Genomic DNA, 57,671 nt, shown 5'->3' with positions numbered 1-57,671 from the left:
CTGTGGCTCAGACATGGCCACTTTAGCCGTCAGTAATGTGTCCTGGGGTGAAATAAAGCACAGGACGTATAGCTTCGACTGCCGATCGGCGGCTAATCGATTCGGGTCGATGGAGTCGGTTGTTTTCAGGCAGCCGACCAGCAGCCATGAGAAAAAAAATACCAGACCAGCGCGTACCATTCAGAAACGCAGTGTATAGTTTACCGATGGAATAAAGGTAAACAAAGATATGCGCTTCAGCGTCAGCTGGTTGTTCTCTTCCAGATGCAGGTCATAGTAGAGGGGGTTTCTGCGTCCGTACGCATTGACGATACCAAGTTCGACCTGATGGGTGAGCCGCCGGGCTACGTATGATTTTTGCAGCGTAAGATCGAGCCGATGAAACGGTTCTGCCCTGAAGGTATTGAACGATCGGCGAACCTGTACCAGCGGCCCTTCGGTACCGAATAGCTGCTCCGAAGGTGTATTCAGGTCGTTGGGTTTACCCAGCCCCAGATGCCCGAAACTCGGAATGCCCGAAACCGGAAGTGATTGCGGATTACCCGAGCTGAACATCCAGTTGGCCGACAGTTTCAGCGTTGATCTGATGGCATACGTGCCTACCCAGGAAAGGGTGTGTCGCCGGTCATGATTCGGATAAAACGGCTGTCCGTTATTCAACTCGTCGAACCGCCAGCGGGTTATAGCCCAGGTATAGGCCAGCCAGCCCGACAGGCGGCCTACTTTGCGCTGGAGCATCAGCTCCACGCCCGATGCACTCCCATTGCCTGTAGTTACGTTGCGCTCCCACTGTATATTGGCTGCATCCTGGGTGTTGGTGATGCCAATAAAGTCGGCATTCGGGTGGTAGCCAATGATGTGCTGCATCTGCTTCTGATATACCTCCAGGCTGAGCTGCCATTTCGGGGTCAGATCGTGTACCGCTGCCAGAACAAACTGCCGAGCCTGTTGCGGACGAACCCGATCCGTGGCAGGAACCCACAAATCGGTAGGCAGGCCCTGCCCGGTGTTGGTTAGCTGATGAACAAACTGATTCATCTCCGCGTATGAACTCCGCAGAGCGGTCTTATCGGTCAGCCGGACTGTGATTGACAGGCGGGGTTCTGCCCGGAAAAACGACTGACCCTGTACGCGGTAACGCGTAACCCGCCCGCCCGCTTTTAAGGTGAGCCTGTTGTTTGTGGTCCATTCGTCTTCGGCATAAACAGAGGTTTCCTGGGATTGGTTATGTTCTACCGATGTCTGTTGGCCAGGGGTAATGGCGTTAAGCAATTCGTATCCATTGAGCCGGAAGGTGCGCCTGGTCAGTATTACTCCTGCCCGAATCTGATGATGTAGCCGGGGAAAATAATCCAGGTCATATTTAGCCGAGTAGTCGGTTAGCCCATCGAACGAGCGCCAGGTTTGAGCTACGCCATCGGGGCTGGTCGGTATGAACCGGGTATGGCTCGAAAAATAGTAGTTGCTATAGATGAGCGATAGGTTCGAGAACAAACGCTCGCTGAACAGGTGGTTCCAGCGGAGGGTACCCGTGGCGTTTCCCCAGCGAATACCATTTTCCCAACGCCGGTTCTGATCGAGGCTGTCTCCCCCGCCGAAGAAGTCGCGACCGAAATAGCTGCTCAGGTACAGTTGATTCCGGCGATCCAGATCGGCGTTGACTTTCATGTTGAGGTCGTAAAAGTTGGCTTTCCAGTCGGTTCCGGTGAAGTTATCGAGCAGACCGACTACAAAGTTGCCCAGGGCGGAGGGGAAGTTAGTTCGGCGCGCGGTCAGCAAAAAAGACGCTTTGTTTTTGATCAGCGGCCCTTCGAGCAGCAGCCGGGAGGTTACCAGCCCCGTACCTATTTCGCCGTGGTGGGTTTGTCGATTACCATCGCGCATGGTCATATCCACAACAGAGGATAGTCGGCCGCCGTAGCGGGCCGAAAAGCCTCCTTTCTGCATGGTGGTGTTCTTCAGGGCATCGACGTTAAAGACCGAGAAAAAGCCGAACAGATGATTGGCATTATACACCGGAGCATCGTCCAGAATCAGCAGGTTCTGGTCGGCCCCGCCCCCGCGCACGTGCAAGCCTGCCTGCCCGTCGAGACCTTTCTGTACGCCCGGTAGTAGTTGCAGCGTTTTGAGTACATCCTTTTCGCCGAGCACGGCCGGCAACTCGTTCAGCGTAGCTACGGGCATGCTATGCTGGCTGGTTTGTGGACTGGCTCCGGCCCGTTCAGACGCATCGGCCACCAGCACTACCTCGTCGAGCTGATCGTTATTAGGCAGTAATATGTTGATTGACTGGTTGCGGTCGAGCCGAATACGCTCATAGACCCGCTGGTACCCAACCAGGGAAACAAGCAGCTCCACATCGTCGCTCGCTGGAAGCGACAGCGCAAAATACCCGTAGGCATTGGTCGTGGTAGCCACTTTACCGACTACATAAACCATGGCCCCAGCCAGCTGTTCACCGCTGTTCTGCTCTTTTACGTAGCCACTGATGGTATACCGCCGGGTTGGTTGACTGGCCCGACTGACGGGAGGAGGAGGGGGGGCTGGTGCCGTTGCAGCTTCGATCAGGTAGCAATCGCCGACCTTACGAAACGACAGCTGAGTGCCGCGTAGCAGTTGGGTAAGTAACGGCTCGGTGGGCAACGACCAATCGGTGGGTACGCTAGCTGAGCGGCCGTTGATAACCGCCGGATCGTACAGGAAATAAAGCCCTCGCTTCTGGTTAAGCTTCTGCAAACCTTCCTGGAGCGACAGGCGAGATTGCCCCAGCGCCGTGCTGACCATAAAAAGCAGACCGGCCAACAAACGATGGGTATAGATGAGACAACTACCGGCATGTAATGGTCTGTACCGCATAAGCCTCTGGTGGGTTAAGGACTCAGAACGAAACCATGGTCTGTTTTTGTAAGGCTTAATTGACTCAGTTCCGCTATGGCCCGCAGAACCGTTTCCGGGTCGCTGATGGGTAAGACACCGGTTACGGTCTGATTGCCCGATACCGTATTCGCCAGCCTGACCGGAATCCCAAACTGCTCCTTAAGTGTCCATACCACCTCAATCAGGCTGGCATTTTCAAATACCAGTTGGTTGCGAATCCAGGCGTTGTAAAGGGTAGGCCGCACGGTTCGCTGGCGCGGTTGGGGGTCAGATGCGCTGGTTTCTACCAGTTGGCCCGGCTGGAGCGTTACGGCTGGCTGCGCATCGTGAAAACTGACCCGCACCTGCCCCGTATTCAGCACAACCCGTTGCTGATGGGGACGATTCTGTACAGAAAAGGTTGTACCCAGCACCTGCACATCAAAAGGCCCATTGGTGCGAACGGTAAACGGTGTATGCGTGGCGGTATGGGTAACGTCGAAAAAGCCTTCTCCCGTCAGTTCAATGGTTCGAGCCGATTCGGTGAAGCTGCTGCGCTGGTAACGAACGCTTGAGTGGCTGTTGAGCGCTACGGTTGAACCGTCGGGCAGGGTTATGGTCCGGCGTTCGTTATAAGCGGTCACTTCCGTTACGTACTGTTGCTGCCAGAACCAGTACCCCGCCCAGCCGGCCAGCACCAGGGCGGCTACCGATGCCGCTACCGTCCACCACCCCGGCTTCAATACCGCCGGTTTGTGCATTGGCAGAACCGGCGCTGGCGCTGCGGTTGGCGTCGGTTGTTGCTGGATCAGTGCTTCCAGTTCCTGTAATGAGTTGTCCAGTCGGGGTTGTTGGCCACTCAGGATACCATACATCCGCTCGGCTTCCCGGAAAGCAGCCAGGTTCGGCGGGTTGGCCTGTTGCCATTGCTCCCAGAACAAGACCGCTTCCTGATCGTTTCCGCGACAGTAGGCCAGAAACTGATCATCGAGCAGGAAGTCGTCGGCGGTGTAGGTATCATACTTCATGGGGTATTGGTACAGCACGTATAGGTGGTGCTATCTGATTGCTGGTTTGTTGATGACGTGTTTTTGTATAGTGCAGCCTGGTCGGCCAATCTCACAGACGATTGCTAATTTATTTGTACAGCCAGGCTATCCGAGGCCTGTAGCAAGACCGGTAACCAAAGTGGCCAGGCGCTCAGAAGGTTATGATACTCGGCCTGACTCAGCGTTTGCCGAAGTGTTTTCAGGGCCGATGAGAGGGTGTTATAAACCGTATTGATGTGCATACCGGTTTCCTGACAAATCTGCTCGTTTGACATTCCCCTGAAAAAGCGCATCTCGATCAGCTCTTTCTGGCGGGGCGTAAGCTGAGCCAGGGCGGTCCGGAGTCGGCTGCGGATCTGCTCTTCCTGCTGGGCATGAATAAGAATGTCTTCATACGACTGTTCAGAAGACTCTTCCTGATTGTCGATGGGTGTAAACCGGCTCGTTTGTTCAAACACACGCAGCAGTTTGCGACGCAGATAAGTAATCAGATACGAGCGAACGTTGTCGACTGGCATCAGGGTATCAGCGCGCTCCCATATTTCCAGAAAAATCTGGTTGATCGCGTCTTTAGTCGTGTCGGCGTCGTGACCAAACCGCTGACCGAAGCGAAGCAGATCTGAATACAGGTGCCGGTATAGATTGGTCAGGCTCTGGTAATCGCGACGGCGAACCCCTTCCCATAGGGCATGGAGGGTTCCAGACGAGTCGGCAGAAGGAGTTTCGATTGATAGCATCGAGGTCGTATTGACAGAACAAACACGAATCAGGGGAATACTCAGTACTATGTAACGCGAAACCCACCAAATAGTTAGCCGGCATCAGTATAATTAATACGGCTGACGGCCAGTGCTATACGACAAAAAAGACGGTCTGCCGTTAGCGGATCTGGGTATTGCCGTCAATTGACTGCCGCCAGAACTCGCGACTCCAGATTCGTTGGAACGGCCAGTGTCGGCTTTGTAAAGCAACCGGCAAATAGGCGTGCGCTTGCTTGGGCGATTGCTGGTAATACGTATCATCGTCAGTCAATATAAGCGATCGATAGATCTGATCTACTTTAACTGTCAGATCGGCAAAGGGCAGTTCGGGTTGCCAATTGGGTCGTTGGGCGGCCAGTTTATCTTTCAGTAAAAAACTGGTCGGTACTGGCGTTACAGGTTGCGGCTTTGGTTTGAAGCGACCCTCCGATACGCTAAGCGCATAATGTAGGTACGCTTTCAGCAGCCGGGGGCCTTCGTTGGCGACGTTTTCGACCGCGAGCTGATCCGGCCATAGACTCGTTACCACGTAGACCCGTTCCCGCGCCCGCGTTACGGCCACGTTGAGCCGGTTTTCGCCCCCGCGCGCGTTGAGGCTTCCGAACTGCATGGTCAGACGACCGCGTTCGTCAGGCGCGTATCCCACCGAAAAAACGATGACATCACGCTCATCGCCCTGAACGTTCTCGATATTCTTGACGAACAAACCGGGAGGGCGCGGGGCAAGCGGAAGCCCCGTCGTGCGTTCGTCGAGCCGATCCTGGATCAACTGCTGTTGCTGGTAGTTAAACGTCACGATACCGACCGATCGGCCAGGTAGCTCAACCGCAATCTGATCGAGAAGGGACAGCACCGCTTCAGCTTCGGCCAGGTTGGTATTTTGCTGCCATAGTCCCGCTACGTTCCGATACTGTATGGCGGGCGAATGGCGGTTAACGTCGGCGAAATGGGGCAAAAGCTGAAGTTTGTCCTGGTAGAAATGCGTGTTCGAGAACGTGATCAGATCGAGCGAACGACTCCGGTAGTGTTCAGTCAGCGATAGCTGCGGCAACTGTTGAGAGGCCAGCTCGAGCAGGGATTCAACCTCCAGTTCGGCCGGGGTTTCTTCGTCGACTTCGTCGGTCAGGCGAGTCCTATAGAGATCGCTGGGGCGTAGCTGCTGGTTGTCGCCGGTTACGACGATCTGTTTGCCCCGGGCCATGGCAGGAATGCCCTGTTCGGCAAAGCACTGCGAGGCTTCGTCGAAGATCACCAGATCGAACAGGTCTGCCCTCAGCGGAAACACGGCCGATACCGTTTCGGGGGAGGCCAGCCAGCACGGAACGAGCCTGAATACCTCGTCGGCAAAGCGTTCCATTAGTTTACGGACGGGCCATATGTTCCGTTTCTTGGTGGTCTGATGCAGCAGGTCGCGGTAGGTAACTACGTTGTTGAGCCGGTTGAAGGTCAGGTTTCTATACGTCTGTTCGCGAAGCTTGACCAGCAGATTGTCCTGGCTGAGTACCTGTTTGCGATGAAGGCTCGTCTGCAGGGCTTGCTCCAGCTGGGTCATCCGCAGCGAAGAAACCATGCGTAACACGGGATACTGCTGCTCGAGGTCATCGATCCAGGCCAGGTAAAGCGCGTTCTGAACGGTAGCGACCCAGGCTGTTGGTTCGGTATGCGCCAGGCGAGCGACTAAGATTCGCTCGGCTTCTGAAAAACCGGCCTGTAGCCGGTCGGCCTCCAGCAGGTAGTCGAAGTCGCGCCGGAGCGACTGACGCAGCCTGTCAGCCTGAGCCGGATCGGACCAGATGCGGTCGAGCTGGGTGCTGGTCAGGTACGACTGGCTGCCGATCTGCTCGGCGTCGACCTGCCGGGCCAGGGCCAGCAAACGGGTAACGCTGTTGATGAACTGCGTATGCGTTTGCCAATGGACTTCGGGGAGCGAACGCAGAACCGGCAAGTCGACCAGCCGGTCGAGTATAGACCGAACCCGGCGCAGGAGCCGCAGACTATCGAGCCCGTCAGACAGCGGCAGACCCGCCAATAGAGGTCCGGCTTCGTATCGAACGGCTTCGAGTCTGATGCGGGTATCGACCTGGGTGGCCAGCTTCATCAGATCGGCTTCGCTTAGGGTCAGCCGGTTGGCAGCAGCTACGGCCACAAGCTGGCGATTGCCGGGATGGGTTAGCTGCCACCAGTTCCATCGAATCCAGGAGGGGCGGGCGGCCAGCGCATCAGTAAGGAGAGTACGAAAGGACCGCAGTTCGGCGACGGGCAGCGAGGTTTCAGGATTGTCGGCGTCGGCCCAGGTGTCGGCGAGTTCGGTCAGTCGCGCTTCGGGTACCGCCAGGGCCGGATGGGCTGGGTTTGCCCGCAGGGCCTGCAGCAGGCGCCACTGGCTGTCAGCGTCGGGCGTATCGAGTAGTGCCAGCAGCGCCGTAAGTGACCAGTCGTGCGCGTGCCAGTCGGCGAGTTCGGCCAGCGTTAGTGGTTTGCCCAGCTGGGCGGTAGTCAGTTTGTGGGCGTCAGTCCGGGTTTGTACCCAACGACTGATGGTCTGATCGATTCGGGGCTGGTCGGCGGTGGTATAGTCTGCCATTGACCGGCGATCGGCCCAGGGGTGATCAGTGCCCAGCCGTTGCTGATAGGCTGAAAAGTCACGTAGTCGCTCGATAAAGTTATCCACATTGGCTTTGTGGAATTGTTGATAAACATCGTCGACCTGAATGGTTGGGCCGGATGTGTCGCTGATCAGGTATAATTCTTTGGCCGATAGTCCGAACAGGCTCGTGTCGAACAAGGCTTCTTTAAACGCGCCAAGTTCCGCAACTGCTTCGTCGATTCGGCGGCTCTCTACCTCAAAATCGCGTTCCAGCAGCACGGCGTTCAGGCTGTTGTTCTGCTGCCGATAGGTATCCAGCTGCTCGATCTGCCCGGCTATCTGAGCGTACAGAGCTCGTCGGTCGTCCTGGAAATCATGGATCAGGGCCAGGAAGGCACCAATACCGACGTCCTGCAACCGCGCCTGAACCACATCGAGCGCGGCCCGTTTCTGACAAACCAGCAGTACGCGTTTGCCACCCGCGGCCGCATCGGCCATCAGATTCGCAATCAGCTGCGACTTTCCCGTACCTGGCGGCCCCTGCACTACCAGCGATTGCCCGGCTTTCACGGCCCGCAGGGCCGCTTCCTGCGATGCGTCGAGCGGTAGTGGCGTATGGATCTGTTTTTCGGAAAGCAGCGAAGAGGCCGACGGCGAGGGTATGTCCGCATCCTGTGGCCCGTTCTCCTGTTCCAGAATCAGCTGATCATAATCGGGAACTAGATACGAACCGGCCTGCGGAAAAATGCCCAGTACGGCTTCGGGGTATAGCTTTAGCTCGCCGGTGCGTTCGAGCTGGTCGAGTGTTTTGGCGGTTTGTTTGTTGAAAAACCGGAGCTGATCGGTGAATAAGTCCTGGTTAAAATGGATGTCGAACGGGCTGTCTTTAAGCCATTCGTACAACTGCGTACGAAACACAAGCGGGTCGCGGTCGAAATCGTCGGCCGTTTTCTCGATGACCTCGTCGGGTAGCCGGATCTGGTTAAACTGACCATACGCCAGAGCGAAAGTCGGATTCAGAAACGCCACTTCATCGCCCCGGCGAATGAGCATCCAGACTTTACCCCGCTGTTCGATCCGTACCGGAAAGAAGAGGAGCGGGCCATGAACAACCGTGCCATCGCCAAACTTACCCTGTACAAATGGCCAGCCTACATACAGGTCTTCGGTGCCGCGCTCTTCTTCGATAAACCGGGCAGTACGATCTATACGCCGAAGTTTCCGGCTTACTTGGTTGCTCCGTTCCTGCCGGGCATCGAGTACGTCGCAGACCGGCACCGCAGCTTTTCGGGCCATCAGCTCAGCCACGATCGTGAACGAAGGTCTGTTGAGCACAAAGTCAGCTTCGTGCAGGTCCAGGAACTGACCGGCTGGCAAACTGGTCAGCAGCAGCGATCGGTTACGGCTGCTGAGGTTGGTCAGGCGTCGGCGGTAGGCGCGCAGGATGTCGGAACGAAAGGTTGGCCCCATATTCCTTACAAGATTAAACACAATCGCAGGACTTGCCATAGCGCGCTATGATAAGTCCTGCGATGTATAGGAACGCTAGAATAGAAAACCGGCCCAGTCAGGCATCTTCCTCTACGCGTTCAACCTCCTCTTTTTTCTCCGGAATGAGCCAGGAAGCCAGCACACTGATGGTCAGGATGGCGATGATGATGTAGAGTGAGTAAACGGGCTGAAAACCAAGCTCTTCGAGCCAGTGTTCGGTCAGCATTTTCACGCCTATGAACGTCAGCAGCACCGCCAGGCCGACTTTCAGGAAGCGGAACTGACTCATGATACTCGACAGGAAGAAGAACATGGACCGCAGCCCCATGATGGCAAACACGTTCGAGAAGAAAACGATGTACGGGTCTTTGGTGATCGAGAAAATAGCCGGGATCGAGTCGACAGCGAAGATCAGGTCTGTAAACGCCACCACAATAACGATAATGAAGAGGGGCGTGACGAACAGTTTCTGATCCGACTTCCGGCGGACAAAGAAATTATCGGTTACGTTGCGCTTGTACACGTTGAGGTATTTGCTCGCAAACCGAACAACCGGGTGTTTACTGGGCTCGATTTTTTCGTCCTCGTCTTTCTGGAAGAAAAGCTGAAGACCGGTATAGACCAGAAATGCGCCGAAGATGTAGATGATCCACTCGAAACGCTGCAACAGGGCCGCCCCCACGAAGATGAAGACGAAGCGTAGGACAATAGCGCCCAGAATCCCCCAAACCAGAATCTTCTTATAGTACCGTTCCCGAACGCCGAAGGAGTTGAATATCAGGATAAAGACAAAGATGTTGTCGGCCGAGAGCGAGTATTCGACCAGATAGCCCGTTATGTACTCGAGGGCCATGTTGTTCTGAAACCGGGCCAGGCTGGTTGCAAAATCGCCGGGGACCAGATCAACGTGGTCGGCATACAGGTTCTGTACTTCCTGCAACCTCGCCATATCGGTGATGCCGTGAACGAGATACCCGTAGTTTTTGAGCAGAAAATAAAACCCGACCGACAAGGCGACCCAGATGGCACTCCAGGTGGCGGCTTCTTTAAAATGGACAACGTGGCTTTTTTGCCGGGAAAAAACCCCGAGGTCGAGTGCCATCACGATCAGCACAAAAGCGGCAAAAGCCAGAAAGAACGTAGTTTCGCTGGTTAGCATAGCATATCGGCAAGAACATCAGTCTAACCCTGTCCTGCCGGAAAAGTTAGTTTAATTCGGTAAAACTATAATCAATACGCCGAATGGTTTCGCTTGGTTCGGCATAATATTGGCTTAGTGAGTCTTAGGCCTTAGTTTTGACCCATGTTTAATAGTAAAAAAGTCGTTGTAGTGATGCCCGCCTACCGGGCTGCCCTCACGCTGGAGCGTACCTACCGTGAAATTCCATTCGATCTGGTTGATGACGTCATTCTGGTTGATGACGCCAGTCCGGATAATACCGTTGAGGTTGCCCGTAAGCTGGGGATCCGGCATGTTATCCGGCATGATCGGAATAAAGGCTATGGTGGTAACCAGAAGACATGCTATGCACAGGCACTGGAGCTGGGAGCCGACATCGTTATTATGCTGCACCCTGATTACCAGTATACGCCCCTCTTGCTGCCTGCTATGATTACCATCATTGGCAATGGGCTTTACCCGGTTGTGTTTGGCTCCCGAATTTTGGGGAAAGGCGCTCTCAAAGGGGGAATGCCTATGTATAAATACATTGCCAACCGCTTTCTGACGTTCACGCAGAACCTGCTCATGAACCAGAAACTGTCAGAGTATCACACCGGCTACCGGGCGTTCTCGGGCGAGGTGTTGCGCAGCCTCGACTTCACTCATAATTCCGACGACTTCATCTTCGACAACGAGATGATTGCGCAGATTTTCTACAAAGGCTTCGATATTGGCGAGGTGACCTGCCCCACCAAGTATTTCAAAGAAGCATCGTCCATCAATTTCCGGCGCTCCTCGATCTATGGCCTGGGGGTACTGCGCACCTCGCTCTTCTACATGCTCACAAAACTCGGGCTGATGCGCTGGAAGGTGCTGTCGTAGCGTAGACCGGTGCGGCCGTAACTACTTCCAGTACCATCGCTTCGAGGGTCAGGCCGGGGCCAAACGCACAACTCAGTATATTATCGGGTTGAGACAACGTAGGTTCCGTCTCGTCGGCCGATGCCGGTTCGGTCAGTTGCCGGCGCTGCAGCTTGTTCCATACCTCTTTCAGCACGAACAGAACCGTGGCCGACGACATATTCCCGTTCTGGCGCAGCACCTCGTAGGCGTGGCGGTTGTCGAAGGGGGTTATGCCCAGCTGCCCTTCGATAACTTCCAGAATCCGCCGGCCGCCGGGATGGAGGGCATAGTGACCAATATCATCGAGGGTCAGGCCGCACTGGTCGAGCAGGCGCTCCATCAGCTGACCAATCCCCTGCTGGATAAACGTCGGTACTTCGGCGGTGAGTGTCATCTCAAAGCCGAAGTCGCTTACGTGCCAGGCCATAGCGTGTTTTCCTTCGGGCAGCAGGTCGCAGTAGAACGACCGCAGCCGGAACGACTGCTCGGGCCGAGGTCGGCTCTCTACCAGCACCGCGGCCGAGCCGTCGGCAAAGAGCGCGTTGGAAAGCAGGTGGTCGGTTTCGGTTTTTTTCTGGAAGTGAATCGTACACAGCTCTACGCACACCACCAGTACCCGCGCGTCGGCATCGGACCGCACAATGGCATCGGCTGCTTTCAGTCCGTTAAAGGCTCCGTAACAGCCCATAAAATTGATGGCGAGCCGCTGGGTGGTATTCGGCAGGCCCAGCGCTTCGATAATCTCGATGTCGGGACCTGGTGCATACAGGCCCGTACAGCTGACCGTGATCAGGTGCGTAATGGTCTGCGGATCGAAGTCGGCATAGTTGGCAAAGCAATCCTGAATGGCTTTCAGGGCCAGGGGAACAGCCTCCTGCCGATATACGCCCATCCGCTGACTCACCGTCGGAAACGGCTCCATACCGGGCGTGTTGGCATAAAAGGTAAACTCGTCTTTGGGCCGAACGTAATCGGCCAGTACGGTATGGCGCTGGTCGATACGCGTATGGCGATAAAGAGCCATAAGCCGTCGGCTGTCACGCGCGTCGAGTTGCAGCACATCGGCCATAAACTCAGCCGCTTTCTGTTGGGTCGATGAATAGGCGGGTACGGCGGTGCCGATGCTATTGATATAGCCGCTGCGATGCTGTCTCATAGAGTGGGTGCTCCGCCAGTACGGAGGCTAAACGTATGAACAAAACTGGGTTCTCGTATAACTGCGCGTTGAGCTGAAAGTTCTTTAAATTGAGCGCACTTTAACCAAAAAGCCATGAACGCCCGAACCCTGTGGCTGCACCTGCGGGTACCTTTCTCGTTTTTTCTGCTGCCCATCTTCTGGTTCGCCGTCAGTCAGTCGCCCACCCTCCACCTGGGTCGTATCGTTGCCGTAGGACTGATCATTCATCTGCTACTGTACCCGGCCAGCAACGCCTATAACAGCTATTTCGATAAAGACGAAGGGCCCATTGGCGGACTTGAATCGCCCCCGCCCGTTACCAACAGCCTGTACTGGCTCTCGTGGGTGCTCGATGTCGTTGCGTTGCTTCTGGGTGCTTTTGTCAACTGGGCCTTTGTCGTCTATCTGCTTGTCTACGGCTTTATCACCAAAGCGTATAGCCACGACCGCATCCGGCTCAAAAAGTACCCGATCTTCAGCTGGCTACTCATCAGCGGGTTGCAGGGCGGCATCACCTATGTCATGACCTATGTGTCGATCAATAACCTGCCGCTGTCGGCGGTACTGGAACCCCGGCTGTTGCTGGGCGGATTGCTGGGGGTGCTGAATCTGATGGCGCTGTATCCGGTTACGCAGGTCTACCAGCACCACGAAGATGCGCGCCGGGGCGACCGGACGCTCAGCCTGCTGCTCGGTGTTCGGGGCACATTTATCTGCGCCATGGTGATGTATGGTCTGTCGTTGCTGGCCTTTCACGTCTACTTTCAGGACGGTTATTACTTCTGGCTCTATTTGGTGTTTCTGTTGCCGGCGGTCCTGTACTTTCTGCGCTGGTTCTGGCGGGTGTGGCATAACCCGGGCCTGGCCGATTACCGCCATACGATGCGCATGATGTGGATATCGGGCGTGTGTCTGAACAGTTTTTTCATTCTGCTGATCGCCCTAACCCATTCGTAATCAGTTTTTCGACCCGATCGACGTGAGGTAGATGTAAATTTTTTTGGGTCTAAGACTTGACAAGCGTCGAAATAGCGCTAATTTTGCATCCACAATTCGCCGACATACTGGGAATTGCAAAATTATAATACGCGAAAGTAGCTCAGCTGGTAGAGCGCGACCTTGCCAAGGTCGAGGTCGCGGGTTCGAACCCCGTCTTTCGCTCCACGAAAAAGGCACCGACCAACGGTGCTTTTTTCGTAAATGCCGGGATGGTGGAATCGGTAGACACGCCGGACTTAAAATCCTGTGGGCCACAAGCCCGTGCGGGTTCGACTCCCGCTCCTGGTACCTCCCGAAAGGGGAAGAAACAAACAGAGCCGCTGACATCAGCGGCTTTTGTGTTTATGTAGGTACACCAACACAGGGGCCGCTTACCTTTGTATCTTCCTTGGTATTTAGGTTATTTTGAGCTATTGCGACTAACTATACACACGCACTTATGCAGGAAGATTAGCAGTTGGACAAAAAAGCGTTCATCTTTCTCAAGGTAGAGAAAACACCGATTGGAATGAACTGGCAAAAGACTGTGTGAGCTTTGCCAACGCCTAACCGAAGTTTGAAGGCAATAACATTTCGTTCAAGGCCCGGTAGTACTATCCATTGAGGTCATTAGACAAAACAGATGGGATCTTTTGCTAATGGTAATGCATTTATTAACTTTGCATCAACATGCTCACCCCGCTTCCCGTTAGAACAGCGCGCTTAGGGTGAGCTTTCTATTTTTAGGGCATGAGTAAAGTCCCTTATCGCAAGCCTGCTCTCACTTATCAGGATCAACTTAATCGACTTAAAGGAAGAGGTTTAATCGTTCATGACGACGTTAAAGCCCTTCATTTGTTGGCTCAGGTTAGCTATTACCGACTGAGCGGCTATTGGTATCCTCTTTTAGATGATAAGCAAACTCATCGCTTTAAGCCGGGAGCCACGTTTGAAACAGGTTTTCGGCTGTATTGCTTTGACCGGGAGCTACGAAAACTAGTGTTGGCCGAGTTGGAAAAAATAGAGGTGGCTATACGAGCACACATGATTTATGTGCTCTCACATAGGTTTGGCCCTTTCTGGTTCACAGATACAACTTTGTTTACCGATACGGCCAGCCACACAAGAACTATTAGTAGCCTAATGGCCGAATATAGTCGTAGCGATGAAGAATTTATAAGAGCGTTCCGGCAGAAATATAACGATCCGTTGCCGCCGAGCTGGATGATGTTGGAAGTTGCTTCATTCGGTTCGCTATCTATGTTATACAAGAATTTGAATACAACTATAGAGAAGAGACAAATCGCGAGCTATTTTGGGCTTGATGATGGTACGTTTGCTTCATGGCTTCATTGTATCGTCTACCTACGTAACGTATGTGCTCATCATAGCCGGTTGTGGAATCGAGTAATGAGTATTCAACCTCGTATTCCCAAAAACCCCCGCAAACCTTGGTTGATAAACCCGTTAGTGAGCAATAACCGGACATATTTCGCCCTATCTATGATTCTTTTCTTGTTGTCAACGGTGAATCCCAATCATCGTTTTTTGCAGAAACTGTCTGCTCTATTTCATAACTACCCAGAAGTGGGTAAAAATGCAATGGGTTTTGAAGCCGGTTGGGACAATGAACCGCTTTGGCAGTAAGCAAAGCTATTACAAAATACTCTGGAGAATTATCGCAACATAAAAATTCAATTTGAAAAGAATCAACGTACCCGCTCCTGGTACCTCTCGAAAGGGTAAGAAACAAACAGAGCCGCTGATGTCAGCGGCTTTTGTGTTTATATAGCCCGGCCTTGCCGGGATACAAGTAGATGCGCCGGAACGCTTCTTTATCTATGGCTATCCCCCAATCGATACAGGGATTCATCTCTATCGAGAAAATTCGGGGAAACTGGATCGCATGCTATTAATATCAAAACCATATGGACAGGCTTTGTTGCCTCTGCGGAGTGGATTAAAGATGCTGCTCGTGCTGTGGAACATCGGTGCGGGCCAGGCTCAGCCGATAGACCGACGGGCAGTGGTAGATCGGCATCGGGTAACGATCACCCAGCCCGATACGCTCGGGTCGCTAACGGTGGGCAACGGTCGGTTTGGGTTTACGGTAGATGCTACCGGCCTGCAATCGTTTCCCGAGCAGTATGCCCGCGGTATTCCGCTGGGCACTCAGTCCGAATGGGGCTGGCACCGCTTTCCTAATCCCGCCAGGTATCAGTTTACCGAGACGCTGCAATCGGTCGAGGTCAACGGCACGCCACGTCCGTATGCCGTGCAGTGGCGGCAGGCGGGGCGCCATCAGCAGGCCGCCGACTACTTTCGGCAGAATCCGCACCGGCTTCAGCTGGGTAATCTGGGCTTCATTATCCTCAAAAAAGATGGGCAGGCGGCACAACTGGGTGATCTGAAGAACGTTCGGCAGCAACTGGATCTGTGGACAGGTACCATCAGCAGTACGTTTACCGTTGAAGGCGCTCCCGTCAGCGTGACCACCTGCGCCCATGCTCAGCAGGATATCGTAGCCGTACGGGTTGTGTCGGACCTACTTCGGCAGCAACGAATCTCGCTCCGGCTCCGGTTTCCATACCCGACTAATGCATTCACCGACGTAGGGACTTACTACGCCAGCGCATCGGCGCATCAGACCCGGCTGGAGCGCCCGGGGCCCACGTCGGTACGGTTCCATCGCCAGCTTGATCAGGACCGCTATTCCGTGACGGCCCGGTTGAGCCAGCCTGCGCCGGTGCGGGCGGCTGCTGGCCATGATTTCAGGATAGAGCCGTCAGGAGCGTCGGCTTTCGAAGCTGTAGTGCAGTTTTCGGCGGAGTCGTTACCCAGTCGGTTGCCCACTTTTACCGAGGTACAGACCAGCAGCCGGTTGGGCTGGGAGCGGTTCTGGCAGTCGGGTGGGGCCATTGATCTGGCGGGCAGCACCGACCCGCGAGCCGCCGAACTCGAACGGCGCGTTGTGCTGTCGCAGTACCTGACCCGCGTACAATGCGCCGGCGACTCGCCCCCGCAGGAAACGGGACTGACCTATAACAGCTGGTATGGTAGGCCCCATATGGAAATGTACTGGTGGCATTCGGCCCATTACGCCCTCTGGGGCCGTACCGATCTGTTGTCAAAAAGTATGGGCTGGTACCAGCGGGCACTGGCGGGGGCCCGGGAGATAGCCCGCCGACAGGGGTACCGGGGCGTTCGCTGGCAAAAGATGACCGATCCGAACGGGGGCGAAACAGCCTCATCGGTAGGGTCTTTCCTGATCTGGCAACAGCCGCATCCGATCTACCTGGCCGAACTAATTTACCGGAACCAGCCATCAAAAGCCGTTCTGGAACAATACCGGACCGTGATTTTTGAAACCGCCGACTTCATGGCTTCGTTCGCCAGCCTGAACCCCAAAACGGGCCGTTATGATCTGGGGAAGGGTATTATTCCGGCGCAGGAATGCTTCGACCCGGCCCAGACCCTGAACCCACCTTACGAACTGGCCTACTGGACATGGGGCCTGCAGGCAGCCCAGCGCTGGCGTACCCGGCTCAACCTGCCGCCCAATCCAGACTGGCAGCGGGTCATTGACGGGCTGGCTCCTTTGCCACAGCAGGACGGCGTATACCGGGCGGCCGAGAACGTGACGGATTCATACTCGCCCGACAGCCGCTATACCATCGATCACCCGGCTGTGCTGGCCGCGCTGAGTACCCTGCCCGCCAACGGCGTGGTCGACCGGGCGGTGATGCAGCGTACCTACGATACCGTTGACCGGGTCTGGCACTGGGATCATACCTGGGGCTGGGATTTTCCGATGGTGGCCATGACGGCTACCCGGCTGGGGCAGCCCGACCGCGCGCTGGATGCGTTGTTCAAAGAGGTGGCGAAAAACACGTACCTGGTTAACGGCCATAACTACCAGGACAAGCGACTTACGCTCTACCTGCCTGGCAACGGTGGTTTGCTGGCGGCCGTAGCGCTGATGTGTGCTGGCTACGATGGCAACACCACCCCTACGCCGGGATTCCCTAAAAACGGACGCTGGATGGTGAAGTGGGAAGGGCTGAAACCCATGCCTTGATGCTTAAATGACTTTTCCTGTGGAATAGCATCTGGGTCAGGCTAACAGGCAGGCCGATTACCTCAGGGGGCATTTGGGGAAGATATTTGCTGACGTTAGTCGGCTCGAAAGGCTGCCCTTTGTACCCCCCAGCCCCCTAAAGGGGGGGCAGTCGGCGCGGACGGCTCCTCCTTTAGAGATTTCTATGGTTTAAGCAAGTGAATACGCATAGGTTTTGTCATATTCTTGGTTCTTGCTTACTACCGCATAGGCCCGCCCTATCAACTTATTGCGAACGGCGTTGAGAACGGCCATCTTATTCTTACCCTCACCGACCTTCCGCTGATAGTAATCCCGTAGTTCTCCCTTGGCTCGAATAGCGGTCATGGCCGATAAGTGAAGTAATGTTTTCATGTGCTTGTCGGCCATGGGCGATACGCGTGTTTTGCCACGGATGCTGCTACCGGATTGATAAGGAAACGGGGCTACGCCCGCATAACAAGCGAACTGTTTAGCTGTCTTGCCGTCTGTAAAGGCATGGGTAGCCAAAATAAGACCCGTTGCCGTAACCACGCCGATACCAACGATCGATGTCAGTAGATGAAAAAGGCGATTAAGCTCCGGATCGTTTTTTAGTAGCGACTCAATCTGGCTATTCACAGCGTCTAAATCCTTTTCCAAAGCTTTTAATGAGTTAGCCGATGCTTTTTCTAAGGATCGTAAAATGCGCTTATCCATAAAGGACTCTGCTTCCTTAAGAGGTTGCTTGAGCGTGTTGGCCGCCAGCAGGAGCCGATTACGAAGTGAAGTTAACGCCTTTAGATTGGTAATGAGTTTGTTAGCTGGCTTCCAAAGCCGAGCCTGCGGGTGATGCCGCTGAGCATAGCGAGCGATGTTGAGGGCATCTACGCTATCGGTTTTAGCTCGTTGTATACCCGTTGAATACCGGATCTGCTTGCCCGACTCCAACCACACGCAGTAGTCTGGCCGGGTAAAGACTTCCAACAGGTGGTTATTATAAATTCCAGTATGTTCTAGACAGACCAAGGTGGTAGCTGGCTGTGTACCGAAAAGCTGATTGAGCTGCTGCATTAATTGCTCAATGGCTTTCTGCGTGTTTGGAATCTGAGCCTGGTGCTTCAGATTGCCAGCCTGATCTAATAAGGCGTAATCGAGGGTCTGTTTAGCGACGTCGATACCCAGGAAGAAGTCGAATGACATGGCAGGAATTGGTTAGATGAGAACAGCTTTAAGCTACGCTTTCAAACCAGCACTTAAACCTTACTAATAGGCCTGAAAGCCTGCATTTCTATCCAGTGTAGGGTTTGAAAAACTCAGCCAGGATTCAATCTCTAAATAGGCTTGGTGGCCTTGCATGTTTGCTAAAGTGCCTGACTGAGAGTAGCATTACAGGGTGTAATATTCTTAATTTCTTACTACTGCTCAAAACTAAAGGCTTGTTTGGGGAGGATAGTTGCGGACGTTAGTCAGCTCGAAGGGCTAGTAGAATTCACATAAACTCCTTCCCCAATGGGGCTAGGTTGCGGTGATACCTCGATTATTAGCTATGAATATGTCGCCCTGCGGAGCGGGGGCCTGGTGAGGGTAGGGGAGGGTTGCGGTGGTTTACGGGTGGCGGGCCTGCATGGGTTGTGGTTTCAGATACGTTAGCGAGCGCCAAAGCCACTCCAGGGGGCCGTAGTGAAAGCGAGATAGCCAAAACTGACTGAACAGCACCTGCGCTAGAAAAACGGGAATAGTAAGCAACAACACCATAGCCGTTCCGATTTCGCCAATCAGGCCGAGGCCGTAGCCGTAGAAGAGCAGCGTGCCGATGACCGATTGCAGGATGTAATTCGTCAGGGCCATCTTCCCAACGGCAGCCAGCGGTGAAACAACCCGCTGCCAGGATAGCTGCTGGAACAGCAGGGTTAAGCCGCTGATGTAAAATACCGTCAGGGCAGCATTCCCCAGGTCGAAGAGAAACCCGAAAATAACCTCGATTACTTTGGGAGGCTGGTTGTTGGGGCCGATGGTTAGTATGGCCGCTACAAACAGAAGGATGATGCCCAGGACCAGCAGCCCCGTATACTTTGTCAGCCGCCGGAAAAACGGACGGTATTCGCCGAGCTGCTGAAACAAGCGCCGGCGACCGGCATACAAGCCCAGCAGGAAGAAACCCAGGGTGATATAGATACGCCCGCTCTCGAACTGGAACTGCATCTTGGTTTTGAACTCGCTCAGATTTACGCGGACAACCTCTGCGTACGTGCCTTGCTTGATGACTTTGTAATTGGCCTCCACCAGTTTTTCGTCCTCTTTTTGCCGCTGTTCGTTCTGAGCTTTCGTGGGTTGTGGAGCCATGAACTGATTATAATTATTTCGTATCTGGGCCGGTACGTTCAGAACCAGCAGTATGGCCGCAACAAGCACCCAGCGGGTTGGTACGTTCCGGAACAGGAGCATGCCAAAACCCAGCATGGCGTAAATGCTCAGAATGTCGCCCCGCCAGTGCAGGTGATGGAGAAATCCGATGGCACCCAGGATGAGCAGACGCCAGGCAAATCGTCGGAGGAACGTGCCGTCAGAATCGGTAGAACGGGTTAGCATGAGTGCGAAACTCAGCCCGAACAGGAACGAGAAGAACGTATAAAACTTACCGCTGATAAATATACCGACAAACGTTTGGGCTACCATATTGGCGGCTCCCTGGCTGTTGATCTGGTAGACCGAGCCGGGTAACGGGCCACCATCGAACCAGACCGATACGTGGGCAATCAGAATACCGAGCAGGGCAAAACCGCGCAGCGCATCTACAACCTGAATACGGGTTGGTTTGCTGACTGGGGCAGAAAACGTGGTGGTGTCAGGAGCGTACATAACGGATCAGGATTAGGAGCAGGAAAGTATTGATACCAATACAGTCATTTTGCCGGGTAAAGCAAAGCGTAGTTACACCAATGACGAAATAGCCTGATAAACGTTGCTCGCAACAAAAAAAGACCGCCCATATCGGGCGGTCTTCAGGAAAAACAGACTCGGAAAGATAATCATCAATCCAGTCCTTCGGCTTCGATCGGCGTCATGCGTTCTCGTTCGATGTTGGTTTCGTGCTGAAGCCCCGAATACACATCGGCCGGGTTGTCCTGATAATCGGGGTCGACTACAGCTGCGTCGAGAACCGTACGGTCGTGGTCACGGAACTTGCCTTTGGGAAGCCAGTAGGCCAGCAAACCGACATACGCGGCTGCCAGACCGGCGGCCGTCAGCCCTACAACCGGGTAGCGATTCCACTGGCGGGAAGCGATGCCGCCAAAACCGGCTACAAACGGGAGCATGAACCAGGGATCGTTGAGCTGGCGCGCTACCAGATAACCCGCGCCAGCTGTGGCGCTCAGAATACCTGCCGCTACGGGCACATCCTGCTCGTCATCTGTCTCCCAGGCATCGAGGGTCAGGAGGGTATCGGGGGTGCCAACTACGGTAGCGGCTGTTAGCCAGCCGGTATACAGACTGACCGGAATCCGCAGGTATTTTTCGGGAGCAGGAACATCCGTTTTGCCAATCTCAAGCGCATGGTGCAAGCCCAGGGCCGCTACGAGGTTGGCTTTGGTAGTCAGATCAGACACGACAATACTGCGTTTATCATCCTGCGAAAAATAACGGCCAAAGATGGCGTTGAGGGTCCAGCTGGTTAGCCACCACGGTAAGGCTTTCTGATAGCGTGGGTTATACGCCTGACCTGGCAGTGCCTGGTGAACCATCAATGCCCCCAGCCCCGAATAAATAGTTGACCAGACCACACCAAACGCCCAGCCAGCCGGAATGATCAGATTTCGGTCGAATACGTTCTGGTATTCGACCGGCACATCGAATTCTGGTTCTGATTCGGCCTGTTGCATCTGTTTGCCTGCCCGACGCGAACGGGCACTGGAGGTGGTGGTATAGATAATACTGCCGACGGCCAGTACCGCCGTGGCGATGCGCCAGATTGATGAGTTTTTCATAACGATAGTGGTTAGCTGTCGGGCCGGCCGCGTGGCAACTGCCCCGATTTTTATACACAAAACCTACCGGCGTGCCAAGATGTTTGCCGATCAGGGTCGGCCCGCAAACCGAAGGTCGACCAGCAGGGCGCGGTGGTCAGAGCCAGTCTGCGGAAGCGTTCGGAACTGACTGAACTGAAAGCCCGCATTGACGAAGGCGTGGTCGATCGGAAGCTGGAGGGGCGGAAAGAAGGTGGGCCAGGTTGGCTGGGTGCGCGTATGCCGACCGCTGATTAGCGCGGGTATGTTGGAACGCCCGGCTGTAGCGGGAACGGCGTTGGGCGGGCCAAACACATCGGCATACACGGGCGAGAAAATACTGATGTTGAAGTCGCCGATGAGCAGGGCGGGCAGGCTGTGGTATCGGGTTCGGCGGGCGGCTTCGGCCAGTTGGGCATTACGACCCCTGAACCAGGATGGGAGCAGCGGGATACGCGGATGAACGGTAACCAGCGCCATGGGTTGGCCGTTCACAACCGTTGTGAGGGTAATGAGCTGGTGGTTCCGGGCCAGGGCCGTATCGACCCGGATGGGCGTGCGGCTACCGACCAGTATCCAGAACCGTTTCTTCGACCAGCACGCGAACCAGTGCGGATAGGCTCCGCGAAGGCGGGTCGTAACGTGCCGGATGCTGGCGGGTGTCATTTCCTGTAGTACGTATAGGTCGGGCCGTTGCGTCCGGAGGCTGGCCAGGGTTGTCTCGTATTCGCTGCGGGTAACGAGCACGTTGGCGTGGTAGACCCGAACGTCGCCCTGCGGGGGCAGAATGGGCTGGTCGTAGTCGCCGGGGTGCCACCAGCCTGCGTAGTTTGTCTGGTTCCAGCCCAGGAGCGCGAGCGTCAGGAGCAGGACCCAGGGCCGCCCCCATCGGTGGTAGATCAGCCCGCGTAGCCCGTTTGCCAGCAGCAAGGCCAGCGCAACCACTGTATACTGAACCTGAAAATGACTGAACAACTCAAAGAAGTAGAGCCGGCCGAGGGCGCTGCCCAGCGCCACGCTGCCGAAGAGCGCTACCGATCCCCACCAGAGCCACCAGTCGGGCGAGGTCAGATACGGGCAAACGCGCTGCCAGTACGAGCCGATTGTCAAGGGTGAAGAAGGTCGAACCATAGCCTATCCGGGCCCCAAAGCTACGAAAAAGCCTTCACCAGCGTCAGCAGTAGGGCTTTCTGGTCTGTACAGGCAGTAGGCTACCGGCGGTTATCGCCTTTCTGCCCTACAGGCTCTGTACGGATTCTCTGAACCTGGTTTCGGCGCCGTCGTGCTCACACACTGATCGTATTCGTGAGCCTGCCTTACACGTAGTTAACCCCACTCGTTATGCCATTGCGTACACTCTTGCTCGCTGGTCTGCTTTTCGTTACATCAGGCCTGGGCCTGGCCCTTGCCCAGGCTAACCCCAACCGTCAGGACTGGGAGCCGCTCTTCAACGGAAAAGACTTGACAGGCTGGGATATCAAAATCACGGGCCAGCCCCTGAATGATAATTACAAGAATACATTCCGGGTCGAGAATGGCATTATGCGACTAGCCTATGATCAGTACACCAGCTTCGACGGCAAATACGGGCACCTGTACTACAAGAAACCCTACTCGCACTACCGAGTGCGATTCACGTACCGGTTCGTTGGTCAGCAAACCAAAGGCGGAGCGGCCTGGAACGTGCGCAACAGTGGCGTCATGCTCCATTCGCAGTCGGCCGCGAGTCTGTCGCTGGGACAGGATTTTCCGGTGTCGCTCGAGCTACAGCTACTGGGCGGGCTGGGGAAGGGGCCACGCCATACCGCTAACCTCTGCACCCCCGGCACGGAGGTCTACATGGATGGCAAGCTGAACCCCGCCCACTGCATCGACTCGGACTCAAAAACCTACGACGGCGACCAGTGGGTAACGGCCGAAGCCATCGTGCTGGGCGATTCGGTCATTCATCATCTGGTGGATGGCGATACGGTGCTGACTTACCAGCGGCCCCGGGTGAGCAGCTATTTCATCAGCGACGAGTATGACTGGAAAGCGGCCGGGATTCAGAATGTCGATTACTGGGCCAGCCGGGCTAACAAACCACTCGGCGAAGGCTATATTGCGCTGCAGGCCGAGAGCCACCCGATCGACTTCCGCTCGGTCGAGATTCTCGAACTCAAAGGCTGTACCGATCCTAAGGCGCTGAACTACAAATCCTATTACGTAAAGTCCGACAACACCCGATGCCAGTACGGACGCAAGAAATAACATGAACCGGATTACGACAATCGACGTGACGCGGGGATTGGTCATGGTCATCATGGCCCTCGATCATGTCCGCGACCTGCTCCACACACCCGCCCTGACGCAGAACCCGACCGATCTGGCCACGACAACCCCGGCCATTTTTCTGACCCGCTGGATTACCCACCTCTGCGCCCCGACCTTCGTATTTCTGTCGGGGGTATCGGCTTATCTGTCGTTGCGGAAGCGCAACTCTCCCGCAGCCCGGCGCTTCCTGCTGAAACGGGGGCTGGTGCTGATCGTGCTGGAGCTGACCGTCATCAACTTCGCGTTCTGGTTCGACATTCAGTTCAGGAGCCTTATGCTGCAGGTCATCTTTGCCATCGGGGGCGGGCTGATGATGCTGTCGCTGCTGGCGAGGTTACCCGTTCGGTGGGTGGCCGGTATCGGGTTCGGTATTGTGCTGCTGCACAACCTACTGCCGTTTGCGCCGTTTGCTAACCCGGTGGGGAGTTTTGTATGGTCGTTGCTGTTCCGAACCAACGTGTTTGTGGTAAGCCCGGAACTGACGGTGCTGGTCGGTTATCCGCTCATTCCCTGGTTGGGCATTATGCTGCTGGGTTTCGCGGCCGGGCGGTTGTTTGAGCAGCCCGCTACCAGTCGCCGACCGCTGCTGTGGCAACTGGGCCTGGGGGCGCTGGGTCTTTTTCTGGCGCTTCGATTCCTGAACCTCTATGGCGATCCGGCACCCTGGTCGGTACAGAAGAATGGTTTACTGACGGTGCTTTCGTTCCTGAACGTGAGTAAATACCCGCCCTCGCTGCTCTACACGGCCGTAACCATCGGACTGGCGCTGCTGATACTGGCCGCTGCCGACGGCGCCAGCAATGCCCTGACCCGCCTGCTGACGGTATACGGGCAGGTGCCTATGTTCTACTACCTCATCCACTGGTACCTCGTTCACCTGTCTATGCTGGCGATGTCGTTTGCGCAGGGCTACACCTGGGCCGATGTGCCTTCGGGACCGCTCAACTTTGGCCGGCCCGAAGGAGCAGGTATATCGCTGGGGGGCGTTTATGGGGTCTGGCTTGCGCTGGTGGCTGTTCTGTATCCGCTCTGCCGCTGGTATGGTCGCTACAAGGCCGCTCACCCCGAGTTGACCTGGCTGCGGTATCTATAAGAACGCTAGAGACGACGGAACTTGACATTGCGAAACCGGACGGGGCTGCCCCAGTCCTGCAAACCAATCCGGCCGATATACTGGCCTTTGCCGATGGGGGCGTCTTTGAGCTTACTGGCGGCCACCCGCTGTTTCCATTCGGGGCTGTTGAGGGTGTACTCGTGGATCGTAAACCCGTTCAGCGATACGGTCAGCGTGTTCTTTTTCATCACGAAATGCACCTGGTTCCACGAACCGACCGGGTTGACCTCACGAACGCGGGCGTTGGCTACGCTGAAGAAATCGCCCGCCCGGTGCTTATTCTCGTCGGCTCCTTCATAAATGGCGTTGTCGAGAACCTGAAGCTCAAGCCCCGTATCGTATACGTTCTTGTGGGCGGGGGATTCCTGCACGAAAAAGAAAATGCCGCTGTTGGTCAGCCGTTCTACTTTCCAATCGGCCTTGAACTCAAAATCGCCGGTGAACGAGGCATCCGTAACCAGGTCGCCCCCGTTAGCGGCTTTGTTACCGATGCGGTTCGGCACATACAGGTGTAGCGCCCCCTGCTCCACGCGCCAGGCCGAGCCGACTCCTTTGCCGCCGTAGGTATGCCAGCCGTTGGTGTTCTGGCCGTTGAACAGGAGGGTCCAGCCCTCTTTCTTTTCCTGTGAGGTTAGGGTATTCTGAGCCTGCGTCAGGCTGGCAGTCAGAACGAGTAGGGCAGACAAAAGAAACCGAAAGCGCATGGGTTGAATGAATACGGGTTTGTTGTAAAAGACGGGCCGAAGTCGTTCGCTACTGTCCGGCCCAAAACAAAGCGTGCCCCGTTCTGAAACGGGGCACGCCTAACTACCTCCTGTCTGCAGTTACTACTGGAACAGCAGTACGCGGTCAATGACATGAATAACGGCATTGTTGGCCACTACGTCAGCCTGGGTGATGTTGGCCGAACTGGTTCCGTTGCCTTTCCCCAAAATGGTCACTTTACCATCGGCTACGTTGAACCGCACACTCGATCCCTGGGCCGTTACCACGTCGGCCCCGTTCTGGAACGTCTGCGCAAAGGCCCGGTAGTTCAGCGTATGGTAGGCCAGCAGATCAGCCAGTTTTTTCGGGTCTTCTTTCTCAATGGCCGCCACGTTGGCATAGCCTGCTGCGTTGAAGGCTGCGTTGTTGGGCGCGAAAACGGTTACGCCATTCTGCGTGCTGTTGCTCAGAATGTTCTGAATGCTGGTACCCGCCCGGTTGGCGGCCGCTACGAACAGTGACAGATCATTGTTGGCTTTTACCACGTCGGCTGCGTTGATCGTTGGCGGCATCAGCACCTTGTTGATGATATGGATCGTGCTGCCTGTGGTCGGAATGTCGCCCTGGGTAACCTTCGCGCCGTTGATGCTGACGTCGCTGTTGCTAACCTTATAAACCGACACCTGCGTATTGGGCAAGGTGGTCTGATAGGAGGTATTCACCCGCGTCGGGATGGACGACAGGTCGATCAGCGACCCGATGACGTGGTATTGCAGAATCCGCTTCAGGTCAGCCGCTGGCGCAGCACTCACCGCGGCCACACTGGCGTAACCAGCCGCCCGGAAGGCGTCGTCGGAGGGGGCGAAGATGGTCAGTGCGCCTTTGTTCACATCCGCAACCAGACCAGCCTGCGCAATGGCGGCCGTCAGGAACGTCAGATTATCTTTCTGCTTGATGTAATCATACGAGGCCACAACGGTCTGGTTCGAGCCGGGAGTTGTGGTGCCTGAACCCGGCGTGGTCGATGTGCCGGAGCCGGGTGTGGTGGCCGTGCCGGTGCCGGGCGTAGTAGCCGTGCCCGAACCTGGATTGGTTGTCGTAGGCGGAACCGGTTGCGGATCGGGGTTATTGGTACAGCTGCTCAGAAAGGCAACCGAACTCAGCAGGCAGGCCGCTGCCACTGATCGGAATGTGTTGAAATTGAGATGAATGGTCATACGTTGAGTTGGTAAATTGTTGACTAATTAAGTAAGCAATCCTGTCGTCATTGTTGCGTAACGAGAGGTAGTTGGAAGGTTAACGGGGCATCGGGATGAGTTGTTGTGTTGGAAAAGTGCTATTCGAGTGAACGGGATTTATGTTTTGCGTACTTTCAGGGCAACGAAACGGGCTGAACCATGACCAAAAAACTAGGCGTTTTTATTATTCATGGCATGGGCGATCCTGCTCCCGATTATGCCGAAGTACTTATCGATCAGGTAACGAAACGGCTGGGCGATGCGGCCCGGGAGGTCGAGTTTGAAGCGTGTTACTGGGCACCCATTCTGCAGAAACAACAGGACGTAACCTGGCGTCGGTTGCTGCTGCGTGATCAGCTGGATGCGCTGGCGTTTCGACGCTGGATTGTCAGCGCACTGGGCGATCCGGTGAGTTATCTGTCTGGTTTTTTCAAGGATGGCAAACCGGTGTATGGGCAGATTCATGAGTGCATGCGGACCAGTCTGGAGCAGCTCTCGGCCCGGCTGGGCGAGGGGAAATCCCGGCCCCTGATGATCCTGGCCCACTCGCTGGGCAGCGTAATCGCCAGTAATTACATCTGGGACCAGCATTACAACAAAAATGAGGAGCATGTTGGCCTGGGCAAAACGCCCTTCGAGCGGACCGAAACGCTCACGTCGTTTATCACGTTCGGCTCTAATATTCCGCTCTTTCTGCCGCCTTCGCCCCCCATCCGATGCATTCCATTTCCGCACCAGAGCCTACCGGCGTATCTGAAAGCCGAAGCCCGCTGGCAGAACGTGTTCGATCCGGACGATGTGCTTGGGTATCCGCTGGCCGACATCTGGGACGATACGCAGGGCACCCGCATCGACGATATTTCGATCAATGCCGGTACGTGGCCGCTGTCAGAAACACCCCTGTCGCACACGGCCTACCTGCGCGACGATTCTTTCCTCGATCTGGTCGAAGAACGTATGCGGGCCCTGCTGCGGCTGACACCATGGCCGGATGCTACACCTTTGTAAAATACAAAAACGCCCGGCAGCAGCACTGTCGGGCGTTTTTGTCGGGTTGTGGGCCGCTTACTGGGTAACGGGCAGCAGTCGGAATACGTAACCCGGATCTTCGACCGATACGTAGAGGTAGCCGTCGGGTCCCATGGTCACGTTGCGCAGCCGGCCAATGTTTTTCAGGATGTTCTCCTGGCTAACGATTTTGTCGCCGTTCATGACGCACCGATTCAGGTACTGAAACCGCAGCGACCCCACCATCAGGTTGTTTTTCCAGCCCGGGTATTTGGAACTCGTTACGAAGGCCATACCACTGGGACCAATGGACGGTAACCAGTAGGTAAGCGGCTGTTCCATGCCTTCTTTGGCCGTCAGGTTGGTGATCGGTTTGCCGTCGTAATTGATGCCGTAGCAGATGACGGGCCAGCCGTAGTTGGCCGATTTTTTAACGATGTTGATCTCATCGCCCCCGCGCGGCCCGTGTTCGTGGGTCCAGATGGCGCCCGTGGCCGGGTTCAGGGCCATACCCTGCGGATTGCGGTGGCCGTACGAATAGATAGACGGGTGCGCGCTCTTGTTGGCTACGAAGGGGTTGTCGGCCGGAATGCGGCCATCGTCGTGCAGGCGGTGCACCTTTCCCGCGTCGCGGTCCAGCGATTGGGGGTTTTGCTGTTCACTGCCGCGGTCGCCAACCGTAATGTACAGAAACCCTTTCTTGTCGAATTCGAGCCGCGAGCCGTAGTGGTGGCGGGTTTTGGCGTAGGGGAGTGCTTCAAAAATTACCTTCTGATCGGTCAGCGCAGTACCCGCCAGTCTGGCCCGCATCACGGCCGTGGTCGAAAGCTTGTCGCTGCCTTCCTGCTTCACCGCCGAATACGACAGGTAGATCAGCTGATTCTTCGCAAAGTCGGGGTGCAGTTCTACGTCGAGCAGGCCACCCTGTCCTTCGGCCAATACGGTTGGGCCACCGGTTAGTTTGGTTTTCTGGTTGCCTTTTTCGACCCGGTACAGATCGCCCGTGCGGTCGGTCACCAGCATGCTGCCATCGGGCAGGAAGGCCAGACCCCAGGGCGACTTGAACCCGCTCGCCACCGTGTCGAGCCGAACTGTCATGCCTTCCGAGGTAAATACGTTGGAGGAGGGCTTGTTGGCAAATTTGTACTGATCCACGTTTTTCAGGCTCGTCAGAATCAGGTCGGCCATCTCGTCGATTTCCTTATCGGTCAGCACGCCTTTCCAGGCCGGCATGCCCAGGTCGGGGTAACCGCCGGTAATACTTTTAACCAGGTCACTTTTTTCTTTCCCGTGTTTCCACTGGCGATCGACAAAGGCTTCTACCTTTTCGCCGTGGCAGGAGGAGCAATAGGTTTCGTAGTTTTCGCGCGCCGTTTTTGCCGCCGGCTTTCGGTCGATCAGAAAACTGCTGAGGCAAAACACGGCCACAAAGGCGCTGCCAATCGTGTAGCGTAGCATAGGGGGATGGGACTTGTTTTACGAATGAAGCGGGAGAGCTGACTTTTTTACTATTGATGGGCTATAGGTAAACGGCTAGACAGCTACCAGTTCTTTGCGTTCGCCAATCTGCTGCCGCCACATGGCATAATACAGACCTTTCAGCGCCAGCAACTCGTCGTGACGGCCCTGCTCAGCCACCCGCCCCTGTTCCAGTACAAAAATACGATCGGCGTGCAGAATCGTGCTCAGCCGGTGAGCAATCAGGATGGTGATGTGCCGATGTGAACCCGACAGCTCACGAACCGTTCGGCCAATCTCTTCTTCGGTCAGCGAGTCGAGCGCCGATGTGGCTTCGTCAAAGACCAGCAGGGTCGGTTTGCGCAGCAGCGCGCGGGCAATACTCAACCGTTGTTTCTCGCCCCCGGAGACCTTTACGCCCCCTTCACCAATAACCGTATCGAGCCCCTGCGGAGCGCGGGCCAGCAACGAATCGGCCGCGGCCTGCCGGAGTGCCATCAGGCATTCTTCGTCGGTGGCGTTAGGAGCCACGAAGCGCAGGTTTTCTCGGATGGTACCGGCAAAAAGCTGCGTATCCTGGGTAACGAAGCCGATTTGTTCGCGCAACTCGTCGAGGTTGACGGCCGAGCCGGGTATGTTGTTGTACAGAATCTGGCCGCTCATGGGGGTATAGAGCCCCACCAGCAGCTTGACCAGCGTGGTTTTGCCCGAGCCGCTCGGCCCTACGAAGGCAATGGTTTCGCCCAGTTGGGCATCGAACGAGATGTCGTCGAGGGCGGGTTGGCTGGCCGACAGGTGTTTGAACCGAACCGCATCGAAAGCCAGCGTCTGAAGGCCCCTGACGGGCTGCGGCAGGGCGGGCTTGACGTCGCGCGGGGTGTCGAGAATCTGCTGGAAGTTAGCCAGCGACGCTTCTGTTTCGCGGTATATATTGATGATGTTGCCCAGTTCCTGCAGCGGTCCGAAAATGGCAAACGAATAGATGAACAGCGAGAAAAACTCACCCACCGTAATGCGCCCCTGCACCACCAGAAACAACATTAGCAGCATAATGGCATTACGGAGCAGGTTCACGAAGGTGCCCTGAACGAACGACAAGGACCGGATATAGCGAACCTTCTTCAGCTCGAGTTTCAGAATTTTCTCGGTCGTGGCGTTCAGCCGTTCGGTTTCCTGCTGGGCCAGGCCGAGGCTTTTGACCAGTTCAATGTTGCGCAGGCTCTCGGTGGTCGAGCCGGCCAGGGCCGTTGTTTCGGCAACGATCGTTTTCTGAACGTTCTTGATTTTTTTGCTGAGCAGCGAGCTCACGAAACCCAGCAGCGGAATGGTCAGAAAATAAGCCGGCGCAATGGGCCAGTAAACGGTAGTGGCGTACCACATCACGAACACGATACCCACTACGGACGTGAACAGGACGTTGACGAACGACTGGATCAGCTTCTCGACATCGGACCGTACTTTCTGCAGCTTACCGAGCGTCTCGCCCGAGCGCTGGTCTTCAAAGACCTGGTAGGGTAGTTCGAGGGAGTGGCGAAGGCCGTCGGTATAGAGCCTGGCGCCCAGCCGCTGGGTGATTACGTTGACGTAATAGTCCTGAAAATTTTTGGCGATGCGGCTCACCATGGCTACGCCCAGGGCCTGGAGGATCAGAAGCCCCGCCCCGTTCTGCAGAAATTCCCAGAAGTTGATGTCGCGCAGGGTGCCGCCCGGCTTGACAACGTACTGGTCGATGATCTTCCGAAAGATATACGGGTCGAGGAGCGAAAAAATCTGGTTGACAGCGGCCAGTAGCAGCGCCAGGATCAGCAGGCCCCAGTAACGGCGCAAATAACTGTAAAGTAGTTTCATACAGGAGTTGACGGCCCGGCCTGGTGGTGAGCGGACGGGATTTGCCGGTGTAACAACAGACGAGCCTAAAAGGTCTCCTGAACCGGAAACGTCGTTGACAAAAACCTGTCGGGGGCGCTCAGCCTGATGCCGGTACCGCTGAGGCTGGCGCAGCCAGCGGTCCTGTATGGCCCGGTGGGCGGGAGCGGGGCGGGCCATACAGGACATCAAAAAAGCCTAAAAGATCGTTACATAGACCTTTTAGGCTTTAGACGCTAATTGACAAAACTACACGGCGCCGGCTTTGATCTCGTCAACAACAGCCGGATCGAGCAGCGTGGTCGTGTCGCCGAGGTTGCTGGTGTCTCCTTCGGCAATTTTGCGAAGAATCCGGCGCATGATCTTGCCCGACCGGGTTTTGGGCAGACCCGAAACAAACTGAATTTTATCGGGTTTGGCAATGGGGCCAATGACCCGGCTGACGGTAGCGAGGATGTCGCGCTTGGTAAGGTCGGCGTCATGATCGGCGGGCATGGCGTCGGCAATGACGTAGGCATAGATACCCTGCCCTTTGATGTCGTGCGGATACCCGACAACGGCGCTTTCGACCACGCCCGTGTGCATGTTGATGGCGTTTTCCACTTCGGCCGTACCGATGCGGTGGCCCGATACGTTCAGGACGTCATCGACGCGGCCCGTGATCCGATAATAGCCGTCTTCGTCGCGCAGACAGCCATCGCCGGTAAAATACAGGCCGGGGTAGGTGCTGAAGTACGTCTGTCGGCAGCGCTCATGGTCGCCCCAGGTTGTTCGTAGAATACCCGGCCAGGGAAACTTCATGCACAGGTTTCCGGATACGCCGTTGCCTTCGATCTCCTTCCCGTTTTCATCCACCAGCATGGGCTGAACGCCGGGCAGTGGGAGGGTGGCGTAAGTAGGTTTGGTTTTGGTGACGCCCGCAATGGGCGAAATCAGCATGCCACCCGTTTCGGTTTGCCACCACGTATCGACAATCGGGCACCGGTTTTTGCCGATATGATCGTCGTACCAGTGCCAGGCTTCGGCATTGATGGGTTCGCCCACCGAGCCGAGTACCTTCAGGCTGCTCAGGTCGTGATTTTCTACCTTATCGAGACCAAAGCCCATCAGCGACCGGATGGCCGTTGGGGCGGTGTACAGGATGTTGACCTGGTGTTTATCGACAATATCCCAGAACCGGCCAGCGTCGGGGTAGGTCGGTACCCCTTCGAACAGCAGTGAGGTAGCCCCGCAGGCCAGCGGTCCGTATACGATGTAGCTATGCCCCGTAATCCAGCCGATGTCGGCCGTGCAGAAATGCACCTGACCCGGCTCGTACTGGAATACGTTCTCGAAGGTATAAGCCGCATAGACCATATACCCACCGCAGGTATGAACCACGCCTTTGGGTTTACCCGTACTGCCCGATGTGTAGAGAATGAACAGCACATCTTCGGCATCCATTTCTTCGGCCGGGCAGTCGGCGGTGACCTGCTTGAGTTCCTGCTCCATCCATACGTCGCGACCTTTCAGCATGGCTACCGGCGTGCGCGTACGGGTCATGACGATTACTTTCTCCACGCTGGGGCAGCCGATCAGGGCATCGTCGACAACGCTTTTGAGTGGAATTTCTTTGTTGCCCCGGTAAGCGCCATCGGCCGTAATCACCAGTCGGCACTGGGCGTCGTTGATCCGGTCGGCAATGCTCTGGGCCGAAAATCCACCGAAAACAACGGAGTGAATAGCACCGATACGGGCGCAGGCCAGCACGGCAATGGCCAGTTCGGGGACCATCGGCATGTAGACGCAGACCCGGTCACCTTTGCCTACGCCGTTGCGCTTGAGCACGTTGGCCATCCGGCAAACCTGATCGTGGAGCATCCGATAGGTGAGGGTAACCCCGGCTTCGTGCGGATCGTTGGGTTCCCAGATGATGGCGGGCTGATCGCCCCGTTCGGCCAGGTGCCGGTCGAGGCAGTTTTCGGTAATGTTCAGTTTACCACCTACAAACCACTTGATATTGGGTTCGGTAAAGTTCCATTGTAGGGTTTTGGTCCAGGGTTTGCGCCACTGGAATTCCTGAGCTACACCGGCCCAGAAGGCCTCGGGGTCTTCGACACTTTGCTGGTAGGCCTGCTGATAGTCGTCAAAGGTTCGGATACGCATAGTTGAAGGGCAAAAGGTAAATGAGAGAGTAAAAGTAAATGACACCGGCGTTTTGGCCGGTAATTTATTTGCTAAGTTGGTATAGATAGCTACCTACTTACCCGACCGGTTTCATTAGCTGATTAATCCGGCTGACGAGGTCGCGGGTCGAAAAAGGCTTGGGTATGTACAGGTTAGCGCCGGCCTCGTAACCGGCCTGCACATCGGCTTCTTTACTTCTGGCACTCAGAAAAATTACTTTCGCATGGTTCAGATCGGGTTGCGCCCGTACGTACCGGCAGAGTTCATGACCATTCATTTTGGGCATCATGACGTCGAGCAGGAGCAGGTCCGGTTTTTCGGCGTCGATCAGTTCCTGGGCTTCGGCCCCGTCGCGGGCAATAAAGACCCGGTGTCCTTCTTTCTTCATCAGGAATTCGAGCGAGAGCAGAATGTTTGGTTCGTCGTCGGCAATTACTACGGTAAGCATAGAGATCAGTGATCGGATGGCTAGTCAACGGGTATACGTACGGTAAAGGTAGCACCTTGTCCCAATTGACTCTCCACCCGAATGCTGCCGCCATGTAATTCGGCAATTTTCCGGGAAATCGCCAGGCCCAGTCCGCTACCCGTCGGTTTGTCGCGGGTTTTGTGGTGGAGCTGGTAAAACTTGTCGAAAATCAGCTCATGATAGGCCGGGTCGATGCCCACGCCGTTATCGGTTATACTCACGATCAGGTTGGGACCATCGGCTGATGTTAGTACGGCAATTCGGCCCTGGTTAGGTTCACAAAACTTGACCGCGTTCGAGAGCAGGTTGATGAATACCTGCATCAGCCGATCGTGGTCGGCCCGCACGGGGGTAGGCGGAATGTCGTGCTGTACCGTGATGCTGATGTTTTTTTCGCGAATCAGCTGCTGTATGGTATCGATGGCCTGGCGTACGATATCGCGCAACAGGACCGGCTCCAGCTGTAGCTGTAACCGCCCCGATTCGAATCGCTCCAGATCCAGCACCTGGTTGATGAGTCGGGTAAGCCGTTCGGACTCGCGGATAATCGTTCCCAGAAACTGCTGGCGGGAGTGATCGTTCATATCGGGCGTGTCGTACAGAATCTCGGCCAGTGCCCGCACCGACGTGATGGGCGTACGAACCTCATGCGTGATGGTCGACAGAAACTCGGCTTTGTTGAGGTCGGCTGCCTGCAGGCGTTCGTTGGCTTCGCTGAGTTGCTGAGCCATCTGTTCCAGTTCCGTCGACTTTCGTTTGAGCTCCCTGTTGACCGAAAGCAGCTCCTGCGAGGTCTTGAGAATACGAATCACTTCATCGACCGAAATAGTTTCTTCCTTCGCAATGGAGGCTACGAGCGTACGGGCCGAGGCTGTTCCAATAGCGCCCGCCAGCAGTTTCTCGCAGTAGGTAACCAGCCGGGCGTCGGCGTAGGAGGTCGGGGTGGCGGGTGCATGTCGGCTGGTATACCGCTCAATAACGCGATTGGCCCAGTCGGCTCCGAAAAAGGTGGTGAGCAGCCGCTGTAGTTCCGACACGACTACTTTCCCTTTCCAGACTACGGAACTCTCGTCGGAGCGCGAAAGCCGGAAAATATCGACGAAGAGAACCGCCTGGTTGTGCTCCAGCGCGCTTTGCGGCCGGTTGATCGATCCCCACAGATACCCCAGCACATTGACCAGCAGGGACCAGAAAATTCCCTGGGCCAGCGGCTCCAGGTCGGTTTGTCCGAACAGGTTCTGCGGGCGTAAAAAACCAATCCCCCAGGGCCCCTCGGTCAGTAGCGTAGGTGGAAGCAGCCCGGGTACGAGCGTAGGCAGAATCAGCGTGTAAAACCACATAGCGGTACCGGCATACAGACCCAGCCGCGCCCCCGCCCGATTGCCTTCTTTCCAGAAAATACCGCCAATGATGGCCGGCGTAAACTGAGCGACAGCCGCGAACGAAATCAGCCCAACCGATACCAGCGAGAACTGCTGCGACACCGTTCGGTAGTATATATACGCCAGGACCAGAAACAGGACAATCGTGAGCCGCCGGATGTTGATGACAAACGTACTCGACACCGCGCCAAACCGGTTCTGCCAGTTGGAACGGCTCACCAGAAAAGGCATCACGACGTTGTTGCTGACCATGACGCTGAGCGCAATCGTTTCGACAATGATCATGCTCGTGGCCGCCGAAAATCCGCCGATGTAAGCCAGCAGGGCCAGGCCTTCGCGGCCGTACTGCACCGGCAGGGCCAGTACATAGTTGTCGGCGTCGATGGGGAGGTCGCCCAGCAGAATATGGCCCCCAAAGGCCAGCGGCAACACAAAAATATTGATGACGAACAGGTACAGCGGAAACAGCCATATGGCTTTGTCGAGGTGCTTCTCGCTGGTATTTTCCACGACGGCTACCTGAAACTGGCGCGGCAGAAACAGAACGGCCAGCATCGACAATAAGATATTCCAGAACCAGTCGCCCGACGTATGGCCCGGCCCGAACGTGAACTGCTGGCGCAGCGCGGGTATGGCCCGGGCCTGCTGAAAAATATCCGTCGGGCCATTGAACAGCCCGAAGGTGACAAACAGACCAACCGCTACGAAAGCGACCAGCTTCACGAGCGACTCGAACGCAACGGCCGTGACCAGGCCCTCGTGCCGCTCGGTCGCTTCGAGGGTACGGGCGCCAAACAGGATCGTGAAAATGGTCAGAACCAGTGTGATATAAAAGGCCTGGTCGCCCAGAAACAAGCCTTCCGATGCGTTACCCGCCTGGCCCGATAATACCGAAAAACTGGTCGCTATGGCTTTGATCTGGATAGAGATGTAGGGGATGATACCGGCTACACACAGACCCGTCACGAAAACGCCCAGCCCCCGATTTTTGCCATACCGGGCCGAAATGAAGTCCGCAATGCTGGTAATGCGCTGGGCTTTGCAGATGCGAATGATTTTCCGGAGGATGAGCCACCAGAGCGGAGCCGCGAGCGTTGGGCCAATATAAACCGTCAGAAACTGCATCCCGTGCGATACGGCCCGGCCTACACTGCCGTAGAACGTCCAGGCCGTGCAGTAAACGGCCAGCGATAACGAATAAACGTACGGGTTATTCACCAGACTCCGGCGGGTATGCGTGCGGTGTTCGGCCCAGTAGGCAATTAGAAAGAGCAGACTCAGGTAGAGCAGCGAGCAGACGATGAGCGTGAGGCTATTCATCGGGATGGAACGAATCGTCAGCGTTGCGGTTGCCGTGCAGGCAGATCACCAGCGATACAATCAGAGCGGCCCATACTACCAGCACGTAGGCATAGCTGCCAGGCAACCCACCCGTCAGGTCGGGTACGTTAACGATCGACAGGAATGGCTCGTTGAAAAGCAGCATAAACACGATGCTTAGCAACAGTAGTCGCCGGGTTTTCATATGGAAGGTCAGTTACGGGATAGCTACAGATCAACAGCCGGTCTCGGGCAGTACCGCTGGTCTCGGGCCAGCGGTACTGCTCTGCCACTTTATTTACAACGGGTGTGGCCTAGCTGACTTCATCGTCATACTCGCCCTGGAGCGCGTAGAGGCCAAACCGGACCAGTCCACCCACGATAATGGGCAACAGTACGAACAGAATGATGATGCCAAAAACCAGGTCTTCGGTTTTGCCGCTCGTCAGTTTGGGCAGACCGAACTGGGTAAGGCCGTAGTAGCCGACAACAGCCGCCAGCGCCAGCCAGACAATGCCAGCGTATTTTTTGATTGCGTTCATGGAACAAAATGTCTACAGGTTAGAATGAATTAGTCGTGGGTTGTCCGGTTTTTGTTGTCGATGTACAGCAGGCCAATGACGAAACTGACAGCGGCCACCCCGATCGGGTACCAGAGTCCTTCCAGATAGGGAGCTGCGTTGGGCAGGGCGGCTCCGGCGGCTTCCGCGGCTGTGTTGGCGTCCTTGGCTTTGGTGGCCAGATAGGTGGCTACGGCCGGCAGCAGTCCGCCAAAAACCCCGTTCCCGATGTGGTAGGGTAACGACATGGACGTGTACCGGATCTTGGTCGGGAACATCTCAACCAGGAAAGCCGCGATGGGGCCGTACACCATCGTTACAAAAATCACCTGAATAAATACCAGCCAGATCAGCGTCCATTTGTCAGCATCATTGATGGTGACGGTCTTCCTGATTTCCGGCTTGGGAGCCTCGGCCGCGGGCGTAGCTGCAATTTTTGTTTTGATCACCTCCTCGTAGGTGGTGCCGTCGGTATACGCTTTGGCAATGGTCTTGGTCATGATGAACCCACCGGCTTCTTTAGGGTTTGGAGCGGTTACCGAGTCGATTCGGGCAGCTCCGGGCACTTCGGTTTTGTTGCTCAGGTTGGTGGTCTGGTACATCTTCTCGTAGATGGTTCGATACGACAGGATGGCGACCAGCATACCGGCCAGCATGATGCTTTTCCGGCCGATTTTGTCCGAAAGCCAGCCGAACAGCACGAAGAAAGGCGTACCCATCAGCAGGGCTATGGTCATCAGCCCATCGGCCTGCATCGCTTCTACGTTACAGATTTTCTGGATAAAACTCATGGCGTAAAACTGGCCCGTATACCAGACTACGCCCTGCCCCATGGTGGCCCCGAACAGCGCCAGCAGAACGAATTTGAAGTTGTACCGGTTGCCGAAACTTTCTTTCAGCGGACTGGCCGACGTTTTCCCCTCCGCTTTCACTTTGGCGAACAGGGGCGACTCACTCATGTTTTTCCGGATGACATACGAAATAAGCACCATCAGGATCGACACCAGAAACGGCACCCGCCAGCCCCAATCGTTGAAGGCTTCTTTAGACATCGATAGCCGCGTGAGCATGATCACCAGCAGCGAAACGAACAGACCAATGGTGGCGGTGGTCTGAATCCAAGAGGTCCAGAAGCCCCGCTCGCTTTTGGGTGAGTGTTCGGCTACGTAGGTAGCGGCCCCTCCGTATTCGCCACCCAGCGCCAGGCCCTGCAACAGGCGCAGGATCAGCACCAGCAGCGGAGCCAGGAAGCCAATGGTTTCGTAGCTCGGAATCAGGCCAATGGCAAACGTAGCTCCGCCCATCAGCAGCAGCGTGACCATGAAGGTATATTTCCGGCCAATCAGATCGCCGAGCCGCCCGAAAAACAGCGCGCCGAACGGACGAACAACGAAACCGGCGGCAAAGGTGGCCAGCGTAGACAGAAAGGCCGCCGTTGAGTTGCCTTCCGGAAAAAACTTGGTGGCCAGTACCGTCGCCAGCGACCCGAATATGTAGAAATCGTACCATTCGATGAGCGTTCCGACGGAAGAGGCTCCGATGACGCTGATCAGCGAACGGATGTTAGTGGCTGGTTTGGCCTTGGGTTCTGTAATCATGAATGAAACAAGGTTAATGGACTAGGTGAAGAATTAGAGATAAACCTGGGCCTGCAGGATAAACTCACCCCGAGTACCGCTGATGGTATTTTTGTCGGTGTAGACAGGACGTACCGACCACTGTGGGGTAATCTTGGCATGGTGGCCGTCCAGATAAAAATTGCAGCCCAGGTCGTAATAATTACCCGATTTTCCGAGCGCTTCCAGGTTCTTGAGCGTGTAGGCTGCATAAGGCTGTATCCGCATGACGGGTTTCTCGGTGGTTTTGGGTAAAAGCAACCCTGCCTGGGTATACCAGATCGTTCCCGTACCGACCAGCGGGCGGGCATTTCCCGGACCGGCCAGCGCGCGTTTTCCTTCAAAAGAAGCGTCGGCCGCGCCGGGATTCATGATGCCCAGATTTCGCAGGTAGTTAGGACCAAAATCATACCTGTAAAGAACGCTGTAGGTGGTAATGGCCATGTTTTTTTCCTTTTTCCCGATTGGCATATCCGCGAAGACATCCACCGAAAAAAGGTCGATATCGTGGGCGTTTAATTTGCCGTTGTTCATAGAGCGTGTTGCTTCGGGCTGTCGGTAAAAACCCGCGCCAATGTTGAATACGCGCTTGGTTCCTACGTAAGAGCCCACCTTGAAGGGCAGGACGTTGGCTTCCTGATCCAGAAACTGATACTCGAAGTAGCCACCATAGGACATTTTACTGACTCCGTTATTATCAACGGCCATATCGGGCGTTACGGTCGTGCCGCTCAGCGGGGGCGTCTGGTTGGTAGCGAAGGGTTTGTTGTAGTTCAGGCGGTACTCCAGCTTACCCAGTTTGCCTTTGGCATAGATACCGAACAGCCGGGCAAACTGATCCGAATTTTCGATCAGCGGCCAGTTGAATATCGGGGCGTCGACCGCCAGGAAGTTCAGCGTACTGGCCGACGTCATCCGGGATATACCGTGCCAGTAGTGCAGCCCGGCCCCCAGATAGAGCGTATTCTTTCGAACCATACCGGCTGCGTCTTTCCCGCTGGGTACAACGGCGTATTCGTTCCAGACATCGTGGAAAAACAGGCCTGGCTTTTTGCCCTGTCCGTACCCACCCGTACCGCTGGTTCCTGCGGCTCCGCCGTTTATGAACGTCTGGTTGTTGATACCTACGTGGGTCAGAATCAGATAACGGGGCGAAATCTGGGCGTAAGCCAGTACCCGAAGCCGCCGGGCGCCTATATCCGTCAGGTTCTCCGTCGGAACCCCGTTTACTGACGTACCTGGATTCATCTGCATGGATCTGAACCACATTTGGTTCCACATAAGAATTCGGGCGTATTTGGTCCCTTCCGGATTCAGGTTAAACTTGAGCCCGGCTCCATAATCGGATGAGCCCTGAGCCATACTTTGTTGTTGACATGGCCCGCTGAGCAGCAGCGCAAGTACAAGCAGGTGTAAGCTATGTTTCATGAGTAAGACAAGTTCGGATCGGCGTTAGTCGCCGGATCAAAACTGTCTCTTTCTGCAAGACCTGCGAAACCTTCGGAATAGATACGGTCAATTGCTAGCGATGGTCAGTCGCGGAACCGTTCCCAGCGGATAACCATAAATTTATCGCCTAATTCGGTAACGATCATACCCGCGCCCTGTACGTTTTCGCGACTGCTGAAAAATTCTGACAACTCTTTGTGGTTCAGTATCTTGTAGGTTGGGTGGTAGAGTCGGTTCTGGGGGGCTTTCACCTGGTATTTCTTGACCCAGTTCATGACCGATACATGACTGACGCCCAGCAGCCGCTCAATCTCCCGGAAGCTGACCCCCTCGATGTATAGCTGCAACGCCTTGATAACGTAGTAACTGTTAATGCCTTTACCCACCTTGTCGACGGTGAAATTATAGGCGCAGTGCTTGCATCGGTACCGTTGCCGATGGTTGAGAATGCCGTTTCTAACTAGCTGAGCGCTGTTACATTTGGGACAATGAGATGCAGTCATGGATGGTGGGCAGGATTATCGCTATCAAATTACCAAATATATAGTAACTTAGCATAATAGCACAATTTTATCCCCAAATAGCTCAATAAAATAGGCTTTAAACGCCTGCTTTCAGTAGTATATATCGGCAAACCATCCGTTGGCGAAAGGGGGGCTGTGGCCAGGCGATAGGAGCTTCCGACAGCGGGGGGGCTGCCATCAGGCTGGCAGTTGAGGAGGAGAGGGGCCCGAAAACACAAAAGGTTGCCGGATCAGCATTAGCTCATCCGGCAACCTCAAAAAAATCGGTTTAACAAGTTCTAGGGAGAAAGCCGGTCGATAAGCCAGTCCTGTCCGTCTTTCCGGTAACGGATGCGGTCGTGCAAACGGCTGGGCCGTCCCTGCCAGAACTCAATCTGGTCTGGAATCACCCGAAAGCCACCCCAGTGGGGCGGTCGCGGAATAGGCTGACCGGCAAACTGGGCTTCGAGTTCCTGTTGCCGCTTTTCGAGGGTGTCGCGATCGGTAATGACCGAACTCTGGTTTGATACCCAGGCCCCGATCTGGCTACCTCGCGGCCGGCTGGCGAAGTACGCGTCTGACTCGGCAGCGCTTACTTTCTCCACATGGCCCTCGATCCGGATCTGGCGTTCCAGCTCGGGGTAGAAGAAGGTCAGAGCGGCCACCGGCCGTTCGGTCAGGTCGCGTCCTTTGCGGCTTTCGTAGTTGGTATAGAAGACAAATCCGCCCGCTGATATATCTTTGAGGAGTACAATACGACCGTCTGGTCGGCCGTCGGCGGTGATGGTGCTGACGTGCATGGCGTTCGGCTCCGGAACCCCCGAACCTAGGGCTGCATCGAACCAAAGTCGGAATTGAGTCAGTGGATCAGATGAAACATCGTCTACATCCAAACCGTTAAGCGTATATTCTTTCCGTAAGTCGCTAATTGTTGACGGCATTCTGTTGGGTTGTTTAACGGCAATTCAACGGCCGAACTGCAAGAAAATCCGCATATTGTCGTAATTTTGCAAAAGTAATCGGTACGTTCCCAACATGGCAAACGAAGAACAGGAAATAAACCAGCAGCCGGACGCTACAGATCAGGCAACCGGTACGCTGGCCGTTAATACCCCCGAAGACACCACGACGCAATCTACGGATTCGGGCGAGGCAGCTGCTGCTACGCCTGACTCGACCGAGACGCCAGCCGCAACTCAGCCACAGGCTAGTGGTGTTGACGAACCTACCTCTCAATCGAACGATACGTTGACAGTCTCAGAATTAACTGAAAATGAGTCGGTAGCGCCGGAGATCGAAAGCCAGCCGGTCGTTGATCAGTCGGCTGCTGACCCTCAGGAAGCCGATCAGGCTGTTCTGGAAACGGTTGCCGAAACAGCGCCCGAAGCCGATCCTCAACCCGAAGCGCCCGTCGCCGAGACGAGCGTGCCAGAGGAGCCCGTTGCCGAAACGCCTGCGCCTGTCGCCGACGATGAGGCTCCTGTTGTTGCTGCCGAAACGGAACCTGCGGCTGAGACAGCTACGGCCGAAACCGATGAGGTTACGGCGCAGTATGCTACGGTAGCTGAGCCCGAAGAAGCCGACGAAACGGCTTCACAACCGGCGGCTGACTACAGTCAGTTCTCGAAACAGGACTTTGTAGCCCTGCTCGAAAGCCAGCTGGCAACTGTTAGTGCGACAGCGGTAACCCCTACCGATTTCAAGAAAGCCGATCAGGTGCTGAAAGAAGTGAAGCCCCTGTTCGATCAGATGAAGCGGGCCGAACGGGAGGCTGCCCTGCAGGCCTACGTAGCCGACACCGGCGCCGAAGAAGGGTTCGACTATAAATATGATGAGGCTGTTCTGCGGTTCGACGACCTTTACAAGCAGATCAAAAGCCTTAAAAACACCTACTTCCAGAACCTGGATAAGGCGAAAGACGGCAACTTCGCGGCTAAAACCGAGCTGTTGACCCGCCTGCGCGAACTGGTCGAAACCGACGAGAACAACGCCGGCGACCCCAAAACCAGCTGGAACGAGTTCAAGAAGATTCAGGACGAGTGGAAAGCGGCCGGAAACATGAATTCCCCGCACAACGCCACGCTCTGGGCTACCTACCACGCCCTGGTCGATCGGTACTACAGCAACCGGAATATCTATTTCGAGCTGAAGGAGCTGGATCGCAAGCGGAATACGACCCTGAAAACAGAGGTGATCGAAAAGGTGGAAGCGATGGCCAGGGCGGCTGAAGAGACGCCCGTAACCCGCCAGACTATCGACGAAGCAAACGCCCTGTTCGAAGAATATAAGCACATTGGTCCCGCACCAAAAGCCGAACAGGAAGTCCTGTGGGGCCGCATGAAAGCTGCGCTCGACGTTCTGTACGACAAACGGCGCGATCAGACCAATGAGCAGCGTAAAGAGTCGGCTCAGCTGTACGAAGAGAAATCGGCTATTTACGAAGAACTGGTACCGCTGACCTCGTTCACCTCGAACAGCATTAACGACTGGAACGATAAGACGAAGGTCGTGATGGCCCTCCAGGATCGCTGGAACGCCATAAAAGGACCAATGCCGCGCGAAGAAGGCAAAGAGCTGAGTAAAAAATTCTGGTCAGCCCTCAAAACGTTCTTCCATAACAAAGGCGAGTTTTTCAAGCAGCTCGAAAGCAAGCGCGAGGAAAACCTGCGTCAGAAAACCGAACTCTGCGAGCAGGTAGAAGCGATCCTGGCCTCGGGCGAAGAGTCGCCGGAGATCACCCAGACCGTAATCGAGCTGCAGCGCCAGTGGAAAAACATCGGTCAGGTTCCAGAGAAACAAAAGAACTCGATCTTCGACCGATTCAAAGCCGCCTGCGATGCGTTCTTTAACAAAAAGCGCTCGAAAAATCAGGAAACGGAGCGGGAGTTTGAAGGGAACCTGGCCAAAAAGATTGCGCTCATCGAGCGGATCGAAGCGGCCGCTACCGAAAACGCCGATCTGTCGCAGCTGAACGAGTTCAAGAAAGAGTGGAACGCGATCGGCTTCGTACCGAAAAAGGATAAAGAGTCGATTCAGAAACGGTACATCAACGCTGTAAATGCGCTGGTGGGTGCCACGGGCAAGATTCCGGCTAAAGACAAAGAGCGGATCATGCTCCAGAGCGAGGCTGAAGCCACCCGGGGTGGCGGTGGTCGCGATCGGGCTGATCGGGATTACAACCGGGGCGACCGCGACGGGGGTGGCAACAAACGCGAAGGCGATATTCGCCGGCGCATCACGGCCATCGAAAACGATATCGCTACGTACCGTAACAACATCGAATTCTTTGCCCGTTCGAAGAATGCCGATAAGCTACGGGCCGACATCGATAAAAAGATTGCCGATGCCGAGAAGCAGCTGGATGACCTGCGTCACCAACTGCGGGTCGCTCAGGCCTAGTACATACTAACTTTCTACGAAAGGCGTCTACCCCCGGGCAGACGCCTTTTTGTTTGTATTGCCTATCCAGCTGCAACAGAAAGGCGTCGGAAAGCGTAGCGATTACAAGGGCTGGTCTGCCCACGAGTCGTTGACGATCAACACCGTCCACTACCTGTTTCATAACGTTCATGTAAAAATAATATCTGTAGTAAACTCTGTTGACTATATTTTGGTTACCCTGCTAATGCCACCATCTTTTACTCAATGATGCATTTTTTACGACGCTTTTTGCTGACCGGTCTGTTGTTTAGTTGCTCGTGGCTGGCCATGGCGCAGACTACTTATGTAATCAGCGGGCGCGTAACGGATGCGGTAACAGGCGAGGGGATACCGTTTGCCAGTATTGCCATCAAAGGAACAACAATCGGTACAACGTCTGATGTCGAGGGACGCTATACCATACGGGCCAAACGCCTGGCCGACTCCCTGCAAGTCCTTAGCCTGGGCTATCAGAGCCGGTTTTACAGGCTCATGCCGGTTGAAACGCAGGTAGTCAATGCGCAGTTGACAGCGGGGGCCACCAAACTTCAGGAAGTAAAGGTATATGCCAAAGGGGGCGACCCAGCCTACCGGGTTATGCGGGAAGCCATCCGCCGACGCGCCCAGTACGACCCCACGCGGTTGTCGGGGTATCAGTACGACAGCTATACCAAGATAGAAGGGTATGTCAACAACTTTAGTCAGAAACGCCGGAAAGGTCGGTCGCCGGGACCTATTGGTCGGCTGCTGGGTAAACTTCCAGCTATAACCGACGGCAACGGAAATCCGGCTGTACCGGTGTTCGTTTCCGAAACGTTCTCCAACTTTTACGCCCGTACCAACCCTGAAAAGCAGAAAGAACGGGTCCTGAAGTCGCACGTGACCGGGGTAGGGGTGAGCGATGGCGGGCTGATTGCCCAGTTGACGGGAGCTTCGTTCCAGCAGTACAATTTCTACCGAAACTCGCTCTATGTACTCCGGAAAGACATCCCCTCGCCGGTAGGGGCGCAGTGGGAAACGGTCTATACCTTCCGGATGAAGGATACGATGACCCTGGGCGATGCGGTTTGTTACGAGATCGAATTCACGCCGAAGCGAGCCGCCGATCTGGCTTTTGCGGGCACGGTCTGGATCGATACGATGCAGGTGGCGCTGGCGCAGATTGATGCGCGGGTTGACAAACGGGCCAACATCAACTTCGTCGACGAACTGCACATCGAGCAGGAGTGGGAACGGACGGCATCGGGGGTGCGGTTTCCGACCCAGACACAGGTAACCATCGATACCGACGAACCCGCACCACGGGCACCGGGCGCGCTGATCCGATTCTTTGCTACGGCCCGTAACATTGTCGAGAACCAGCCGAAAGAGGCCGGGTTCTATGACCCGTCTATCGAGCTGGACGACGACTACCGAATGGCCGATGTGGCGTTCTGGCAGCGCGTTCGCCCCGATTCACTCTCGGCCGATGAGTGGAAAGCGATGCGGGTGGTTGACTCGGTACGGAATGTGCCGTTTATTAAGGTGGCCGGCGAGATTATCAAGCTGGGCGTACTGGGCTATAAACCCATTGAGAACTGGCATATCGACGTTGGGCCGTTGCTCTACTCCTATGCCAACAACAACATTGAAGGAAGCCGGTTTCGGCTGGGCATGCGTACCAACACCGGTTTTAGCCGTAAGTGGCTGCTGAGCGGGTATGTGGCCTACGGCACCCGGGACCAGCAGTTTAAATACAACGTAGGCATCGAGCGGATTCTCAGCCGCAAACCCTGGACCGTGGTGGGCTATCGGCAGACCTACGACCTGGAGCGTATTGGCGTATCGGCCGATAACATTGGCGGCAACTCCTTCTTTGCGGCTTACTCGCGCTTCGGCACCATTCGTCGGCCTTATTTTCAGGAAGATAAGCTCCTGTATTTCCGGCGGGAGATGGGCAGTGGCTTCACCCAGACGCTGGCTCTTCGTCGGCGCTCGTTCGAGCCGCTCTTCCCGTTTGCATTTCGGCCGCAACCGCAGGACGATGACCAGACGATCCGGTCTACGTACCAGGTCACGGAGCTTACCTCAGAAACCCGATTTGCCCCCGACGAGGTTATTCTACAGAACGATAACGTACGCGTTAGCGCCGGCGCTACCCGTAAGCCTATCGTCACGTTACGGTATACGCTGGGACTGCGGCAGGTTTTCGGCAGCGACTTTACCTACCATCGGGTGGCGTTTTCGCTGAAACATTCGTTCCGGATGGGGGTGTTGGGCCGTACGTACTATACACTCGACGGCGGGCTGATTCCGTCAACGGTACCGTACCCCCTGCTCTATACGCCCCTGGGGAACGAATCGTCGTTCTATGTCGGCAATGCCTATAACCTGATGAATTTCTTTGAATTCGTGGCTGACCGCTGGGCATCGGCGCAGGTTGAACACAACTTTAACGGCTTGCTGTTTAACCGGCTTCCCGGCCTGCGTCGGCTCAAATGGCGTGAGCTGGTAACTGCCAAAGTGCTGGTTGGCAGCGTCTCATCAGCTAACGTAGCACTCATTCCGCCGGCCGACGAGCAGGGGCGGGCGGTGGAAGGATTTAATTCGCTGAGCCGTACCCCGTACGTAGAAGTTGGGTACGGCATTGACAATATCTTCAAAGTACTTCGGGTCGACGCTATTCATCGGCTTACCTACCGCGATAACCTGAGCCGTACGGGTATTCCCGTAACCCCGTTTGCCATCAAAGTGTCGGGCTGGCTGGCATTCTAAGCGGGGACCAGTACCGACAAATACGGCGTCAATTGTGAGGCTACGGACCCGAAATCTCCTATTATATAATATCCTATAGAATATAAAGAGTAATTGGAACAGTGTGCTGCCGGGTTAGTTGAAATCTCAGTGATAAACTAATCATACTCAGTAGAACACGTTATGAAAATCAATCGAATTATTCTTGGTCTGGCCGTAGTCCTGGCGGCCTCTGGATTGTCTTTAGCGCAGCAGAACAGCGCCGGCACCATGAACGCAGGAACAGCCGGCATGGTAGGCCGTGAGAGCAAAGCATCGTTTGACCAGGCCAACCAGAAGGGGGCCGCTACAGTAGCCGCTATTCAGCCAACCAGTGCCAAACTGTCGAGCGCCGACCAGGCGTTGATGATGGAAGTAGCCAAAGGGGGGATGATGCAGCTGGAAATGAGCAAAATGGCGGTCCAGAATGCCAGTAACGATGAAGTGCGTCAACTGGCCCAGGCCGAAGTGGAGGAGCAAACGGGTCTGTCGACCAAACTTCAGGAAATTGCGTCGGCCAAAGGCGTAACCCTCCCCAGTGCTCCCGATGCCGAAACAACCGCCAAACTGGACAAGATGAAAGCACAGTCGGGCATGTCGTTCGACCGGATGTACGTGACCGAAAGTGGCGTAAAGGGCCACGAAAAGCTGGACGGCGTGATGAGTAAGGTCAAATCGAGTGCTTCGGATCGTAATCTGAAAGAAGTGGCGCAGGCGGCTCATCCACTGGTCAAAACCCACCTGAAAGTATCCCGTGAGGTGATGAACAAAATGTCCGGTAATACATCGAGCGGCCGATAAAATAGTCCGCACATTGAGTTGTATAATCGGAAAAACCGGAAGGCAGTTGCTTCCCGGTTTTTTTGTAGTGGCCCTGTACCGGGAAGTAGCTGGCCCGCTACCTTTTAATAATTCAATACAATCCGGAAAAAGCTATCTTTGATTGATGAACGTACGACTTCATGGTGCGTTTTTGTAATCCGGTTTATAGCTATGAATTCTCCAGAAAAGCCTGGTCGCCGACAGGTCCTGAAACTGAGTGCACTCACTGCGGCTGCCGCCCTGACGTCCCGCTTCGACGTGTTGGCAGCTCCCGCTAAGAAAGTTGGTCTGCAACTGTATACCTTACGAGACGAGATGGGCAGAGACCCGGTCGGGACTCTGAAAAAGGTAGCCCGGATCGGTTATAAAGAGGTAGAATCATTCGGCTATGCCGGGGGCAAGTTCTTCGGTAAAAAACCGGCCGAATACGCGGCTCTGCTGAAAGACCTGGGCCTGTCGACGCCCAGCGGCCATTACGTTACGGGCAAGGTGATGATGAAAGACGAAGGCTCGCTGATCAACAACTGGAAACGGGCGGTTGACGATGCCGCAGCCATCGGGCAGAAATACATGGTATGCGCCTACCTCTTTCCGGAGGAGCGTACCAAACTCGATGATTACAAAAAATACGTCGACCTCTTCAATAAGTCGGCCGAAGTATGCCGGGCGGCCGGCATACAGTTTGCGTACCATAATCATGACTTCGAGTTCAAAGCGCTGGGTGGTAAAGTGCCGTACAATGTGCTGCTGAGCGGTACTGACCCCAAGCTGGTACAGCTGGAATTAGACCTCTACTGGGCTACGTTTGCCGGGCAGGATCCCGTAGCGCTGTTCAAAAAGCACCCCGGTCGGTTCCCGCTCTGGCACATCAAAGACATGGAAAAAACACCCGAACGGGCTTTTGCCGAAGTAGGAACGGGAAGCATCAATTTTCAGCGCATCTTCGACGCACGCAAAATAGCCGGTATGACCCACTATTTTGTGGAGCAGGACGTCTGTAAACGCCCCCCGCTGGAGGCTATTGCCATCAGTTACAAAAACGTACAGAAACTAAAGGTGTAACGAGCAAACCGGGCAGTTGGCGTACCTGTTGGCCACGACTGCCCGGTTCTGGTTTTACCGGGCAATGACCAGGCTCCCGCGTAATACCGGTTTTTCGGGCACTGTATAGACCGTGTAGGCATACAGGCCCGGCGGCAGCACGTTTCCGTTGAGCGTACCATCGAAGGGCTGCTTATAGCCCTTGTCGGACCGGAAAATGACCTCGCCCCAGCGGTTGAAGACCGTTACGACCGCATCCGGGAACGCTTCGATACCGGGCAGGTCCCAGGTGTCATTCATCCCGTCGCCGTTGGGGGTGAAGGCCTCGGGTACCCATACTCGGGCATATACGGTGATATGGATCGTATCCCGCGCTTCGCAGCCGGAGCTGTTGGCCACGTAAATCGTGTAGGTAATATCATTCTGAATCGACTGAACCGTTGGGCTGGCCGCGTTTGCGTTATCCAGATACTGCCCCGATGCCCATTGAAACTGATTCGGGCTACCGGTCAGGCCCGGAGTCAGGGCGAACGTATTGCCTTTGTAGGTAATGAGGGAGTCGGCCAGGTCGATGGTCGGAATAGGCGATACAACGGCCGTTCGGGTGGCCACCACCCCGGCACATTCGGGCGCCGGTTTTACCGTATAGGTGACGGTGTGGTTCCCGATGCCGGCCCGCAGCGGGCTGAACTCATCTTCCGCTACGCCCGTGCCCTCGTAGATTCCGCCCGCCGGCTTGCCCTGCAGGCTGTAGGCCGGCGCATTGGGACCACAAACGGCCGGTAGCGAATCGAGCAGGACCGTAATGGGCGGTACCGGGGTGATGCTGACCGGGGCTGACACGCCCTGACAGCCATAAATGTCTTCGGCCGTTACGACATAGGAACCAACGGCCGAAATGCTGTACTGAGCAGACGTAACCCCTGCTACGGGCTGTCCATTAAACTGCCAGCTGTACGTAAGTCCCCCGCTTCCCCGCAAGCTCAGGGTCGCTTGCGGGCAAAGCCGGTTGAAGCCCGATTCAGATGTAACAACCGCCGAAACCGCTGCCGATCGCGACACATCGGCGGTGTCGGTGCGCGACAGGCAACCCAGTGTCTGGTGGGTCATGACAACCCAGTAACGCCCCGGCTGGCTGGTTCGCAGCGAATCGACGGTTTGACCGGCCAGGGGGAGGCCATTGCGGAACCACTGGTAAGTCACCTCCGTTTCGGACGATTCGGCGCTCAGACTAACGCTACCTGTTGTGGCGCATAAATGCCCGGCAGTGGCTAATCGGGCGTCGCTACCGACTACAGATACCGCCAGTACCTCTGAATTACCGACTTTGCTGCATATGTTTTTTGTTGAAGCCACAACCGTGTACAGGCCGGTAGCCCGGGCCGCCAGGGTGGCGCTGGTAGCCCCCGACAGATTGACGCCATCACGACGCCACTGGTAGTTCCAGTTAGGATCGAACGACGCTTCGAGCACGGCTGAATCGCTCCGGCAGATCGTCGTACTTTGCTGGCCGGGGCGGGTAATGATCTGTACCGTTGGTTCAGGGGTTCTGGCCGGCGGACAATCAACGACCAGAAACTGAAAATCACGCCGTACCTCCCCGATTTTCACCCCGTTGCGAAATTCTTCGACCCGTACCGCAAAGACGAATAACCCAAGCTGGGTTGCTGTTACAGATAGCTGCCCCGTCTGGGCGTTGACGCGCAGCGGCTGGCTGGCTTTGATGGCGTTATCGGCGCTATAGCCGGCGGCCCAGGTTACGTCGGGGTAGGGAGCCGGTGCCACAATATTACCCTGCCCCTGTCCATTCCCGTTTTTCTGGTTCAGGGGCGTAATCATTGAGTAGCGCAGCTCGTCGCCATCAGCGTCTGTACCACCGAACGGAAAGGTAAACGGTTCGTTGATGCAGATATACTCGCCGTTGATAGCCGGAAAGCGGGGCGATGAGTTAACGAACAGGCGTCCTCCCTGAACCAGCGCCGGAAACTCCATGTAAAAAGTATAGCCGGTCTGAATCGGATTGACCAGGTTGGTAATGCTGCCGTTGCGGTTACGCGTCTGATAAGAGATGTAATACCCTTCCGGGTCGCTGTAGGTGGCCGGGTCGAGCTGGATAGTGGCTTCAAAGGTGGCCACGATGAAGCTGAGATTCCGCTGATCGGCGCAGACGGAGTTCGCATAGATGACAGGTTGGCGCTGGCCGGTTTCGCTAACGGTAAACGACATCATGAGCCCGTTGTCGCGCTTGCGGAATATGCCCAGTGTTCCTCCGCCCTGCTGATCGGCCCGGCGCCCGGCTTCCATGTAATTGGTGACGATGATTCGATAGGCGCCGGGTACTGTGCCGATGGAACGCATCTCAATCTGCCCACCTACCTGATGGGTTGCCCGTAGTGAACCGGGGAGAAGAATCAGTAAAATCCAGACAAAGACAAATAGAGTTAGCCGCATACAACAACCGTTACCTGAAACGCTACATTCACTCAGCACTCTGATACTGTAAATGCCACGCTACGCGGACGCACTGATGCAGTAGCCGACAAACTCTACGCTTAGCTAATATACAAATTTGGGTGTCTAATGACGTGAAAAGTAATTGATTACCAGCCAACGCGCCAATTTTGTTTTCGTACGGTATCTGGTGATGAGGTATTTGCTGGATAGTCCCAATACGCCAGCAGGCTCCGGTTCGTTGCGTCGCTCCCGAAACAGTATGACAGCGGTATAAGCGGGTGTTATTTAGGCTGGTGATAAATGAGAACCGGTACGTCCGATGTCTCGATCAGGGCCGAGGTCCGGTTTGGGTGGAGCAGACCATCCAGGAAACCCGATTGGGGGTAGAGCTGCATCACAATCAGGTCGACGGGCGGATTTTTGAGCTGGTCTTCGGTCAGGATCTGCAGTTGCGCATCGAAGGTATCGACGAGCGAATCGGTCTGGGCCGACACATTGGCCTGGGTCGTTCCCGACTGCATGGCGTAGGCAATGGTGCGGACCTGCGCCTGGGGAGCCAGGGTGCCTTCTTCGACCATAGGTACGATGAGAACCGGGCAGATAGCGGAGTCGGCAACTTCAGAAACGGCACTGCCGGCCAGCCGGTCAAAGAAACTGCTGAGCGAGCTACGACCCATGATGATCAGATCCGCCGAGGTTTCGCGGGCTGCGTCGAGAATTTCATCTTCAACGGAGCCGATCCGCCAGTCTGTCACGACAGAGAGGCCTTCAGCCTGCAGGTCAGCGGCCAGTTGTGACAGGCGTTGCTGGCTTATGTCTTCAATCTCCTGCGACGCGGCCAGGCCCAGGCCCGGATCGCCCAGGGTAGGCAGGGTCGTGTCGGCAATCATGGGCTGGTACACGTGCAACAGGGTAACCGTGGCCCCCGTCTTGCGGGCAAACAGTCGAACCCAGTTTAACGGAGCGGTGGTGCTGGACGAAAAATCAGTAGGGAAAAGTAGGTTTGTCATAACAGTTGATGCTGGCAGGGGGCCTATCAGTTCGCCCGCCTGGTGGTTCACTGTCACTGATAACCAGGAACAGACAACTGTGTTTACAGCGAATACCTACTCCTCCGGTCTAATCCAGCCAGGGGCGCGGGTTACCTTTCTCCCGGCCGGTTCCCTAAACTAACCGAATGGTTGGGTAAATATTTATTGTAAGGTGCTGTTTGTCAGTATTTAGTAGTAAAGTAATATAGTCCTATAGCTTTGCTTGTGATTATATTTGTTGCCGAAATTAGTACAGCCTTTCCTCTCATGACATCAGTAAACAAAACCCTGCTCATCAGTGCTTTCTGCGCCCTCGCGTTCTACAGCTACGGAACCGCCATGATGGACTATTTCGTCGCTTATCCGTCGCGGGCTCTGATGGGAGTGCCTGATTTTGTGACCTATCATGCCCTGCACGAACAACGCATGATACCGGAACATATCATACCGTTCCTGTTCCTGACTATCCTCAACGGGCTTATCATCTGGAAACGGCCCGCCGGTATATCGGGCTGGCTCCTGTGGGTGTCGTTAATATGTCTGCTCACCGACTGGCTCCTGATGCTGTTCGTGCCGACGCCCGCCACCTTCCCGTCCGCGCTACACGAAGAACAGGGGCAGACGTTGATGCGGCTGGTAATCGACACCAATAACGGTCGTATCCTGCTCGAATCGGTGCATACGGTGCTGGCGTTTATTATGCTGTGTCAGCACGCGATTTATGGCATCAACCAGCGCCTGACCGATCAGCCCGTTGGGTCTCACTGATCAACGCCAGGCTGGCCAGATCATGACCCGGCAGGCGGACCATTAGTCCGTGTTGCGGGCTTTTGGGTCGGGCGTAACGATGGAGGCTATTTCGGGAACTTTGTTCAGCTTTTCGATAGCCAGCAGCTGTTTCATGGTCTTTTCCATACCTTCGGTCGACCCATCGAGGAAGATAACGTTGCCCCGGCTGTTTTCGGCAAAATGCTTGACGGCTTCCGTCCAGATCGAGAAGAGGATCAGGGACGCATCGAGATCGGCTTCGTTCATGACCTTGGCCGACTCGGCCATACCTCTGGCTACCTCCTCGCGGAACAGCGCCACCCCCTGCCCCCGCAGCTGAGCGGCCGTTTTTTCGGCTTCGGCGGATATTTTTATGGCATTCCCTTCGGCTTCGGCCGCTTTGGTTTTGGTGATGAGCAATGCCTGCCCTTCGTTTTCGGCGGCTGCCTTAAGGTTGGAGGAGGCTACTACCTGCGCCATCGAGCGCATGATTACCTCGTCGAACGCAATATCATTCAGTTGCAGGTCGGTCAGGTGATAGCCCCAGCTTTCGAGTAGGCTGTCGAGCTGCGCCTTCACGTGTTCGATAATTTCGGAACGCAGGGCCAGAATTTCGGACTGCCGCTTGGTGGCTACAAAACTACGGATGGACCCTTCGATGGTGCGGATGAGCGCCTGCATGAACGAAGCCTCGTCGATAAACTTGAACGCCACGTTTTTTATGGTTTCCTCGGCCTGGTTCAGGACCGAATACACCAGCATAGCCTTGAAATTGACGTTGGCCTGGTCGGCCGTAATGGCCTGGAACGCCAGCTCGACCGACCGGTTCTGGATGGAGATGCGCCGGTAGATGAACTCGATGAAAGGAATCTTGAAGTTCAGCCCCGGGGTCATAACGCGGGCGTATTTCCCAAAAATGGTAATAACCGCTACCGTACCCTGCTGAACGATAACGATAGACAGAAACGCGATAAGTACCGCCAGAAAGAATAGGATGCTTAGAATAATCATACGTGTCAGGTTAAGAGTAAGTAAAGCAATGTACAGCTTTGGGTGATAGTTACAATACGGAGCGAGCCCAAACAAAAACCGGATGCTGCATCAACGTACAGCATCCGGTTTTAGGATCGTTGGGATATTGTATGACCGGGCCGCCGAGCCGATAAATCTACCGCCAGGCGGATGAACTAGTGGGCAACCAGCCAGTTTTCTCCGACGCCGATGCCGGTTTCCATCTGAACCCCCATCGGAATAGCGTTCTTCATGATATGATCGACATGCTCGCGCAGCAGATCGAGCTCATCGCGGTGGGCGTCGAATACCAGTTCGTCATGTACCGTCAGGATCATCTTCGATTTCAGCTTTTCCCGGCGCATGAAGTCATGAATCTGGATCATGGCAATCTTCAGCATATCGGCTGCGCTCCCCTGAATAGGCGCGTTTACGGCGTTGCGTTCGGCAAACATGCGGTCGGTTACGTTGCGGGAGTTGATGTCGCGCAGATACCGGCGCCGGCCCAGAATCGTTTCGGCGTATCCGAACCCACGCGCCTTCTCAACGCTCTGGTCCATGTAGGCTTTGATGGCCGGAAACTCGGTGAAGTACTCATCAATGATCTGAGCCGCTTCCTTGCGCGGAATCTTCAGCCGCTGGCTCAGGCCAAACGAAGATATGCCGTAGATGATGCCGAAGTTGATGGTTTTAGCCTTCCGGCGCATGTCGCTGGTGACGTCGCCGAGCCCCACGTGGAAGACCTTGCTGGCCGTCTGCGTATGGATGTCGACGTTGTTGTTGAACGCATCGAGCATGGTCTGGTCACCGCTGAAGGCGGCCATGATCCGGAGTTCGATCTGCGAGTAATCGGCCGACATAATCAGGAACTCCGGCCCGCGCGGCACAAACGCCTTCCGTATCTCCTGACCGCGGGGGGTACGGATTGGGATGTTCTGCAGGTTGGGGTTGGCCGATGAAAGCCGCCCCGTGCTGGCCACGGCCTGGTTGAAGGAGGTATGAATGCGGCCCGTACGCTTGCTGATCAGTAGCGGCAGCGCATCGACGTAGGTGTTCTTTAGCTTGATAAGCTCCCGGTAGTCAAGGATTTTACGGGCAATTTCGTGCTCTTCTTCCAGCTTCGACAGGATCTCTTCACCAGTGGCGTACTGGCCGGTGCGGGTTTTCTTGGCGTTCTTGTCGAGCTTGAGTTTATCGAACAAAACCTCGCCGAGCTGCTTCGGCGACCCGATGTTGAACGACTCGCCCGCAATCTGAAAAATCTCCTGCTGTACCTGCCGCATGTCTACCTCAAGTGTAGCCGACAGTTCGGCCAGGGCGTTGGTATCGAGGGTGATCCCTTCCAGCTCCAGGTCGGCCAGCACTTGCACGAGCGGCATCTCGACCTGATCGAACAGTTTGTGCAGGCTGTCCTTTTCGAGCCGGGGCGCGAAGGCGTTGCGCAGTTGCAGGGTGATGTCGGCATCCTCGCCCGCGTACTCCACTATTTTCTGCACGTCTACATCGCGCATAGTCAGCTGTCCCTTCCCTTTTTTACCAATCAGAGCTTCGATCTCAACGGGCTGGTAGTTAAGGTAGGTCATGGCCATCATGTCCATATTATGGCGCATTTCCGGCTCGATCAGATAGTGCGCAATCATGGTATCGAACAGTTTGCCCTGCACCTCGACGCCGTACTTTTTCAGCATCAGCAGGTCGTACTTGAGGTTCTGTCCGATTTTTTCGATAGCCGCATTCTCGAACACCGGCTTAAACTGATCTACAATGGCCTGCGCTTCGGCCCGGTCGTCGGGAACGGGTACGTAAAAAGCCTCGCCCGGGCGGTAGGCGAACGATAGCCCGACCAGATCGGCCTCAACGGGGTCGATGGCCGTTGTTTCAGAGTCGAAACAGAGGCTGCTCTGAAGACCCAGATAATGGACCAGACTGGCCCGCAGCTCGGCCGTGTCGACCAGTCGGTAGTCGTGAATGACCGATAAGATATTTTTCCGGCGCTCGGGCTGAACCTCGTCAATCTCGTAGTCGGGAAAAACGTCCAGATACGCCGGTTCGCTGGTTTCGGTGACGGTAGCGCCAGGCGCATCGTCGGTCGTTTTGGTATCGGTAACGGCATCTGGTGTGGCGGCCGACGCCGACGCGACCGGAGCTTTCACTTTAGTCCGCTTCGGCTTTTCAGCGGGTTGGGCTGCAGCCGGAGACGCCGAGTCGAAATCGAAGGGCAGGTCGTCGGCGCCCGATGGCTTCACCGCACTCATGTTGGGGAACGGCAGGAAGGCCGGCGCCTGATCGGCGGGTGAATCGAACAGATTCATCTGGGCCGGTGGGTTGTTCTGAAAAGCGGTGGGGAGCGGTTTTTCGTCGTAGGTTCCGCCGAGCAGCCGCGTTTTCATCTGCCGGAACTCCAGCTCATCGAGCAGGGCGGCCAGCCGGGGTTTGTCATATTCGGTGTGCCGCAGCCGGTCTTCGTCGAAGTCAACCGGAACATCGAGGTGGATGGTAGCCAGCTGTTTGGAGAGCATACCCTGCTCCGCAAAGTTGACGACATTCTCTTTGAGTTTGCCCTTCAGCTGGTCGGCACTGGCAATCAGATTTTCGACCGAGCCGAAGTCGGCAATGAGTTTCTGGGCTGTTTTTTCGCCAATGCCCGGAATGCCCGGAATGTTATCGACCGAGTCGCCAACGAGTCCGAGCATATCGGTAACCTGCTCGATGCGTTCGATCTGCCAGCGTTCCAGGACTTCGGGTACCCCCAGCTTTTCGGCGGGCTTGCCCATGAAGGCGGGCTTGTAGATATGAACGTGCTCTTCGACCAGCTGCCCGTAGTCTTTATCGGGCGTCATCATATACACCTCAAAATCGGCGCGGGCCGCTTTCTTGGCGATAGTCCCGATAATGTCGTCGGCTTCGTAGCCGTCCATGATCAGAATCGGGATATGCATGGCTTCGATAATCTGCTTGATGTAGGGCGTAGCCACGCTGATGTCTTCGGGCTGCGACTGCCGGGTGGCTTTGTACATCGGAAACTGTTCGTGCCGGAAGGTTTTCTTCGATGAATCGAAGGCAACACCGATGTGGGTCGGTTTTTCTTTCGACAACACCTCGATCATGGCGTTCATGAAGCCGAAGATGGCTGAGGTATTGACCCCTCTGGAGGAGATGCGGGGGGCTTTGCTGAACGCAAAATGCGCGCGGTAGATGAGGGCCAGCGCGTCTAACAAAAACAGTTTTTTCTGTGGTTTAGCCATTCGATAAAAGTCGCAGATCAATTCGCCAAAGGTCGAAAGTCGGGCCCAGAAAGCCTACTTGCGCCCTGATAAATTGACGATAAACTGGGGTATTGGGTATACAAATACAACAGCCAAAACCGGGTTTTGATTCAGGATTTAGCTTGGAGAAGCCTGCCTGCAGGCCATAAAAAAACGGACCAGTCTCTGAAGGCTGGCCCGTACTCTCATAGCTAGGAACTCGGATAAAAGACTACGGTAATAACACCCGGTCGATCTTGTGAATCACCCCGTTGGTGGCGTTGATGTCGGCTGTTGTCACGGTCGATACGTTGGTACCGTTACCACGGCTAAGCAGCGTAACCGCGTTGTTGCTACCGACGGCTACTGTCAGCGAGCCACCGCCAAAGGTGGTTACGGGGCCATTGGCTAGCGTAGGCGAATAGGCACGGGCATTGGGTATCACGTGATTGGTCAGTACGGCCGTTAGCGTGGCTACCGAAGCCGCGTTGATGGCGGCTACATCAGCAAAACCGGCTGCATTGAAGGCGGCATTGGTTGGAGCGAGTACAGTAATGGGTGTCGTTCCGCCCAGGGCTCCCGTTACGGCTGCACCACCCCGCTGGGCAGCAGCTACCAGCAGCGACAGCTGCGGATCGGCAGCCGCCAGTTGCAGTACGTTACCGGCCGGTGGCATCAGAACCCGGTCAATTACGTGCACAACTCCGTTGGTTGCCTGTACGTCGGCCTGCTGTACGCGGGCGTTGTTAACCGATACCGAGCCTGAGCTGGCTTTGGTAACGAAAATCGGTGCATTGCCCGAAACCGAAGTCGGATACGAGGTCTGTGCCGTCGGGATAGCCGAAGACGCTACGGCCGTACCGCTCACAACGTGATACAACAGGATGTTGGTCA

General features: G+C 55.5%; 41 protein-coding genes and 2 tRNA genes (2 of these 43 running past the window's edge). 14 read left to right on the top strand and 29 right to left on the bottom strand.

The genetic code is table 11. From position 1 onward, the window contains the following. From B1C80_RS01495 to B1C80_RS01470, 6 genes are all read right to left on the bottom strand, one after another. On the bottom strand, positions 1-180 hold the start of the coding sequence (locus B1C80_RS01495) for a DUF4249 domain-containing protein (RefSeq protein ID WP_077919272.1). It extends 690 nt beyond the left edge of the window; the window shows 180 of its 870 coding nt (coding positions 1-180); its start codon is at positions 178-180; its stop codon lies off the left edge, out of view. Beyond that, a complete protein-coding gene (locus tag B1C80_RS01490) occupies positions 181-2,856 on the bottom strand; it encodes a TonB-dependent receptor (RefSeq protein ID WP_077919271.1) in 2,676 nt (891 codons plus the stop codon). 14 nt (positions 2,857-2,870) lie between these two features. Then, on the bottom strand, positions 2,871-3,884 hold the full coding sequence (locus B1C80_RS01485) for a FecR family protein (protein ID WP_077919270.1): 1,014 nt from the start codon (positions 3,882-3,884) through the stop codon (positions 2,871-2,873). Positions 3,885-3,988: 104 nt separating this feature from the next. After that, the gene (locus B1C80_RS01480; protein WP_077919269.1) at positions 3,989-4,642 is read right to left on the bottom strand and encodes an RNA polymerase sigma factor; all 654 of its coding nucleotides are present in this window, start codon (positions 4,640-4,642) and stop codon (positions 3,989-3,991) included. 142 nt (positions 4,643-4,784) lie between these two features. Continuing rightward, positions 4,785-8,723: an AAA domain-containing protein gene (locus B1C80_RS01475; protein ID WP_077919268.1), complete on the bottom strand. Its 3,939-nt coding sequence runs from the start codon at positions 8,721-8,723 to the stop codon at positions 4,785-4,787. A gap of 97 nt (positions 8,724-8,820) precedes the next feature. Then, entirely contained in the window at positions 8,821-9,903 is a 1,083-nt protein-coding gene (locus tag B1C80_RS01470) for a TerC/Alx family metal homeostasis membrane protein (RefSeq protein WP_077919267.1), read from the bottom strand. 144 nt (positions 9,904-10,047) lie between these two features. Between B1C80_RS01470 and B1C80_RS01465 the strand changes: the two genes are divergently transcribed. Beyond that, positions 10,048-10,788, top strand: a complete 741-nt coding sequence (locus B1C80_RS01465) for a glycosyltransferase family 2 protein (RefSeq protein ID WP_077919266.1) — start codon at positions 10,048-10,050, stop codon at positions 10,786-10,788. Here B1C80_RS01465 and B1C80_RS01460 read toward each other — a convergent pair. Then, the gene (locus B1C80_RS01460) at positions 10,748-11,965 is read right to left on the bottom strand and encodes a type III polyketide synthase (protein ID WP_077919265.1); all 1,218 of its coding nucleotides are present in this window, start codon (positions 11,963-11,965) and stop codon (positions 10,748-10,750) included. The genes B1C80_RS01465 and B1C80_RS01460 overlap by 41 nt on opposite strands. A 114-nt stretch (positions 11,966-12,079) precedes the next feature. On the opposite strand from B1C80_RS01460, the gene B1C80_RS01455 reads away from it, so the two are divergent. The 5 genes from B1C80_RS01455 to B1C80_RS01435 all read left to right on the top strand — a co-directional run bounded on the left by B1C80_RS01455 (position 12,080) and on the right by B1C80_RS01435 (position 17,042). Next, entirely contained in the window at positions 12,080-12,943 is an 864-nt protein-coding gene (locus B1C80_RS01455) for a UbiA family prenyltransferase (protein ID WP_077919264.1), read from the top strand. Positions 12,944-13,074: 131 nt separating this feature from the next. Next, positions 13,075-13,150, top strand: a tRNA-Gly gene (locus B1C80_RS01450). A gap of 38 nt (positions 13,151-13,188) precedes the next feature. After that, positions 13,189-13,273, top strand: a tRNA-Leu gene (locus tag B1C80_RS01445). Between the two features lie 441 nt (positions 13,274-13,714). Further along, the gene (locus B1C80_RS01440) at positions 13,715-14,611 is read left to right on the top strand and encodes an Abi family protein (protein ID WP_077919263.1); all 897 of its coding nucleotides are present in this window, start codon (positions 13,715-13,717) and stop codon (positions 14,609-14,611) included. Between the two features lie 259 nt (positions 14,612-14,870). After that, complete coding sequence (locus B1C80_RS01435) at positions 14,871-17,042, top strand: hypothetical protein (RefSeq protein ID WP_077919262.1); 2,172 nt, start codon at positions 14,871-14,873, stop codon at positions 17,040-17,042. 189 nt (positions 17,043-17,231) lie between these two features. On the opposite strand, the gene B1C80_RS01430 is transcribed toward B1C80_RS01435, so the two are convergent. The 4 genes from B1C80_RS01430 to B1C80_RS01415 all read right to left on the bottom strand — a co-directional run bounded on the left by B1C80_RS01430 (position 17,232) and on the right by B1C80_RS01415 (position 22,156). Beyond that, positions 17,232-18,242 carry an IS110 family transposase gene (locus B1C80_RS01430; RefSeq protein WP_077919261.1) on the bottom strand — a complete coding sequence of 337 codons (1,011 nt, stop codon included), beginning with the start codon at positions 18,240-18,242 and terminating at the stop codon, positions 17,232-17,234. 405 nt (positions 18,243-18,647) lie between these two features. Next, positions 18,648-19,901: a DUF418 domain-containing protein gene (locus B1C80_RS01425; RefSeq protein WP_077919260.1), complete on the bottom strand. Its 1,254-nt coding sequence runs from the start codon at positions 19,899-19,901 to the stop codon at positions 18,648-18,650. A gap of 173 nt (positions 19,902-20,074) precedes the next feature. After that, a complete protein-coding gene (locus B1C80_RS01420) occupies positions 20,075-21,028 on the bottom strand; it encodes a TspO/MBR family protein (protein ID WP_077919259.1) in 954 nt (317 codons plus the stop codon). Positions 21,029-21,118: 90 nt separating this feature from the next. Continuing rightward, positions 21,119-22,156, bottom strand: coding sequence for an endonuclease/exonuclease/phosphatase family protein (locus B1C80_RS01415; RefSeq protein WP_077919258.1), 1,038 nt, complete (start codon positions 22,154-22,156; stop codon positions 21,119-21,121). A gap of 231 nt (positions 22,157-22,387) precedes the next feature. Between B1C80_RS01415 and B1C80_RS01410 the strand changes: the two genes are divergently transcribed. Together B1C80_RS01410 and B1C80_RS01405 are read left to right on the top strand one after the other, a co-directional pair. Continuing rightward, positions 22,388-23,296 carry a DUF1080 domain-containing protein gene (locus tag B1C80_RS01410; protein ID WP_077919257.1) on the top strand — a complete coding sequence of 303 codons (909 nt, stop codon included), beginning with the start codon at positions 22,388-22,390 and terminating at the stop codon, positions 23,294-23,296. Position 23,297: 1 nt separating this feature from the next. Beyond that, a complete protein-coding gene (locus B1C80_RS01405) occupies positions 23,298-24,452 on the top strand; it encodes a DUF1624 domain-containing protein (RefSeq protein ID WP_077919256.1) in 1,155 nt (384 codons plus the stop codon). 5 nt (positions 24,453-24,457) lie between these two features. On the opposite strand, the gene B1C80_RS01400 is transcribed toward B1C80_RS01405, so the two are convergent. Both B1C80_RS01400 and B1C80_RS01395 read right to left on the bottom strand, forming a co-directional pair. After that, positions 24,458-25,177, bottom strand: coding sequence for a DUF1080 domain-containing protein (locus tag B1C80_RS01400; protein WP_077919255.1), 720 nt, complete (start codon positions 25,175-25,177; stop codon positions 24,458-24,460). Between the two features lie 123 nt (positions 25,178-25,300). Then, on the bottom strand, positions 25,301-26,395 hold the full coding sequence (locus tag B1C80_RS01395) for a fasciclin domain-containing protein (protein ID WP_077919254.1): 1,095 nt from the start codon (positions 26,393-26,395) through the stop codon (positions 25,301-25,303). Between the two features lie 180 nt (positions 26,396-26,575). Here B1C80_RS01395 and B1C80_RS01390 point away from each other — a divergent pair, with 180 nt between their 5' ends. Beyond that, a complete protein-coding gene (locus tag B1C80_RS01390; RefSeq protein WP_077919253.1) occupies positions 26,576-27,424 on the top strand; it encodes a hypothetical protein in 849 nt (282 codons plus the stop codon). Between the two features lie 57 nt (positions 27,425-27,481). Here B1C80_RS01390 and B1C80_RS01385 read toward each other — a convergent pair whose 3' ends face one another. From B1C80_RS01385 to pdxH, 11 genes are all read right to left on the bottom strand, one after another. Beyond that, a complete protein-coding gene (locus B1C80_RS01385; protein WP_077919252.1) occupies positions 27,482-28,882 on the bottom strand; it encodes a PQQ-dependent sugar dehydrogenase in 1,401 nt (466 codons plus the stop codon). A gap of 75 nt (positions 28,883-28,957) precedes the next feature. Next, positions 28,958-30,730 carry an ABC transporter ATP-binding protein gene (locus B1C80_RS01380; RefSeq protein ID WP_077919606.1) on the bottom strand — a complete coding sequence of 591 codons (1,773 nt, stop codon included), beginning with the start codon at positions 30,728-30,730 and terminating at the stop codon, positions 28,958-28,960. A gap of 267 nt (positions 30,731-30,997) precedes the next feature. Further along, complete coding sequence (acs, locus tag B1C80_RS01375; RefSeq protein ID WP_077919251.1) at positions 30,998-32,893, bottom strand: acetate--CoA ligase; 1,896 nt, start codon at positions 32,891-32,893, stop codon at positions 30,998-31,000. Positions 32,894-32,990: 97 nt separating this feature from the next. After that, on the bottom strand, positions 32,991-33,362 hold the full coding sequence (locus tag B1C80_RS01370; RefSeq protein WP_077919250.1) for a response regulator transcription factor: 372 nt from the start codon (positions 33,360-33,362) through the stop codon (positions 32,991-32,993). A 20-nt stretch (positions 33,363-33,382) separates the two neighbouring features. Next, the gene (locus B1C80_RS01365; protein WP_077919249.1) at positions 33,383-36,085 is read right to left on the bottom strand and encodes an ATP-binding protein; all 2,703 of its coding nucleotides are present in this window, start codon (positions 36,083-36,085) and stop codon (positions 33,383-33,385) included. After that, entirely contained in the window at positions 36,078-36,290 is a 213-nt protein-coding gene (locus tag B1C80_RS01360) for a hypothetical protein (RefSeq protein WP_077919248.1), read from the bottom strand. The genes B1C80_RS01365 and B1C80_RS01360 overlap by 8 nt, the downstream gene beginning before the upstream one ends. A gap of 109 nt (positions 36,291-36,399) precedes the next feature. Next, positions 36,400-36,627 (bottom strand): DUF6814 family protein, encoded by a 228-nt coding sequence (locus B1C80_RS01355; RefSeq protein ID WP_077919247.1) that lies wholly within the window; start codon positions 36,625-36,627, stop codon positions 36,400-36,402. Positions 36,628-36,656: 29 nt separating this feature from the next. After that, positions 36,657-38,243, bottom strand: a complete 1,587-nt coding sequence (locus B1C80_RS01350) for an MFS transporter (protein WP_077919246.1) — start codon at positions 38,241-38,243, stop codon at positions 36,657-36,659. A gap of 33 nt (positions 38,244-38,276) precedes the next feature. Further along, positions 38,277-39,689, bottom strand: a complete 1,413-nt coding sequence (locus B1C80_RS01345) for a porin (protein WP_201723540.1) — start codon at positions 39,687-39,689, stop codon at positions 38,277-38,279. Positions 39,690-39,793: 104 nt separating this feature from the next. Next, positions 39,794-40,213 carry an IS1 family transposase gene (locus B1C80_RS01340; RefSeq protein ID WP_077919244.1) on the bottom strand — a complete coding sequence of 140 codons (420 nt, stop codon included), beginning with the start codon at positions 40,211-40,213 and terminating at the stop codon, positions 39,794-39,796. 299 nt (positions 40,214-40,512) lie between these two features. Next, entirely contained in the window at positions 40,513-41,154 is a 642-nt protein-coding gene (pdxH, locus tag B1C80_RS01335) for a pyridoxamine 5'-phosphate oxidase (RefSeq protein WP_077919243.1), read from the bottom strand. A 94-nt stretch (positions 41,155-41,248) separates the two neighbouring features. Between pdxH and B1C80_RS01330 the strand changes: the two genes are divergently transcribed. The 4 genes from B1C80_RS01330 (at position 41,249) to B1C80_RS01315 (ending at position 48,289) form a co-directional block, all read left to right on the top strand. After that, positions 41,249-43,612, top strand: a complete 2,364-nt coding sequence (locus tag B1C80_RS01330; protein WP_077919242.1) for a DUF349 domain-containing protein — start codon at positions 41,249-41,251, stop codon at positions 43,610-43,612. 246 nt (positions 43,613-43,858) lie between these two features. Further along, on the top strand, positions 43,859-46,387 hold the full coding sequence (locus tag B1C80_RS01325) for a DUF5686 and carboxypeptidase-like regulatory domain-containing protein (protein WP_077919241.1): 2,529 nt from the start codon (positions 43,859-43,861) through the stop codon (positions 46,385-46,387). A gap of 162 nt (positions 46,388-46,549) precedes the next feature. Beyond that, positions 46,550-47,206 (top strand): DUF4142 domain-containing protein, encoded by a 657-nt coding sequence (locus B1C80_RS01320; RefSeq protein WP_077919240.1) that lies wholly within the window; start codon positions 46,550-46,552, stop codon positions 47,204-47,206. A 192-nt stretch (positions 47,207-47,398) separates the two neighbouring features. After that, positions 47,399-48,289, top strand: coding sequence for a sugar phosphate isomerase/epimerase (locus B1C80_RS01315; protein ID WP_077919239.1), 891 nt, complete (start codon positions 47,399-47,401; stop codon positions 48,287-48,289). A gap of 54 nt (positions 48,290-48,343) precedes the next feature. Here B1C80_RS01315 and B1C80_RS01310 read toward each other — a convergent pair whose 3' ends face one another. After that, positions 48,344-50,719: a gliding motility-associated C-terminal domain-containing protein gene (locus B1C80_RS01310; protein ID WP_077919238.1), complete on the bottom strand. Its 2,376-nt coding sequence runs from the start codon at positions 50,717-50,719 to the stop codon at positions 48,344-48,346. 284 nt (positions 50,720-51,003) lie between these two features. Then, complete coding sequence (locus tag B1C80_RS01305) at positions 51,004-51,732, bottom strand: universal stress protein (RefSeq protein ID WP_077919237.1); 729 nt, start codon at positions 51,730-51,732, stop codon at positions 51,004-51,006. Between the two features lie 288 nt (positions 51,733-52,020). Between B1C80_RS01305 and B1C80_RS01300 the strand changes: the two genes are divergently transcribed. Beyond that, positions 52,021-52,521 (top strand): hypothetical protein, encoded by a 501-nt coding sequence (locus B1C80_RS01300; protein ID WP_077919236.1) that lies wholly within the window; start codon positions 52,021-52,023, stop codon positions 52,519-52,521. A gap of 42 nt (positions 52,522-52,563) precedes the next feature. Here B1C80_RS01300 and B1C80_RS01295 read toward each other — a convergent pair whose 3' ends face one another. The 3 genes from B1C80_RS01295 to B1C80_RS01285 all read right to left on the bottom strand — a co-directional run. Continuing rightward, a complete protein-coding gene (locus B1C80_RS01295; protein WP_077919235.1) occupies positions 52,564-53,532 on the bottom strand; it encodes an SPFH domain-containing protein in 969 nt (322 codons plus the stop codon). A gap of 176 nt (positions 53,533-53,708) precedes the next feature. Further along, complete coding sequence (gene polA, locus B1C80_RS01290; protein ID WP_077919234.1) at positions 53,709-56,777, bottom strand: DNA polymerase I; 3,069 nt, start codon at positions 56,775-56,777, stop codon at positions 53,709-53,711. Positions 56,778-57,009: 232 nt separating this feature from the next. Further along, positions 57,010-57,671 carry the 3' portion of a fasciclin domain-containing protein gene (locus B1C80_RS01285; protein WP_077919233.1) on the bottom strand. 313 nt of this gene lie beyond the right edge of the window, so 662 of the gene's 975 nt are visible here — the last part of the coding sequence; its start codon lies off the right edge, out of view; its stop codon occupies positions 57,010-57,012.

Origin of the sequence: Spirosoma sp. 209 (genome assembly GCF_002006735.1) — a bacterium.
Lineage (GTDB): Bacteria > Bacteroidota > Bacteroidia > Cytophagales > Spirosomataceae > Spirosoma > Spirosoma sordidisoli.
This window is presented reverse-complemented; position numbering and strand designations above follow the sequence as displayed.

Excerpts from the sequence above, each read along its gene's own strand:
- B1C80_RS01490 (WP_077919271.1), bottom strand. The coding sequence starts at position 2,856 with ATGCGGTACAGACCATTACATGCCGGTAGTTGTCTCATCTATACCCAT.
- B1C80_RS01485 (WP_077919270.1), bottom strand. The coding sequence starts at position 3,884 with ATGAAGTATGATACCTACACCGCCGACGACTTCCTGCTCGATGATCAG.
- B1C80_RS01480 (WP_077919269.1), bottom strand. The coding sequence starts at position 4,642 with ATGCTATCAATCGAAACTCCTTCTGCCGACTCGTCTGGAACCCTCCAT.
- B1C80_RS01475 (WP_077919268.1), bottom strand. The coding sequence starts at position 8,723 with ATGGGGCCAACCTTTCGTTCCGACATCCTGCGCGCCTACCGCCGACGC.
- B1C80_RS01470 (WP_077919267.1), bottom strand. The coding sequence starts at position 9,903 with ATGCTAACCAGCGAAACTACGTTCTTTCTGGCTTTTGCCGCTTTTGTG.
- B1C80_RS01465 (WP_077919266.1), top strand. The coding sequence starts at position 10,048 with ATGTTTAATAGTAAAAAAGTCGTTGTAGTGATGCCCGCCTACCGGGCT.
- B1C80_RS01460 (WP_077919265.1), bottom strand. The coding sequence starts at position 11,965 with ATGAGACAGCATCGCAGCGGCTATATCAATAGCATCGGCACCGCCGTA.
- B1C80_RS01455 (WP_077919264.1), top strand. The coding sequence starts at position 12,080 with ATGAACGCCCGAACCCTGTGGCTGCACCTGCGGGTACCTTTCTCGTTT.
- B1C80_RS01440 (WP_077919263.1), top strand. The coding sequence starts at position 13,715 with ATGAGTAAAGTCCCTTATCGCAAGCCTGCTCTCACTTATCAGGATCAA.
- B1C80_RS01435 (WP_077919262.1), top strand. The coding sequence starts at position 14,871 with ATGCTATTAATATCAAAACCATATGGACAGGCTTTGTTGCCTCTGCGG.
- B1C80_RS01430 (WP_077919261.1), bottom strand. The coding sequence starts at position 18,242 with ATGTCATTCGACTTCTTCCTGGGTATCGACGTCGCTAAACAGACCCTC.
- B1C80_RS01425 (WP_077919260.1), bottom strand. The coding sequence starts at position 19,901 with ATGTACGCTCCTGACACCACCACGTTTTCTGCCCCAGTCAGCAAACCA.
- B1C80_RS01420 (WP_077919259.1), bottom strand. The coding sequence starts at position 21,028 with ATGAAAAACTCATCAATCTGGCGCATCGCCACGGCGGTACTGGCCGTC.
- B1C80_RS01410 (WP_077919257.1), top strand. The coding sequence starts at position 22,388 with ATGCCATTGCGTACACTCTTGCTCGCTGGTCTGCTTTTCGTTACATCA.
- B1C80_RS01405 (WP_077919256.1), top strand. The coding sequence starts at position 23,298 with ATGAACCGGATTACGACAATCGACGTGACGCGGGGATTGGTCATGGTC.
- B1C80_RS01400 (WP_077919255.1), bottom strand. The coding sequence starts at position 25,177 with ATGCGCTTTCGGTTTCTTTTGTCTGCCCTACTCGTTCTGACTGCCAGC.
- B1C80_RS01395 (WP_077919254.1), bottom strand. The coding sequence starts at position 26,395 with ATGACCATTCATCTCAATTTCAACACATTCCGATCAGTGGCAGCGGCC.
- B1C80_RS01390 (WP_077919253.1), top strand. The coding sequence starts at position 26,576 with ATGACCAAAAAACTAGGCGTTTTTATTATTCATGGCATGGGCGATCCT.
- B1C80_RS01385 (WP_077919252.1), bottom strand. The coding sequence starts at position 28,882 with ATGCTACGCTACACGATTGGCAGCGCCTTTGTGGCCGTGTTTTGCCTC.
- B1C80_RS01380 (WP_077919606.1), bottom strand. The coding sequence starts at position 30,730 with ATGAAACTACTTTACAGTTATTTGCGCCGTTACTGGGGCCTGCTGATC.
- acs (WP_077919251.1), bottom strand. The coding sequence starts at position 32,893 with ATGCGTATCCGAACCTTTGACGACTATCAGCAGGCCTACCAGCAAAGT.
- B1C80_RS01370 (WP_077919250.1), bottom strand. The coding sequence starts at position 33,362 with ATGCTTACCGTAGTAATTGCCGACGACGAACCAAACATTCTGCTCTCG.
- B1C80_RS01365 (WP_077919249.1), bottom strand. The coding sequence starts at position 36,085 with ATGAATAGCCTCACGCTCATCGTCTGCTCGCTGCTCTACCTGAGTCTG.
- B1C80_RS01360 (WP_077919248.1), bottom strand. The coding sequence starts at position 36,290 with ATGAAAACCCGGCGACTACTGTTGCTAAGCATCGTGTTTATGCTGCTT.
- B1C80_RS01355 (WP_077919247.1), bottom strand. The coding sequence starts at position 36,627 with ATGAACGCAATCAAAAAATACGCTGGCATTGTCTGGCTGGCGCTGGCG.
- B1C80_RS01350 (WP_077919246.1), bottom strand. The coding sequence starts at position 38,243 with ATGATTACAGAACCCAAGGCCAAACCAGCCACTAACATCCGTTCGCTG.
- B1C80_RS01345 (WP_201723540.1), bottom strand. The coding sequence starts at position 39,689 with ATGAAACATAGCTTACACCTGCTTGTACTTGCGCTGCTGCTCAGCGGG.
- B1C80_RS01340 (WP_077919244.1), bottom strand. The coding sequence starts at position 40,213 with ATGACTGCATCTCATTGTCCCAAATGTAACAGCGCTCAGCTAGTTAGA.
- pdxH (WP_077919243.1), bottom strand. The coding sequence starts at position 41,154 with ATGCCGTCAACAATTAGCGACTTACGGAAAGAATATACGCTTAACGGT.
- B1C80_RS01330 (WP_077919242.1), top strand. The coding sequence starts at position 41,249 with ATGGCAAACGAAGAACAGGAAATAAACCAGCAGCCGGACGCTACAGAT.
- B1C80_RS01325 (WP_077919241.1), top strand. The coding sequence starts at position 43,859 with ATGATGCATTTTTTACGACGCTTTTTGCTGACCGGTCTGTTGTTTAGT.
- B1C80_RS01320 (WP_077919240.1), top strand. The coding sequence starts at position 46,550 with ATGAAAATCAATCGAATTATTCTTGGTCTGGCCGTAGTCCTGGCGGCC.
- B1C80_RS01315 (WP_077919239.1), top strand. The coding sequence starts at position 47,399 with ATGAATTCTCCAGAAAAGCCTGGTCGCCGACAGGTCCTGAAACTGAGT.
- B1C80_RS01310 (WP_077919238.1), bottom strand. The coding sequence starts at position 50,719 with ATGCGGCTAACTCTATTTGTCTTTGTCTGGATTTTACTGATTCTTCTC.
- B1C80_RS01305 (WP_077919237.1), bottom strand. The coding sequence starts at position 51,732 with ATGACAAACCTACTTTTCCCTACTGATTTTTCGTCCAGCACCACCGCT.
- B1C80_RS01300 (WP_077919236.1), top strand. The coding sequence starts at position 52,021 with ATGACATCAGTAAACAAAACCCTGCTCATCAGTGCTTTCTGCGCCCTC.
- B1C80_RS01295 (WP_077919235.1), bottom strand. The coding sequence starts at position 53,532 with ATGATTATTCTAAGCATCCTATTCTTTCTGGCGGTACTTATCGCGTTT.
- polA (WP_077919234.1), bottom strand. The coding sequence starts at position 56,777 with ATGGCTAAACCACAGAAAAAACTGTTTTTGTTAGACGCGCTGGCCCTC.